Here is a 57,671-nt window from a genome sequence, read left to right as displayed (position 1 = left end):
ATGTTCGGCGCGGCCTCCCCGCCACAGCACGAGGAGACCCCCTTCCACCCGCGCAGCCCGTACGGTGCCGCCAAGGTGTACAGCTACTGGGCGACCCGCAACTACCGCGAGGCGTACGGCATGTTCGCCGTCAACGGCATCCTGTTCAACCACGAGAGCCCACGTCGTGGGGAGACCTTCGTGACCCGCAAGATCACCCGTGCCGTTGCGCGGATCGCCGAGGGCCTGCAGGACGAGCTGTACCTCGGCAACCTCTACGCAGCTCGGGACTGGGGCTACGCACCCGAGTACGTCGAGGCGATGTGGCTCATGCTGCAGCACGGCTCCCCGGACGACTACGTGGTCGCCACCGGCTCATCCCACACGGTGCGGGACTTCGTGGCGATCGCCTTCGGCCATGCCGGCCTGGACTGGGAGAAGCACGTCCGCTTCGATGACCGCTATCTCCGTCCCGCGGAGGTCGATTCGCTCGTCGGGGATCCGTCGCGTGCAGCATCGCAGCTCGGCTGGCGCGCGCAGGTCCAGACCCCGGAGCTGGCAGCGATCATGGTCGATGCCGACCGCCGGATGCTCGCCGCCAATGGGGCCACCTGGGTGCACGAGGCATGGCCGCGGTGAGCGCAGTGCCGGAACACCTCAGGAAGGTCCTCGCAGTGGTGCCGACCCTCGGGGAGCGCACCGACACGCTGGGCCCAGCGTTGGCAAGCCTCACCGCACAGGACGGGGTGGAGTGCACCGTCGTCGTCGTTGCACCCGAGGATGCCGTGGAAGCGCGTCGGATCGCCGTTGCCCACGGGGGCCTGGTCGTGGACGATCCCGGGAGGGGGCTGGGGGCCGCCGTGAATGCCGGGATCGCCGCGGCCCGGGACGAGCGGTACTTCGCGTGGATCGGCGACGACGACGCCATGCGACCGGGTGGCCTGCGAACGCTCGTCGGCCTGCTGGAGCGGGCCCCCGACGCCGTGGTGGCCTACGGCGGCTGCGAGTACATGAACCACGAGGGGCACGTCTTCGCCATCAGCCGCCTGGGCCGGCTCGCGACGTGGGTGTTGCCCTGGGGCCCAGACCTCATCCCGCAACCCGCATCGCTCACCAGGCTCGATCACCTGCGCGCGGTAGGGCCCTTCGACGAGTCGCTGCGCTTCGTGATGGACCTGGACATGTTCCTGCGCCTGCGCCGGCGTGGACGCTTCGTGAGCACACGGCACCCCGTTGCGACCTATCGCTGGCACCCGGACGCCCTCACCGTGGCCAACCGCGACCTCTCGATCCACGAGGCTGAGCAGGTGAAACGAAGGCACCTCCCACCACCTCTGGCCAAGCTGGCCTGGGCGTGGGACCTGCCGGTCCGGACCTCGATCCGCATCGTCTCCCGCCGACTGACGGCCAAGGCCCGCCCATGACCCGCCCCTGGACGCCCCAGCCCCTCGATCGTGAAGCCCGCTTCTACGTGGCGGGTCATCGAGGGCTCGCCGGAGGAGCGCTGTGGCGCCACCTCCAGAGAGAGGGCTTCACCAACCTCCTTGGCCGAGGCTCCCAGGAGCTCGACTTGCGTCGCGACGGTGACGTCAGGGCGTTCTTCGAGCGTGAGCAGCCCCGATACGTCGTCCTGGCGGCAGCCCGCGTTGGCGGGATCGCGGCGAACGCCGCCGAACCGGTGGAGTTCCTCAGCGACAACCTCCGCATCCAGGTCAACGTGCTCGACGCGGCGCACACGGTGGGCGTGGAGCGGCTCCTCTTCCTGGGGTCATCGTGCATCTACCCCAGGTTGGCCGCGCAACCCATCACCGAGGACTCCCTTCTGACCGGCCCTCTGGAGGAGACCAACAAGGCCTACGCCATTGCAAAGATCGCCGGGGTCATGCACGTGCAGGCGATGCGCCGTGAGCACGGGCACGCGTGGATCAGTGCCATGCCGACGAACCTCTACGGACCCGGAGACAACTACGACGCGCAGTCCTCGCACGTGCTGGCAGCCCTCATCCGGCGGTTCGACGAGGCTGTTCGTTCCGGCGGCCGGCGGGTTACGAACTGGGGCACCGGAGCCCCCCGAAGGGAGTTTCTCCACGTCGACGACCTCGCCGGAGCGCTGGTGGCCCTGCTCGAGCGGTATGACGACGACTCGCCAGTCAACGTCGGGACCGGCAGCGACCTGACGATCGCCGAGCTGGCGGAGCTCGTCGCAGCCGCAACGGGGTACGCCGGTGAGGTCGCCTGGGACCCGTCGCGCCCCGATGGAACGCCCCGCAAGCTGCTGGACGTCTCCAGGCTGCACGCGCTCGGGTGGCGACACGGCATCAACCTCGAGGCCGGCATCGCAGCAACCGTTGACTCGTACCGCCGTGGAAGGGACCAGTCGTAGCAGAGCGGCTCAAGGGTGAGGGGGAGGTCCAGGCGTCTCCGCGCCGTCGTCGGTGTGCACCCCGCTCGCCCCGTCGGCGGCGGGGTCCGGCTCGGGCGGATGCCGGCGCTCAGCCCCAAGGATCGCTACCTCTTCGGCGAGCCGCCTGGTCCGCGCCTCCAGGCGACCGACCTCGGAGGCGAGCTGCATCGAAATGACCAGCAGGAAGAGCACCCCGCAGAACAGCACGAGGTTCAATGGGACCTGGACGCGCAAGGTGCTGGACAGCCAGCCCAGGGCCGACGGGAACAGGGCGAACCCGACTGCGAGCAGGCCCAGGACGATCCACGCGACGGCCAGCCGGCCGCGCACGTGGCGACGGCGCACGAGTTCCACCGAGAGGAACAGCACGACGAGACCGCCGACGAGCCCGAGCCAGTAGGCGTCCGTGTTCACAGGACCTCACCCGCGGGTTCGCAGGACCAGCGACGGACCATGCCGAGCCCAATCGCCGCGAGGGCCCGGCCGAGGTAGACAGCTGAGCGGAGCAGCCCCTGGCTCGGGCTTCCGTGTTCGCGTGCGGTCATGCGGACTGGCACCTGGACCACCTGCAGCCCGCACCGCCGCGCGATCACCAGCGCCTCGAGCGTGTCACCGAGGTACTCGGCCGGGTAGTTCTCGGCATAGACCCGGAGCGCGCGCGGGCCCACTGCGCGGTAGCCCGAGGTGACGTCGGTGAGCCGCACCCCGAGGAGCGTGGAGAGCACGCGTGCCAGGAGGAGCATCACTCCTCGACGAGCCCGTCCCACGGCGTACGGGTCGGCACCGGCAAATCGTGCGCCGATGACGACATCGGCGTGGGCGAGACCGTCGACCAGTTCCTGTAGGTGCCGGGTGTCATGCTGCCCGTCGCCGTCTACCTGAACGACCACGTCATATCCGTGTTCGAGGGCGTACCGGTACCCAGTTCGCATCGCGCCGCCAACGCCCAGGGTGCACGGAAGCTGGGCAACCGTGGCTCCGGCCCTCCGGGCCTCATAGGCAGTCTCGTCTGACGAATGATCGTCAACCACCAGGGTGTCTGCGTGAGGAAGGTCGGTTCGGATGGACTGGACTACCGCTCCGACGCTCGGGGCTTCGTTGAGGGCCGGAACGACAACGAGAGCCCTGCTGGCCACCGGCGCGGATCGCTCATCACCCGTTGCCGTTGTTGGACCGTCCAAGTCTTTACCACTTCCTGCTCACCGAGCCGGCCGGGCGCGCCCAGAGTCTCTGCGCCGAGTAACGACTCGGGCCAGGGCGCATCCCTGTCACCGCACTGTAGTTCCCTGGGCCCGTCCGATTGGCGACGAACCTGGAAGATGTGGGCTAGCGTGCCGGAGTGCTCAGCGGGGACAGACCGACCACCTCCAAGGTTGCCCGATCTGTCGATGTACCTGGTCTTTGGCGAATCGAGCAGGGCTTGCTGTTGGCGTTGGGCGTGACCTTGGTGCTCCGAGGTTGGCAGATCCTGGCGACCGCGTATGCGGCATCGTGGCAGACAGCCACGGGCCAGGCGACCCCGAACGGGGCTCCCAATGAGTACTTCGTCTTCTCCCCTTCGGGACCCTCGCCGGGGCTCGGTCCGGTGCTCGGCAACTGGGACGGTGAGTGGTACGAGCGCATCGCCACCCTCGGATACCCCGACGCCACACAGAAATTGTCCGCGAATGATGCGTGGGCGAGCGCGTTCCCTCCGGGCTTCCCTCTTATGGCTAGAATCGTCATGGAGGCATCCGGACTGCCCTTCGTGTGGGCATCCCTGCTCCTCAACACAGTGTTGACGCTGCTTGCCACAGCCCTCCTGTACCGATTGCTGCGATCGCGAGATGTCGGACCAAGGCCGGCGTCTTGGGCTTCTATCGGCATTTCGCTCTTGCCCTCGTCGCCCGTCCTCATGGCGGCGTACAGCGAGGCATTGGCGCTGGTCTTCCTATTGGCCGCACTTCGGTGGTTGACGGATCGCCGCTACATCTTCGCGACCATTGCGGTGGTGGGGCTGGCGTTCACGCGTCCCGTTGCTGTTGCTTTCGTGCCTGTGGTGCTGGCACACGCGGCGATCCAATGGCGTCAAGAGCCCCGAGGTCCTTCTTGGAGGACCAGCGGCGGTGTCGTCGCCCTTCTGATGTGCGCGGCACTCTCACCGTGGATGTGGCCGTGGACGGCTGCCGCTGTCTACGGCGTGCCCGAGGCGGCCGATCTCGACGGTTCCGCGCGGGTAGGCCACACTGCGAAGGGGGTCGGGGGCTACTTCGTCTTCGCGTGGGAGGCAGGCGGCCCCTTGGTCTTCGTCTTGCTGACGCTCTTGCTGGCGCTGCTGGTCGGGGTCCCGGCAGCTCTCAGTCGCCGGATGGGGTGGCCACCCGAGTTGGCGGTCTGGGGCGCTTCCTATCTCGTCCTCGTTCTTGTTGTCACTCCAGTCACTCCTGGTTTCATCCGTTACCTCGTCCTGGCCGCGCCCCTGCTGGTTGCCATCTTCGCCGCCCCGATGACGCGAATCACACCACTCAGGGTCGGAGTGCTGGCGGTGTTGGTTGCCATATCTCTGTGGAGTCAGTGGTTGTGGATCAGATACCTCCTGGTGCTCGATCCTGCCCCGCACCTCATACCGTGGCCTCCGTGAGCCCCCGTCCAGCGACTACTGAACGTGATCGCACTTACCCGGGTAGCCCGTTGTTGGGTGAGTTGGTGGTGGCCGGATGGGTGGTGCTCATTTCTACCTTCCTCGTCATCGGCGCCGACCTCATGTGGGTAGTTGCCATGGGAGATCACATTCGGCGGGAAGGCATGGTTCCTGACGGGATCCCCTTTGCGACCGCCCCGCAGCAGCACTGGGCCAACCCGGTTGTCCTCGCGCAGGTGACATCCTCGCTGGTGGCCGGAAGGGGGGACCTGGCCCTTCCGGCTATCCACCTCATCTTGGTAGCAACCGTGCTTGTCATCCTTCTGGTGGAGGCCCGGCGAATGGGTGCGCGAGAGGCTCGCAGTGCTTTGACTCTCAGCCTCGTGGTGATCGGGGCGTCGAGCGCTTTCGTGGTCATCCGGTACCCGGCGATCTCACTACTGCCGTTCGTCGTCCTCCTTCTCTTGATCCGGCTCGCGGATGCCGGACGGTCCAGCTATCTGGTGTGGGCCGTACCACCGCTGATGATCCTCTGGGGCAACCTTCACGGGGGGGTCTTGGTGGGCCTTGCAGTGCTCGGGGTGTATGCCCTGCTTGGACGCGGTGTCCCTGCGATTCGCAGGGCTGGAGCAGGGGCTGTGAGCTTACTGGCCCTTGTCCTGACTCCCGCGGGTCTAGACACGCCCGGCTACTACCTGAGCGCACTTAGCAACGAGGCAGCGGTCCAACGCGTGGGTCTCTGGGCCCCTCCGAGCCTGTCGAACCCACTCGACGTAGCCATGATCCTCGTCGCCACCTTGCTGCTCCTTCTCGCCGCCCGCCGGCTGACTGTGTGGGAGTGGGCGGTGGCGCTCTGCCTCACGGCCGGGACGGTGTCGGCTGCTCGCCACGGCGTCTGGCTCATCCTGTTCCTGGCACCGCTGGCGGCTGTTGGAGGGGCGCGTGAGGGCGCCCCAGGGTCTGCACCTGGGCGTCCGCACACGGTGCTCGCCGTGGCCCTAGCCGGTGTGACTGCAGCGGCGGTGTTGCTTCAACTGGCGGCTCGCGAGTGCGCGCTGAGGCCTCCGGGCGCCGAGGTGGTGTCCGTGATCGTGGAGCGAGGCGGGCCAGACCCGGTGGTTCTCGCCAAAGAGCCGGACGCAGAGACTTTCGCCGCAGCGGGACTGACGGTATGGGCGTCAAACCCCATCGACGCCTTCCAGCGAGGGACGCAGCGAGAGTTCCTCGACTTCCTCGATGGATGCCGAATACCCACGGGCGTGTATGACGTCGTTGTGGTCGACGTCACCTGCAGTTCCGCGTTTGAGGAGGTGGGATGGCGTGTGACTCACAACACTGGGCGCCTGGTCGTCTTGCAGCTTCCCGGCTGACGGCAGGCTTGCCATCGGCCGAACGGTGGAGGGCCCTCATCTCTTCGTCCGTTCGAGAGCGAACCATCGGCCCATGTCGTGGCCTCAACCGTTCTGCGACACTTGCAAGCGCAAGCGACCAAGTTGTCACGCCCCGGAAGGCACCTCAATGACCAAGGCACTCGTCAAGCTCCAGACCAGGCTCCGCAGCGAGGAGGGTGCGACCGCCGTCGAGTACGGCCTCCTGGTGGCCCTTATCGCGGCCGTCATCGTGGGTACGGTCGCCATCCTCGGAGGCCAGATCAACACCGCCTTCGAGACTGTCGTCAACAAGCTCTGACGCGCGGAACTCGGGGCCGGGCGTCGATGCATTCGACGTCCGGTCCCGGCCTTGAACGGGAGGTGCAATTTGCGGCCAGGTACGATGCGGGCCAAGCTGACGTCCGAAAATGGGGCAACCGCCGTTGAGTACGGTCTGCTGGTGGCTCTCATCGCGGCTGTGGTCATGGGCCTCATCGCCACCCTGGGGGCACAGCTCTTGGGCATCTTCGCTGCGGCGGCAAGCTACGTCTGAAGCGCCCGTGGTCCATCTGCTGAGGTGGCGGGTCTGCGAACGCACGGGGTGGCGATCTACCGCAACAGACCAGGTCGGGTCGCGTTCGCCACACCGGGTGCGTTAACGGCGACGCGCCCGGACGGTGTTTACTGTTCCTTGACGAGTTCTTGGTCGCGCCTTGGTGTCGCCTCAGGGCTGCTGGACAACGGAAGTGATGAAGGGACCGCGGTGAAGGAGCAGGTTGGCTGGAGGGAGCGTGGCGCCGCGGCCGTCGAGTTCGCGATCCTGTTCCCGCTGCTCATCCTGCTGATCGCAGGGATCATCGACATGGGTCGCCTGCTTTTCGGCCAGATCATGCTGACGAACGCCGCCCGTGAGGGTGCTCGCATGGTGGCCATGGGGCAGTCGGCGGTGAACGCAGAAGCCCGTGCCGTCGCGTCCATGCCGATGTTCACCGAACTCGTCAACGACGAGAGTCCGGCTCAGTTCAATCCTGGCCCGGCGTGCGCCCCCGGCGGTGTGGCTCAAGTGACGGTTTCTGCCACGGACTTCGATTGGGTGATGTTGGGATTCACCGGCCTCGCCCCGCCGCAGCCGTCCGCGACGGCAACTATGAGATGCGGAGGATAGCATGATGCGATCGGGTTCACCCAGTCTACGAAGCGAGCGCGGGGCGACCGCCACGATTGTGGTGGTCCTCATGGCCTTCGTCTTCATGGGTTTCGCTGCTATCTCCGTCGACGTGGGTAGAGGAATGATCGAACGACGAGAGCTGCAGAACGGGGCAGATGCTGGCGCGCTAGCGCTCGCAGCATCGTGCGCCAAAGGCGCATGTGAAACCATCGCCGATCTGCAGGGCCTCGTTGACGCGAATGCGACCGACAACTCACACGAGGTCACGTCTATTTGCGGCACAGGCGTCCCCGGCGACCCCTGCCCACCCGGCAGCATTCCCGAGTTCACCGAGTGTCCGCCCATTCCCGACACTTTCGCTGGTCTGCCCTTTGTGGAGGTCAACACCAGCACCCCATCGGATGCCTTGATTAACAACCTCTTCGGCTCGGCTGCGGGGGCAAGCAGCACTCGCGTGGCCGCCTGCGCCCGGGCGGCGTGGGGTCAGGTTGGGCGTAGCATCCCCACGCTTCCCATCGTCTTCGCGGAGTGTGATTGGGTCAAGGCGACTATTGACGGGTTCGCGCCCAGCCCGCCCTACGACCCCCCACCCGGCACTTCGAGTACTCTCCTCCCGCAGATTTCCCCCGGCAAGGTGACTGCGATTTATGCTCACTTGGATTCGAGCGAGAAGCCCACTGAAGATAATGCCACCAAGTGTCTCGCCAGCAACAATCCTGGCAAGTTCTATTCGGGGGGGTTCGGATGGGTTCAGACCTGCGAGAAGCAGGGGTATCCATCGCCTCTCTGCGACGGCGTCAGCAAGAGCGATACCTGTACGGCCGTTTTCGACGCAACGGGGACGATCCTCATCGGTGATAATGGCGCCTCAGCGCCAAAGGGTTGCAAGAAGGATGAGCTCAGCAATTACCTGGGTACTCAGGTCTGGGTGCCGATCATGACCAAAGTGAACGTAGACAGTCAGGGCAAAGCGACTGGTTACGTGGTTGACGGCGTCTCCGCCTTCTTCCTGGCTGGCTATAACGATATCCCGTCGGCCCAACCCAAGACAAAGGCTGTTTACGGGGGGTCTCCCTGCGGCAAGGGCGACTGCCTATGGGGGTGGTTCACCGGTCCGGTGGTGCCGACTGGAACGATAGGCACGGGTAGCACCCCTCGTGGCCCCACAGTCGTTGTGCCTGCTGGCTGATCTGGCGAGAGAACGCATCCCCACATGCAAGTCATTCGATATTACTAAAGGACTCCTCGTATGGGCCGCCGTATTCTTGCCATCGTCGCTGCTGCCATCATCGCGCTTGTCGGGGCGGTGCTCGTGTTGCTCTACGCACGTGGCGCTGACGCCCGCGCGGTCGAGGCCGCTAGCCCAGCGACGGTCTACGTGTCCAACACAGTCGTTCCCGCCGGGACAACGCTCAAGGACGCGGTCCGGCTCGAGCAGATCACCCAGACGCAGGTCGCAGCGGCGTCGGTGCCCGCCGGGGCTCTGACAACCGTGGATGACACGAATGGCGCGCTCGTGGCGCTTACGGACATCGCGCCAGGCCTGTACGTTCTAGCGGCGGCATTCGGTGAAGTGCCCTTGGGGGAGCGCAAACTTCAGGTTGGTGCCGGGAAGCTGGCTGTGAGCCTGCAACTGTCCGACCCGGCCAGGGTAGGCACGTTCGTCACCGCCGGCTCTAACCTCACGATCTTCATGACACACGACATGATGGAAGGAGGCGACGCCGACGAGACGGAGGCCGCCAACGCGGACGTACAAGAGACGTCAGTCCTCCTTGACAACGTGAAGGTCATCGCCATGGGCGAGGCCTCACTGACCCCGCCGCAGCAGCCGGCCGCTGAGCCGGGTGAGGAGGCGCAGCAGCAGCAGAACGCCCCGAGCTTCCTCGTCACCTTGGAGGTGTCGCCCGAACAAGCGGCACGGCTCGTCCACGGCATCAACAACTACACGCTGTACGCAGGTCTCCGAGGAGCCGAGGTCAAGGTAGACCCGAAGCTCAACGTCAACGATCTCACTCTCCTCGGAAGCGCGGGCCGGTGAACATCCTCTGGGACACCGACCCAACCGCACTGGAACGGTACCGATTCGCGTTGGGGTCAGACACCCAGGCGCTGCCGTCTGCTGCCTTGGTTGCCAGAGCGCTCCACGACAACGTCGGCATCCAACAGGTCATCATCGGGCCGGACGTCGCGCTGGACGAGGCCTGCGAGCTTGCGGAAGCCGCGCGGCTCGACCGCCCGGAGATGGGGGTCATCCTCATGCGGCGAAGGATGGACGTCACTGCGTTGTCACAGGCCCTGCGCAGCGGGGTCCGGGAAGTGGTCACGTCGGAGGACCACACCGCCCTCGTGGACGCGCTCCGGCGCAGCCGAGATCTTACTCAACGACTCATCGGCCACTCGATGGGGACGCCAGCCAAGGAGGGCAAGGTCGTCACCATCTTCTCGGCCAAGGGCGGGGTGGGGAAGACGACGTTGGCGACGAACCTCGCGACCCACCTCGCCAAGTCGGGGTTGAAGACGCTGCTCATCGACCTCGACCTTGCGTTCGGTGACGTCGCGATCAGCCTTCAGCTCGTGCCGACGCAGTCGATCTTCGACGCCGTGGCGATGAGCGGGCACCTGGACGAGGCGGGAATCGCCGCCATCTCCACGACCCACGAGGACAGCGGCCTCCACGTCGTCTGCGCCCCGAACGATCCCGGCGATGCTGATCGGATCCCTCCGGGCGTGAGCGTAGAGCTCATCAAGCTGGCGAGGCAGCACTACGACTATGTCGTCGTCGACACCCCGCCGTCCTTCACCGAGCACGTGCTCGCCGCGTGCGACCTCTCCGACGCGCTCGTTCTCGTGGCGACCCTCGACATCCCGGCGGTCAAGAACCTTCGGGTCGCCATCGACACCCTCGACATGCTCGGCAGCCCGAGGGATGCTCGGATCATCGTGCTCAACCGTGCTGATGCGAAGGTGGGCCTTCGCGCAGAGGACGTGGAGTCAGCCATCAAGGAACAGATCTCCGTGAGCATCCCCAACTCGCTCACCGTGCCCTCGTCCATCAACCGTGGTGTGCCGATCGTCCTCGACGACCCTCGCGGGAGCGTCAGCGTCGCGATCCGGCAGCTCGGTGACGTGCACATCCGGCGGCGGTTCGGAGAGGAACTCAACGGAGCACCGCAGCGCAGGGGCTTCTTCAGGGGGAGATCGTGAGCCTCGCCGACCGCCTCGACAACGTCCGCCGCGGACAGCACCCGCCGGAGCCCGTATCCCCCATCGAACGGTTTGGCTCGCGCAAGCGACAGCAAGACCCGTTCCACGATGTCAAGGGAAGGGTGCACCAGGCGCTCATCGACAACCTCGGCCCGCGGCTGTACGACCCGCACCTGCCCGAGTCCGAGCTCGCGGCGCAAGTGCGACAGACCCTTCAGGAGACGATCGACGCCGAGCAGACCCCGCTGTCGCACTCGGACCGCACCCGGATCGCGCAGGAGGTCTCCGACGAGATCCTCGGCCACGGACCACTCGAGCCACTGCTCCGCGACCCGGAGATCACCGAGATCATGGTCAACGGGCCCGAGTACATCTACGTCGAGCGGGCGGGAAAGATCTATCCGATCGAGGCACGGTTCTCCAACGAACCGCACCTCCGCAGGGTCATCGACAAGATCGTGGGCCGGGTGGGTCGCCGTATCGACGAATCCAGCCCGCTCGTCGATGCGCGGCTGCCCGATGGCTCTCGTGTCAACGCAGTGATCCCGCCGATCGCCCTCGATGGCGCCATGCTCACGATTCGGAAATTCTCACAAGACCCCTTCACCGACGCCGACCTCATCGCGTTCGGCACTTTCACCCCCTCAGCGCGGGACTTCCTCCGAGCGTGCGTCATGGGCCGCCGCAACATCGTCATCTCCGGCGGAACCGGATCCGGGAAGACGACGACCCTCAACGTCATCTCGTCGTACCTGCCCGAGGACGAGCGGATCATCACGATCGAGGACGCGGCCGAGCTCCAGCTGCACCAGGAGCACGTGCTCCGTCTCGAGTCGCGTCCGTCGAACATCGAGGGGCGCGGCCAGATCGAGATCCGCGACCTCGTGAAGAACTCCCTTCGCATGCGGCCCGACCGGATCGTCGTCGGCGAGGTTCGCGACGGAGCGGCCCTCGACATGTTGCAGGCGATGAACACCGGCCACGACGGGTCGATCACCACCGTGCACGCCAATAGCCCTCGCGACTCGCTCTCCCGTCTCGAGACGATGGTGCTCATGGCCGGCGTTGACCTCCCGGTGCGGGCGATCCGCGAGCAGGTCGCCGGCGCACTCGACCTCATCGTGCAGCAGGCCAGGCTCAAGGACGGGTCGCGCCGCATCGTTGCGATCTCAGAGGTCATCGGCATGGAAGGCGAGGTCATCACCCTCCAGGACCTGTTCCTCTTCGACTGGCACGCCGGGCGGGATGAGTCCGGCCGGTTCCGCGGGCAGCTCATGAGCACCGGCCTTCGGCCCAAGTTCGCCGAGGAACTCCACGACCTCGGTGTCGATCTGTCACCGACGCTCTTCGTGAACGGGGCCCGATGACCGTCTCCCCGCCGTCCCGAAGGGCCGGATTCGGCGCCGTGCTTGCAGCGGCGGTTGTCTGGCTTCCCTCGGCGAGCGCAGCCGATGACGTGCCGGCATCTTTGAGCGACGTTCGCTCGACATCATCCTCAGTCAGCGCCACCGTCGTGGTTCGTGGCGACAAGCCGCTGCCCATCGACCCAGCCTCGGTCGTCGTCACTCTCGGCGGACGGAAGGTTGCCGCCTCGGCCAAGCCCGGTGCGGAGCAACCCCGCAGCACCATGCTCGTCATCGACACCAGCGGGTCGATGGGCGCCACTGGAATGGGTACGGTGCGTGCCGCAGTGCGTGAGTTCCTCGACACCGTGCCTGACGAGGTCAAGGTCGGCATGGTCTCTTTCGCCAACACCTCCGGGGTCGACGTTCCGCCGACGACCGACCACGCCAAAGTCAGCCGGGCCGTGAGCGCATTGCGATCCGACGGCGAGACCGCTCTGTATGCCGCCATCCAAGACGCCGTCGAAGGCCTGGGCAGCGAGGGGGAACGTAGCATCGTGCTGCTCAGCGACGGGGGAGACACGGTGGAGAAGGACAAGGGAGGAACCGCTCGGGCGAAGCAACAGCGCTCCGCAGCCATCGAAGCACTCCGGAAGGGCAAAGTGCGCGCTGAGGTCGTCGCCTTCAAGAGCAAAGAGGACGAGCCCGCCACGCTTAGGGCGTTCGCTAGGGCTGGTGGCGGGTCGGTGGCGAACGCGGAGGACCGCAAGGCCGTGGCGGCGTCATTCGCTGCCGCAGCGCGGGCCCTCGAGTCCCAGGCGATGCTGGACATCAAGCGACCCGCCGGGGTGAATGGCAAGCAGGACCTCGTCGTCACTGGTACGGCAGGTGGGCAGCCGTTCGAGGCAGCGGCAAGCATCGATATGGGTGACACGGCTCCCGTTACGAGTGCATCGCCGTCGCCTAGCGCGGTGGCCGCACCCCCCCCTGCTGAGGCAGCGTTCACCGCATTCTCTCCGAGCCGCCTCTGGCCAGCGGTGGCCATCGTCACGGTGGGCCTGTTCTTCCTCATGGTTGCCTTCATGGGGCCCGTCTTCCGATCGCGGCGCAAGGAACGGGTCAGCGCCATCGAGGCGTATGGCTTTGGGCGAGGTGCGGCGCTGAAATCGCGACCGCCCACGCCGAGTGTCATCAGTGGCCAACTGGTCGATTTGGGCGACAAAGTGATGGCGGGCCGCGAGTCGACGCCGCGAACGCTGCAGCTCATCGACCGAGCGGACCTTCCATGGCGGGCGGGAGAGTGGTTTGTTCTGCGCCTGCTGGCCGTAGTCGTCGGCGCAGTGCTGGGCTTCCTGCTCCTTCGGTCCGTCCCTTGGCTGGGTCTAGGGCTCGGCTTGGCCTTCGGACTTCTGGCGCCGACCGTGATGCTGCGTTATCTGGCCCGCCGCAGGGCGCGGAACTTCGAAGCGACCCTTCCGGACGTTCTCATGCTCGTCGCCACGTCGCTTAGTTCCGGCTTCAGTCTGCTCCAGGCGCTCGATGGAGTGGCCAAGGATGCACCGGAGCCGGCCTCGAAGGAGTTCTCGCGAGCCCTCGCCGAAGCCCGCATTGGGGCCGACGTCAGTGACGCCCTTGACCACATGTCGGACCGGATGGACAGCGAGAACATGCGCTGGACGACGATGGCGATCCGGATCCAGCGGGAGGTCGGTGGCAACCTCGCCGAGACCCTGCGGACAACGGCCGCCACCCTTCGCGAGCGCGAGATGCTCCGACGCCAGGTGCGCGCCCTCTCCGCGGAAGGACGGCTCTCGGCCTGGATTCTCATCGCCTTGCCGATCCTCATGACACTGTGGATGCTCTACTCCAACTATGACTACGTCAGCCTGCTGTGGACGACGCTGCTCGGCATTCTCATGAGCGTCGCCGGGATCCTCGCGCTGATCGTCGGCATCTTCTGGATGCGCAGAGTCGTGAAGATCGAGGTCTGACATGGAGCCCCTCCTCTTCATCGCCGTGCTCCTCGTGGCCATTGCCATCGGGCTGATCGTTCTCGCCACTGTTGCCGGCTCTTCCGAGTCAACTGGCGTCGCCCGTTCGCTGGAACTTCTCCAACAGACAGCTACCACGCGTGAGGTGTCCAAGCACGAACTCGCTGTCCAGGACCGACTCCTCGGGCCGCTGCTGGACAGGCTGCGAGCCATGGCCGTGCGCATCTCGCCCAGCGGCACCGGGTCGCGCATCTCACGTTCCCTCGACAAGGCGGGCAACCCTCCGGCATGGTCCGTCGAACGAATGATGGGGGCCAAGGGGCTGGGGCTCGTCACCGGCGTGGTACTCGTGCTCCTTCTTGCCGGATTCGACGTCACCGGTGTACTCCTTGCCGCGGCTGCCGGTGCGGCCGGCTTCTTCCTGCCGGATCTGTTGCTGTACAACGCAGGGTTGAAGCGGCAGCAAGAGATCCAGAAAGGCCTTGCCGACTCCCTCGACATGCTCACCGTGTGTGTGGAGTCCGGGCTCGGGTTCGACGCCGCCATCCTCCAGGTAGCGCGGTCAGTCACGGGCCCCATCGCAGGCGAGTTCGCCCGAGTGCTCTCCGAGATCCAGATCGGGAAGAGCCGTGGCGAGGCATTCGCATCGCTCGGTGAGCGAACGACCGCACCCGAAGTCAAGAACTTCGTCACCGCGCTCGTCCAGGCCGACCGCCTCGGACTTCCGATCGCAGCCGTGCTGCGCGAACAGACAAAGGAGATGCGGGTCGTCAGGCGTCAGCGGGCTGAAGAACAGGCTCAGAAGGTGACCGTCAAGATCCTCTTTCCCCTGCTCTTGTGCATCTTCCCCGCACTGATCATCGTCATCATCGGGCCCGGTGTCATCCGGATGATAGAGGCCTTCAGTCGCTTCTAGGTTGCAGGCCCGCCGTCGCCGCTGACGAGGCCTAACCGCACTGCAGCGATAACGGCGCTCGCGCGATTGTGTGCACCGAGTTTCTCGTAGATCTTCGCGATGTGGGTCTTGACGGTCGACGGGCTCATGAACAGGGCCTTGCCCACCTGAGCAACCGAAGCCCCTTCGACGAGCAGCTTGAGCACCTCGGTCTCGCGCGTCGTCAACGTCATCTGCGGTGACTCGCTGCGCCGGCGCATCGCCTCAGCGAGGCCGCTCGCCGAGAACTCGAGGGGCATCTCCGCCGATCGACGGACGGCCGAGATCACCTGTTCGGACGGTGAGCTCTTGCGCACGAGTGCGGAGGCACCGGCATCCAGCGCCTCGAGCAGGCTCGAGTCGTCGTTGAGCATGGTCAGCACGACGAGGCCGACGTCCTTCGAGCGCTCGCGCACCGACCGCACGAGGGACAGCCCGCTGCCGTCGGGCATGTTGATGTCGATGACGGCCACAAGCGGACCCTCCACTTGGGTGGCCACGAGTGCGTCGAGGAGGGACTGGCCCTCGGCCAACGAGCCGGCCTGGCCGACGAGCGCAGCGGGCCCCTCGACCTGTCGGAGGTCAGCCCCGAGCTGCAGGCGGCCGTCGCGGCATCCCCGGCTCGTCAGCAGACCCAGATGAGCGAAGTGACGGTCGGCGGCAAGGACCTGCCGGCGGTCATCATCGGCAGCGTCGTCGAGGTGCCGAACGCCGGGCCGTACGACCTCTACTTCATCTACCCGATGGGGCAGGAGGTCGCGACGATGGGGCTCATCAGCAACTCGTTCGCGATCGCCGGCCTCACCTTGACCGTCCTCGTCGGCGCCGTCGCCTGGGTCGTGACCCGCCAGGTCGTCGCCCCGGTGCGCCGCGCGAGCGGGGTCGCCCAGCGCCTGTCGGCAGGCAAGCTCAACGAGCGGATGCCGTCGCGCGGCGAGGACGACCTCGCCCTCCTCGCGACGTCGTTCAACGGCATGGCCGACAGCCTCCAGGCGCAGATCCGCCAGCTCGAGGGCCTGTCCGCGGTGCAGCAGCGCTTCGTCTCCGACGTCTCGCACGAGCTGCGCACGCCGCTCACGACGATCCGGATGGCCGTCGACCTCATCCACGAGTCGCGCACCCACTTCGACCCCACGGTCGCCCGCTCCGCCGAGCTGCTCGCCGGCGAGCTCGACCGCTTCGAGGCGCTGCTCGCCGACCTGCTCGAGATCAGCCGGTTCGACGCCGGCGCCGCGGCGCTCGACGTCGAGCCGGTCGACCTGCGCGGCACGCTCGCCCGGGTCGTCGAGGCGACGCGGCCGCTCGCGGAGCGCCGGGGGAGCGTCGTCAGCCTCCACCTGCCTTCCGAGCCGGCCGAGGCCGAGGTCGACGAGCGCCGGGTCGAGCGGATCCTGCGCAACCTCGTCGTCAACGCGATCGAGCACGGCGAGGGACGCCCCGTCGACGTCCACGTCGGGGTCGGCGAGGATGCCGTCGCCGTCGTCGTCGTGGACCACGGCGTCGGCCTGCGGCCCGGCGAGGCGGCGAACGTCTTCACCCGCTTCTGGCGGGCCGACCCGGCGCGGGCCCGCACGACGGGCGGCACCGGGCTGGGGCTGTCGATCTCGCTCGAGGACGCCCGGCTGCACAACGGCTGGCTCCAGGCCTGGGGGGAGCGCGGCGTTGGCTCGCGGTTCCGCCTCACCCTGCCCCAGCGCGCCGGCACGGCCCTGCACGGCTCGCCGCTGCCGCTCAGCCCCACGGAGGACACGTGACCACCCCGCGGCGCGCGACGGCATCCGGCCTGCTGTTCGCCCTCCTCGTCACCCTCGCCCTCGCCGGGTGCGGGGGGCTCTCCAGCGCCGGACCGGTCGAGCAGGGGCTCGACGTCGGCAGCGGCAACCCGCCCGACCTGCGGGTGACCTTCCCCGGCCCGGTGCCGGGCGCCCAGCAGGAGACGATCGTGCGCGGGTTCGTGCGCGCCGGCGCCGCGAGCGACGCGGCCTACGACAACGCCCGGGCCTTCCTGACGACGCAGGTGAGCGAGGCGTGGAACCCCGACGGCACGATCGTGCTCCTCGCCGACGCCGCGCCCCCCACCGCGACGCTGCTCGACCCCGCCACCGTGCGCATCCAGGCCCGGGCCGCGGGCACCATCGACGCCGACGGGCGCTACACCGCTGCCCGTCCCGGGAGCACGGTGACCGCGGAGTTCGGGTTGCAGAGCGTCGGCGGCGAGTGGCGCATCGCCGCCCTGCCCGAGGGGTTCGGCCGGTGGATCGCGAGCACCGAGGTGAGCCGCCTCGTCCAGCCCCACTCGGTGCACTACGTCTCCACGAGCCGGCGCGCCCTCGTGCCCGACGTGCGGTGGTTCCCCGCCGACAAGCTCGCGACCCGGCTGGCGCTCGCCCAGATCGCACCACTGCCCGAGCACCTCACGGGTGCGGCGGTGACCGCCGTGCCGGTGGGCGCACGCCTGCTCGGTGACGCGGTCTCGGTCGACGCCGGGGTGGCCACGGTCAACCTCATCTCCGGCCGGCTCGCGCCGGGCGAGACGACCCGCCAGAACCTGTGGGCGCAGTTCGTCGCCACGCTCACCCAGGATGCCGGGGTCACGCGCGTCGCGCTGTCGGTCGACGGCGTGCCGGTCAACCTGCTCGGGCTCGACGAGTCGGCGGGGACGCTCGCCGAGGTGGGCTTCAGCGCGCCGGCCACCCCGCCGCTGGCGCTCCCGGTGGCTCGGCGCGGCGCCGACGTCGTCGTCTTCGACCCGAGCGGGCTGGGCGACCAGGAGCCGCGTCAGCCGACGGGGGCGCGCACGTACCCGCAGGTGCCGCAGGACTTCCGACGGCTGGCGCTGTCGGCGGACGGGGGCGAGCTGGCCGGGGTCGACCCCGGCGGCGACGGCATCTCGCGGTGGCGGGGCACCAACCGCTACGAGGTGCCGCTCGAGGGCAAGGACGTCGGCAACCCCTCGTACGACCAGCGGGGCTTCCTGTGGGTCGGGGCGGTGGGGTCAGGGGCTGAGGGTCCGCGGGTGTGGGTCGTCAACACGTCGGTCGACCCGGCCGCACCGGGTGCCGCGGCCACGCCCGTCGAGGCGAGGTGGCTCGCAGGCCGGCGGGTGCTCGAGGCGCGGGTCGCGCCGGACGGCGACCGGGTCGCCGTGCTGTCGGTCAAGGGCGACGGGTCCGACACGCGGGTCGACATCGCGGGGGTCGTTCGTGGGGCTGCGGGGCTGCCGGAACGGTTGGCGCCGCCCCTGCGGATCGGGGCGCCGCTGACGCGCGCGACGAGCCTGGCCTGGCTCGACTTCCGCACCCTGGCGGCGATCGGGGTACTCGAGGGGTCGACGGTGCAGCCCGTCGTGCTCACCGTGGGCGGCGACGTGCGCGGGCTGCGGCCGGTGCCGGGTGCCGTGGCCGTCGCCTCGACCGGTGGGGAGCGCGACATGTGGGTCGTCACGTCCGCGGGGAGGCTGTTCGGGCGGGCCGGCTCGCAGTGGGTCGACAGCGGGCCGGCGACCGACCTCGCCGTGGCGGCCGGCTGACGCCGGTCCTTGTCGGGCGGCTGGCTGACGCCGGCTGTGGCGGCTGGCTGACGCCGGTCCTCGTGGCGCGCCGCTCGCCGCTTCGCCCTCCGCCCCCGCCCCCCACCTCACGAGAATGTGGCTGAAGACCGCCGCTCAGCCGCCCGCTCTTCCGCCGCTCGTCACCACGTTCGCAGCCTCGTCCAGGCGCGCACTCCTGTTGAGCAGCGGCTGCCGTCCACAGGGTCGAGTCGGCCCGCTGGTATCCACAGGTGGGTGGAGGCGCGCGACTCGTCTCGGCCGCTGGGGAGATGCTCGATGCATGACGGCGGACGAGCTGGGAACGGGGGCGTGGTGGTCCCAGGGGCGCCTGCTGCGCGGGCTCGCGGCGGCCGGGGAGCTCGTGCTTCCGGCCCGGTGCGCCGCGTGCCACGGCGTGGGGGCACCGCTCTGCCGAGCCTGCACGGCTGGGCTGCGCACGGCATCCCACGACGGCGGTCCGGCGCTGGTGCGCCTGCGCTCGCCCCCGCCCGGGATGCCGCCGTGCTGGTCGGCCGCACGGTTCGAGGGGGCGTTGCGGTTCGCCGTCACGGCGTACAAGGACGAGGACCGGCGCGACCTGCGGCCGGCGCTCGCCCGGCTGCTCGCGACGGCGCTCGCGACCGCGGTGGCCACGGACCCGGGGGTGCGGCGACGTGCCGTGCTGGGGGAGCGGGTTGCGGTCGTGCCGCTGCCGACCGCCCGGTCGTCCCGGCGGCGGCGGGGCGACGACCCGGTGGCCGACCTCGCTCGCGACGCCGTGTCGCTCGCCCTGGGTGCCGGCCCGGTGAGGACCGGCCCGGTGAGGACCGGCCCGGTGCGGATCGGCCCGGTGCGGATCGGCCCGGTGCGGGCCGGCCCGGTGGGGGCGCTCGTCGTGCTGCCGGCGCTCTCGCACACGCGCGTCGTCGCCGACCAGGCGCACCTGAACCGGCAGGCCCGGGCGGCCAACCTCGCAGGTGCGATGACGCTGCTCCCGGCGTGGCGGGACGCCGTCCGGGGGGCCGCGTGCGTACTCGTCGACGACGTCGTCACGACCGGCTCGACCCTCGCCGAGGCGGCCCGTGCACTGCGCTCGGCGGGTGCGGAGCAGGTCGTCGCGGCGACTGTGGCGGCGACGACACGGAGGTGGTGACCCCTGCCCTTGTGGCCCACAGGTCCGCCGACTAGCGTCTGTGCATGAGCCCCCATCCTCCGGAGGTGGTGCCCCTGGCGCCGGGTCAACACTGAGCACCGACACCCCCCATGCTTGAGGAGGATCACGTGGACATCGTCGTCACCGGACGGCACCTGACCGTCTCCGACCGTTTCCGGGCGCACATCGAGGAGAAGCTCGCGAAGATCACGCAGCTCGAGCCGCGCACCCGCCGGGTCGAGGTCCTGGTCAGTCATGAGCCGAACCGCCGACAGGCCAAGGTCTGCGACAAGGTCGAGATCACGTGCTACGCCAAAGGTCCCGTCGTGCGGGCCGAGGCGTGCGTCGAGGACAAGTACGCCGCCCTCGATGTCGCGATCGACAAGCTCATGGAGCGGTTGAGGCGCCAGAACGACCGGCGACAGGTCCACCGCGGGCGGCGCACGCCCGAGTCGGTCGCGGCCGCCACGGCCCGGATCGTCCCCCCGGCCGAGCAGGCCGAGCAGGGCCTGCCCCACGACGACGTCGGCCAGTTCGACGACTCGCCCGTCGAGGTGCGCGAGAAGGTCCACCGCTCCCGGCCGATGACCCTCGCCGACGCCCTGCGCGAGATGGAGCTCGTCGGCCACGACTTCTACCTCTTCCACGACAGCGAGACCGACCGCGCGAGCGTCGTCTACCGCCGGCGGGGCTGGAGCTACGGTGTGCTGCACCTCGACCTCGACGGCTCCCTGAGCGGCGACGACGCCGGTCAGGACGAGGTCCAGGGCGTCGAGGTGGCCGCTTCCTGAACCCCCCTTCGTGGCGCGGGAGTGGGCAACGGCCTTTCGACCTGCCACGATGTCCCCGTGCGAGGTGAGGGTGTGACCGCTGGTGTCGACTCGGCGACTGCGCCGGTGCGCGTCGTCATCGCCGACGACCACGACCTCTACCGCCGTGGCATGCGGGTCGTCGTCGAGCTCGACGGGATCGCTGAGGTCGTCGGCGAGGCGAGCGACGGCAACGAGGCGGTCGAGGTCTGCTCGCGGATGCAGCCCGATGTCGTGCTCATGGACGTGCGGATGCCGGGTGTCGGCGGCATCGAGGCGTGCCGCCGCATCCGGTCCGTGGTCCCGTCCGCACGCATCCTCATGCTCACGATGTCCGACGACGAGAGCGACCTGTTCGAGGCGATCAAGGCGGGGGCGAGCGGCTACCTGCTCAAGGACCTGCCCGGCGAGGAGGTCGCGGGCGCGATCCGGCGGGTCCACGACGGCCAGGCCATCATCCCGCCCGGCATGGCGGCCACGCTCCTGCAGGAGTTCACCCGGCTCAGCCAGGACCCGGCGCCGGTCATCGGGGTCGCCCCCCAGCTCACCGACCGCGAGGTCGAGGTGCTGCGCCTCGTGGCCCGGGGCCGGGCCAACCGCGAGATCGCCGACCAGCTCGTCATCTCCGAGAACACCGTGAAGAACCACGTCCGCAACATCCTCGAGAAGCTGCACCTGCACTCGCGGGTGGAGGCGGCCGTCTACGCGCACCGCCAGCACCTGCTCCCGACGGATGACTGACGCTCCCTCGGCCGGACCTTCCCCACGCTCGGTCGAGCCCTCGGTCGTTCCGTCAACGGCCCCAGTCGCGAGCCCGGTCCGAATGACGAACCGGGCGGCCCGACGGATCGCGCTCGCCGCCCAGGGTTTCGCCCGGCCCCGGCCGGAGGCCCCCGGCACCCGCGAGCTCCAGCGCGTCATCGACACCGTCGGCGTCGTCCAGATCGACAGCGTCAACGTGCTGTGCCGCAGCCACTACCTGCCGTTCTTCTCGCGGCTCGGCCCCTACGACCGCTCCCTGCTCGACCGGGCGCGCGACGTCGCGCCGCGACGGGTCGTCGAGTACTGGGCGCACGAGGCCTCGCTCGTGCCGCCGTGGACGTGGCCGCTGCTCGACTTCCGGATGCGCCGGGCCCGCTCCGAGGCGTGGGGTGGGATGCAGCGGGTCGCGCGCGACCACCCGGGGCTCGTCGAGGCCGTGCTCGCCGAGGTCGCCGGCCGAGGGCCGATGACGAGCCGCGAGGTCGAGGCGGCCCTGGCCCACGACCTGCCCCGCCAGCGCGACGAGTGGGGCTGGAACTGGTCGTTCGTCAAGAACGCCCTCGAGCACCTCTTCTGGTCCGGCGAGCTCTCGAGCGCCGGGCGCACGGCCCAGTTCGAGCGCCGCTACGCCGTGCCCGCCCGGGTGCTGCCCCCGCGCTACCGGGCAGAAGCGCTCGCGCCCGACGCTCGGCCCGACGAGCCCGAGGCGTTCCGCCGGCTCGTCGAGATCGCGGCTCGGGCGCACGGCGTCGGCACCGAGCAGTGCCTGCGCGACTACTTCCGCCTCTCGCCCGAGCAGGCCCGGCCGGCGATCGCCTCGCTCGTCGCCGCCGGCACCCTCCTGCCCGCCACCATCGAGGGCTGGCGACGCCCCGCCTACCTGCACCGCGACGCCCGGCGGCCGCGCGGCATCCGGGCGCGTGCCCTGCTCTCCCCGTTCGACTCGCTCATCTGGCAGCGCGACCGCACTCGCGCCCTGTTCGGGTTCGACTACCGGCTCGAGATCTACGTGCCCGAGCAGCAGCGGGTGCACGGCTACTACGTGCTGCCGTTCCTGCTCGGGGAGGACCTCGTGGCCCGGGTCGACCTCAAGGCCGACCGTGCAGCCGGGGTGCTGCGGGTGCGCCGGTGCACGTGGGAACCCAGCCGTGGCGGTGAGGACGACCAGCGCGAGCTCGACGACGAGCTGGCCCTCCTCGCCACCTGGCTCGACCTCCCCACCGTCACCCCCTGACCCGACTCCTTGCACATCACCCACGCGGGAGCCCCTCTTTCGGGCCCCACCGCGTGGGTGATCTGCAAGAAGTCGCAGGACCACCGGAGGCGGGTCGGGGGGCTGACCCAGCTCCCCGGCATCCGACCTCGTGCGACTTGCCGACGGCTTCTGAGGCCCGCACGGCGAGGAACCGCGGGTAACTCGCACGAAGTCGGAGAGCTGGGGAGGATCAATCGCGGAGGAGCTCCCAGTGGAGGGCGTCGACGGCGCGGCCGTCCGGCAGGACGTCGGCCGCGGTCTCGCGACCCCAGATCGTGAACCCGAGCCGGTCGAGCACGACGTTGCTCGCGACGTTGTCGTCGGCCGTCTGCGCGACGAGCCGCCGCATCCCGAGCCCACCGTCGGCTCGTGGGACGAACGCGTGCTCGACGACCACCCGTGCCGCGGCTGTCGCCACCCCCCGGCCCCGTGCGCTCGGCAGCACCTGGTAGCCGAGCTCGGCGGTGTCGTCGTCGAGCGTGCCCTCGGTGACGAACACGAGCACCTCGCCGAGGGCGGCATCCGTCGCGGCGTCGGCGACGCACCAGCTGAGCATGACGCCGAGCGACATCCGCTCGCGGCGCGCGAGCAGCCACTCGGGGAAGGTGTCGGCGTCGAGCACGCCCCGCGCCGGCATGTGGTGCGCGGGCTGGTCACGCGCCTCGAGGTGCTCGAGGTCGGCGTCGCGCCAAGGGCGCAGCAGGATGCCGTCCGCCTCGTCGGTCGTGAGCAGCGGCGGGTCCGCCCACGGGGTCCGTGCCTCCATGACGTCGTCGACCCCGAGGCTGGCCCGCCACACGTCGACGGCCGCCCCGCCCTCGGGGTCCGGGAGCAGCTGGGGGAGGGTGCCGTGGTGGGTGAAGCCGCACGACCACGCGACCCGCCACGAGGCGAAGTTCCCCCGCGTCGCCGACCAGTGCACCCGCACCCCGCCCTCGCCGAACCACCAGCGCGCCGCGAGCCGCAGCGCCCCCGCCATGAGCCCCTGGCCCCGGCCCTCGGGGTGCAGCCCGAAGCCGGTCTCCGCCGCGCCACCGCCGCGTGGGCGCAGGTCGACCGTGCCGACGTAGCGGCTGTCGGGGTCGTCGGCGTCGGTGACGGCCCAGTAGCGCACCCCGTCGTCGGCCGACCAGCCGTCCTCGATGAGCTTGAGGAAGGCGTGCGCCTCGTCGAGGCCGTAGGGGCGCGGCACCGTCGTCCACCGCAGGCTGTCGGGGTCGGTCGACTGCTCGACGATCCGCGCGGCATCCTCCGGGCGGTGGGCCCGCAACCGGACCACCCCGTCGGTGAGCTCGGGCACGCAGGCGGGAAACGGCATCCCAGACATGCCCCTCACTGAACCACCTGCGCGGCCCGCGGGGGAACTCACCCCGCCGGGCGCCTCGTTGCCCCGGTGGTGACCCACGCGGTGCCCGCCACCGCCTCGCCGCCTCGTCGGTGGGCCGCCCGAGGCTCGACTACCCTAGGCAGGTCCGGTGGGCGGCCTCGATCGACCACCACGCAGTCACGCCAAGGGAGCCCCACTCGTGAAGATCGTCGAGAAGCTGTTGCGCGCCGGTGAGGGGCGCATCCTCAAGAAGCTCGACAACCTCGCGGCCCAGGTCAACGCCATCGAGGAGGACTTCGAGAAGCTGACGGATGCCGAGCTGCGCGCCGAGACCGACGTCTTCAAGAAGCGCCTCGCCGACGGCGAGACCCTCGACGACATCCTGCCCGAGGCGTTCGCGGCCGTCCGCGAGGCGAGCAAGCGCACCCTGGGCAAGCGGCACTTCGACGTGCAGATCATGGGCGGCGCCGCGCTGCACATGGGCAACGTCGCCGAGATGAAGACCGGTGAGGGCAAGACCCTCGTCGCGACCCTGCCGTCGTACCTCAACGCCCTCACGGGCAAGGGCGTGCACGTCGTGACCGTCAACGACTACCTCGCCGAGTACCAGTCCGAGCTCATGGGCCGCGTCCACCGCTTCCTCGGGCTCGAGACCGGCTGCATCCTCTCCTCGATGACGCCCGAGCAGCGCCGCGCGGAGTATGCGAAGGACATCACCTACGGCACGAACAACGAGTTCGGCTTCGACTACCTGCGCGACAACATGGCGTGGTCGGTCGAGGAGCTCGTGCAGCGCGAGCACCACTTCGCCATCGTCGACGAGGTCGACTCGATCCTCATCGACGAGGCCCGCACGCCGCTCATCATCTCCGGCCCCGCCGACGCCCCCGCGAAGTGGTACGTCGAGTTCGCGAAGGTCGCCGCCCGCCTCGAGCGCGGCGAGATGGAGTCCGGCCGCGGCGACTACGAGGTCGACGAGAAGAAGCGCACCGTCGGCGTGCTCGAGAGCGGCATCGAGAAGGTCGAGGACCACCTCGGCATCGACAACCTCTACGAGTCGGCCAACACCCCGCTCATCGGCTACCTCAACAACGCGATCAAGGCCAAGGAGCTGTTCCACCGCGACAAGGACTACGTCGTCATGAACGGCGAGGTGCTCATCGTCGACGAGCACACCGGCCGCATGCTCGCGGGCCGGCGCTACAACGAGGGCATGCACCAGGCCATCGAGGCCAAGGAGGGGGTGGAGATCAAGAACGAGAACCAGACGCTCGCGACGATCACCCTCCAGAACTACTTCCGCATGTACGACAAGCTCTCGGGCATGACCGGCACGGCGATGACCGAGGCCTCCGAGCTCAACTCGATCTACGACCTCGGCGTCGTGCCGATCCCGACGAACCAGCCGATGATCCGCGCCGACGAGGCCGACCTCGTCTACCGCACCGAGGAGGCGAAGTACAAGGCCGTCGTCGACGACATCGTCGGTCGCCACGAGAAGGGCCAGCCGGTGCTCGTCGGCACCGTCTCGGTCGAGAAGTCGGAGTACCTGTCCGAGCAGCTGCGCCGGCACGGGGTGCGCCACGAGGTGCTCAACGCCAAGCACCACGAGCGCGAGGCGGCCATCGTCGCGGAAGCCGGGCGCCGCGGCGGCGTGACCGTCGCCACGAACATGGCCGGCCGAGGCACCGACATCATGCTCGGCGGCAACCCCGAGTTCCGCGCGGTCGCCGCGCTCAAGGAGCGCGGGCTCGACCCGCACGAGACGCCCGAGGAGTACGAGGCGGCGTGGGACGAGGCGCTCGCGACGGCCGAGGCGGCCGTGGCGACCGAGCACGACGAGGTCACCGCGCTCGGCGGCCTGTACGTCCTCGGCACCGAGCGGCACGAGTCGCGCCGCATCGACAACCAGCTGCGTGGCCGGTCGGGCCGCCAGGGTGACCCGGGCGAGTCGCGGTTCTACCTCTCGCTCGAGGACCACCTCATGCGGCTGTTCAACGCCGGGCTCGTCGACCGGGTCATGACGACCGCCAAGCTCGACGACGACCAGCCGATCGAGTCCAAGCTCGTCTCGCGCTCGATCCAGTCGGCGCAGGCCCAGGTCGAGGCGCAGAACTTCGAGATCCGCAAGAACGTCCTCAAGTACGACGACGTCCTCAACCGCCAGCGCACCGTCATCTACCAGGAGCGCCGGCGCGTCCTCGAGGGCGAGGACCTCCACGAGCAGCTGCGCTTCTTCGTCAACGACGTCATCGAGGGCTACGTCGACGCCGAGACGAGCGAGGGCTTCCCCGAGGACTGGAACCTCGAGCGGCTGTGGACCGCGCTGCGCGCGCTCTACCCGATCTCGCTCGACCATGGCGAGCTCGCCGAGGCCGCGGGCGGCATGAGCGGGCTGACGAAGGACAGGCTCAAGGAGGAGATCCTCTCCGACGCGCACCACGCCTACGACGAGCGCGAGAAGGCCCTCGGCTCGGAGGTCATGCGCGAGGTCGAGCGGCGGGTCATGCTCTCGGTGCTCGACCGCAAGTGGCGCGAGCACCTCTACGAGATGGACTACCTCCAGGAGGGCATCGGCCTGCGCGCGATGGCCCAGCGCGACCCGCTCGTCGAGTACCAGCGCGAGGGCTTCGCCCTGTGGACGACGATGAACGAGGCCGTCAAGGAGGAGTCGGTCGGGCTGCTCTTCCACGTCGACGTCCAGGTCGACCAGCCGGCCCAGGCCGCGCCCGCGGTCGAGCCGGTGCACGTGTCGGAGATGCTCGGGGCGATCGCGGGGGCGCCCGCTGCGAAGGCCGCGGCCGCCGAGGCGGAGACGGCTCCTGCTGCGGCGGCCCCTGCTGGGGCGGCGCCTGCTCCGGCTCCCGCGGCTCCGGCTGCCGCGCCGCCCTCGCGTGGCGAGCCGGCCCGCGTCGGTGCGGGCGCTGCGGCGCTGGCCGCCGCCGGGCCTCGTGCCGGCGGCGCCGAGCACCCGCGCAAGGTCGAGGTGTCGGGCGTCGGCGTCGGCCGACCGCGCACCGGCCGGCTGCACTACACCGCGCCGAGCGAGACCGGCGGGGTCGACGAGCGTGACGAGGGCTCCCCGGCATCCGGGGCGACCCTCACCGACACCCAGATGTCGGGCACCCCGCGCAACGCGCCGTGCCCCTGCGGCTCGGGCAAGAAGTTCAAGATGTGCCACGGCCGGCGCTGAGCCGGTCGTGAGCCGAGGCCCCGGTGCGCAGCTGCGCACCGGAGCCTCACCCGTGTGAGGCGATCCCGTGCGCGCGGTTCGCGGGTACCGTGCCGGAAACGGTCACCGACGGACGGGTTCGATCATGGCGACGGAGCTGGCGAAGACGAGGGCTGCCGTTCCGCTGCCCAGCCTGTCGCCCGAGGCCCAGGTGGTCGTCGACGCCACGATCGGGGTCGCCGGGATGAGCGTCGCCGCGGCCGTCGTCGCCGCGCGCGCCGCGCACCGCGTGACCGCGCCCGTGACCCGGCTGCTCTGGCACCCGCCGCTCGTGCCGAGGCGGCTGCACCCCGGGAACCTCGTCGCCGAGGCGGCCCGGGCGGGGCGCGCCGAGCAGGTGGTCATGCGCCGCCGGGTCGAGGTGCTGCTCGACGCATGGGCGCCGGCGCTCGTCGAGGCCGTCCTCGAGCGGGTCGACCTCACCCGCCTCGTCGAGGACCACGTCGACCTCGACCGGCTCGTCGCCGGAGTCGACCTCGACGCCGCGGTCGCCCGGGTCGACATCGACGCCGTCATCGACCGGGTCGACCTCGACGCCATCGCCGCGGGTCTCGACGTGGATGCCGTGGTGGCGCGGGCGGACCTGGATGCTGCGGTGGCGCGGGTGGACATCGAGGCGGTGCTGGACCGGGTGGACCTGGATGCGGTGGCTGCCAAGCTGGACGTGGATGCCGTGGTGGCGCGGGCGGACCTGGATGCCGCGGTGGCGCGGGTGGACATCGAGGCGGTGCTGGACCGGGTGGACCTGGATGCGGTGGCGGCCAAGCTGGACGTGGATGCCGTGGTGGCGCGGGCGGACCTGGATGCCGCGGTGCGGCGGGTGGACATCGAGGCGGTGCTGGACCGGGTCGACCTCGATGCGGTGGCTGCCAAGCTGGACGTCGACGCCGTCGTCGCCCGCGCCGACCTCGACAGGGTCATCGACCGCATCGACATCGTCGGGCTCGTCGAGGAGGTGCTCGACGTCGTCGACCTGCCGGCCATCATCCGCGACTCGACCGGCTCGATGGCCTCCGAGACGGTGCGCGGCGTGCGGATGACGGGCATCTCGGCCGACGACGCCTTGAGCCGGGTCGTCGACCGGGCGCTGCTGCGCCGCCGTCGTCACCACGAGCCGCCCGGGGGCACGGTGCCACCCGGCGAGACACCCGGGGGTGCCCCGTGACCGGCCCCGACATCACCGTCCCCCGCGAGGCCCGGCCCTACCAGGGCGAATCGGCCGGCATCGTCACGCGCGTCGTCGCCGCCACCATCGACGCGGTCGTCGTCGGGGTCATCCTCGGCGCCGGCTACCTCGGGTGGGCCGCGGTCATCTTCCTCCTCGACCCGCTCGCGTTCACCTTCCCGCAGACCAACCTCCTCGTCAGCCTCACGGCCGGCCTCTTCGTCGCCACCATCTACCTCTGGCTCGCCTGGTGGCTGCTCGGACGCACGTACGGTGCCCACATCATGGGCATCCGGGTTTCGGGTCGGCGCGGGCGCCGCCTCGGCCCGCTGCGGGCGCTGGCCCGGGCCGGGTTCTGCGTGTTCTTCCCGATCGGGCTGTTCTGGTGCGCCATCAGCCCGAGGCGGCGCTCGGTGCAGGACGTCGTGCTCTTCACCAAGGTCGTCTACGACTGGCTGCCGCGACCCGGCGGCCCGGGGGCGCACCCGGCCGCCGGCGCGCACGCGCCCGCCGGCGCGCGCCCGCCCACTGGGTCGGAACCACTCGCGGGGGCCCAGCCGCCGGCCGGTGGGCAGCCACCTGTCGAGGGGGAGCCGTACCGGCGGCACTGGCCGGCACACTCGGACGACCCCGGGCCGGCGAGTGCCGAGCCCGGTCAGTCGTAACCTCGGGAGCACCGAAGCGACCAGACCTCACCCGGCCCCCGGCCGGGAGCTCTTCACCGGAGGCAACCCGATGAGCACGACCACTGGGGCGAGCGCGCCCGCGACCGCGGCGGCCGCCTCGGCCGGAGTGCTGGCCACCCTCGCGGCCGCGCAGTTCCTCATGACGCTCGACAGCTCGGTCATGAACGTCTCCATCGCGACCGTGGCGGCTGACGTCGGGACGGACGTGACCGGCATCCAGACGGCGATCACCCTCTACACCCTCGTCATGGCGTCGCTCATGATCACCGGGGGCAAGGTGGGCAGCATCCTCGGCCGCAAGCGGGCGTTCTCCATCGGCTGCGTCATCTACGGCGCCGGGTCGCTCACGACGGCCCTCGCGCCCAACCTCGCGGTGCTCATGCTCGGCTGGTCGCTCCTCGAAGGGATCGGCGCGGCGCTCATCATGCCCGCCATCGTCGCCCTCGTCGCGACGAACTTCGAGCGGTCCGAACGGCCCCGCGCGTACGGCCTCGTCGCGGCGTCGGGCGCCGTCGCGGTGGCCGCCGGTCCGCTCATCGGCGGTTTCATGACGACCTACGCCTCGTGGCGATGGGTCTTCGCCGGTGAGGTGGTCATCGTCATCGGGATCCTCGCGATGACGGGGCGGATCGCGGATGCCGGGCGCGACGAGGACGCCCGCCTCGACCTCGTCGGCACCGGGCTCTCCGCCCTCGGGCTCGGCCTCGTCGTCTTCGGCATCCTGCGGGCGGGGGCCTGGGGGTTCGTCAACCCCAAGCCGTCGGCGCCGGTCTGGTTCGGCCTGTCGCCCGTCGTGTGGCTCGTGCTCGCCGGCGGCCTCGTGCTCTTCGGCTTCCTCGTGTGGGAGCGGCGGCGGGTGCAGACCGGGCAGTCCGTGCTCGTCGACCCCGCGATGCTGCGCAACGCCCAGCTGCGCGGCGGTCTGAGCGCGTTCATGCTCCAGTTCCTCCTCCAGGCCGGCCTGTTCTTCTGCGTCCCCCTCTACCTGTCGGTGGCGCTCGGCCTGAGCGCCATCGAGACGGGCGTGCGGATCCTGCCGCTGTCGGTGACGTTGCTGCTCGCGGCCGTCGGCATCCCCAGGGTGTTCCCGCGCGCGTCGCCTCGTCTGGTGTCCCGGCTCGGCTTCGTCGCGCTGCTCGCCGGCATCGTGAGCCTCATGGCGGCGCTCGAGCTGGGTGCCGGCCCCGAGGTCGTCACCGTGCCGCTGCTCCTCGCCGGTCTCGGGATCGGGGCGCTCGCCTCGCAGCTCGGGGCGGTGACCGTGTCGTCGGTGCCCGACGAGCAGAGCCCCGAGGTGGGGGGCCTGCAGAACACCTTCACCAACCTCGGTGCCTCGATCGGCACGGCGCTCGCCGGGGCGGTGCTCATCTCGGCGCTGACGTCGTCGTTCCTCGCCGGCATCGAGGACAACCCGGACATCCCGCAGTCGCTGTCCTCGCAGGCCCAGGTGCAGCTCGCCGGGGGAGTGCAGTTCATCCCGGACTCGGCGCTCGAGTCGGCCCTCGCCGACGCGGGCATCACCGGGGATACCGCCGACGCCATCGTCGAGGAGAACAGCGAGTCGCGCCTCGCCGGGCTGCGGGCCGCGCTCGCGGTGCTCGCGGTGCTGGCGCTCGTGGCGGTCTTCAGCGTCGGCGCCGTCCCGAGCAGGCAGCCCGGGGAGGCGGACCCGCCGTGGCAGCGACCCGAGCCCGTCGACGCGGATGCCGGGTAGCGCGGGGGCCGGGCGTCCCGGCCCCGGGCGCGCTCGTCACGCGAGTCGCAACCGTTCCATGGGCTGCCCGGTCAGCTCCGCGATGAGGTCGAAGTCCGTCGTGACCCCCACGAGGCCCGTGACACGCGGTCTGCCCACTCCTCCACGTTCGGGCTGGAACCCAACCAAGCAAGCTTGTCGACGAGCCAGGTGTGCGCGGAGATCATGACCAGGCGTCAGCCATGACGTTACGGTCCGTGAGGCCAGCCACAAGGTCCGCCATCGCACGCAGGTCGTCGGCCGTGACGGGCACCACCGTCCGCCTGGCCTCGCGGTGCAGCTGACGACGTACGTACTCCGCGCGGGAGATCCCGAGTCGGGAAGCGTGCTCCTCGAGCAGGGCGAGGTCTTCGGCCGAAACGTTGCGAATGAGGATGTCGGGCACGTCGCACCCTCCTGATGTCCGTGATATCCCACGATAGCGATGACCGACCGATGGCGGGCCGTCACCTGCTGGCTCAGCCGATCTGGAGCGCACTGACCCGCCACTTCCCGTCCTGGCCGACGAGCCGGACGGCGACCGCCCGCACCGTCGTGCCGTCGTGCACGACGACCGCGGCCTCGGCGACGCCGTCCGCCGGCTCGCACACCCGCACCCGGACCACCGTCACCCGGGGGCGCCGCCGCGGCGCGTTGCCCTCGGCCACCCGCCGCGCGACGAGCGCGCTGCGCCGGGCGACGACCGCGTACACCTCGGGAGTGGTCCAGCGCACGACCTGCGGGGCGGGACGGACTCCCGTCATGACCTCGAGCAGCGCCCGGGTGATGCGCCCCGCCCACACGGTCGGGTCGGGCAGGTCTGCGCGGATGGTTCGTTGCGGCCCGAAGAGCTGCTCGTCGGAGGCTTCGGCGAAGTCCACCGCCAGCGCGTCCTGGACGTAGCCCGCGCGACCCTCGCGCGCCTCGAGGGCCTCGCGGGAGCGGCGAACCGCCTCTTCGAGGGAGATCGGCGGCGGGAGGGCACGCGGCGGTCCCACGACGCGGAGGGTTCCGCCGCTCACGAGGCGCTCGCTGGGTCGGGCGCGCGCAGCACCTGACCGGGAAGGAGCAGGTCCGGGTCGGCGCCGATGACATGCCGGTTCGCCTCGAACCACGCCGGCCACGCCTCGGCGACCTCCGCGTCGGTGGCCCCGGGGCCGAGGTGCCGCGAGGCGATCGACCACAGCGAGTCACCGCGGGTGACGACGACGTCCGCGGGCGCGAGGTCGGTTTCTCGCGGTGCGCCGCTCAGCACCCGCACGTCCGGCTGCGGCCGCACCGGGGGCACTGCGGGCACCCACCCGGTGGCGGGCGTGACGGCATCCGGTGTCGACCAGCCGGGGTCGGGAAGCGGCCGGAAGCCGGGGTCGGGCAACGGAGCGGTCGCGACGGCTTTGGCTGGGGCTGGTGCGGCGAGGGAGGTGCCCGGGGCGAGCCCCGCCACGACCCCGAGTCCCAGGAGGGCTCCCAGGCTGCGGCGCACGAGCCGGGGTGTCAGCGCCTCGGTCACCGACCGAGCCCCGCGGCCGACGGACCCCGGTACGAGGGCGACGAGCTCGAGGACGATCCCGAGCGCGAGCCAGCCCAGGCCGGCCAGCGCGGCCGCGGCGGCCACGCCGGTGACGAGCTCGGCGGCATCCGGTGGCGCGCCCAAGCTGAGCCGGTCCGCCACACCGGCCACCACGCGCCACAGCCACGACGCGAAGAGGCAGGCGACGGTGAGTGCGAGAGCGCTCCGAAAGGCGATTCGGGATCGTTTGATGCTGTTTACCGTCGAATTCATGCGGATGAACGTATGTGCTGGTCTCGAGGGCCGCAACCCGGACGTCCTAGGCTGTGGACATGCGGTGGGAGGGGTTGTTCGCGGACCTGGAGGGCCAGCTGGCGGCCGAGGAACGGCGCGAGCTCGACGACGAGGTCGCCGAGCGGACCCGGCGCGAGCGAGCACTCGTGACGCTCTGTGCCCGGCTCGAAGCAGCGGTGGGCGGCGACGTGCGCCTGGGGCTCCTCGACGGCCGCCGCGTCAACGGTGACCTCGAGGACCTCGGCGACGGTTGGCTGCTCGTGCGCGGGCGCGTGGGCGGGCGCGAGCTGCTCGTGCCGACGGCATCCGTCGTGACCGTCACCGCCCTCGCGTCGCACGCGGAACCGGGTCGGCCGGCGCGGCGGTTCGGGCTCGGCTACGCGCTCCGGGCGCTGTCCCGCGACCGGGCCACCGTCGCGGTGTCACTCGTGGGTGGCGGCGCAGCGGTCGTCGGCACGATCGACGCGGTCGGAGCCGACCACCTCGACGTCGCCGAGCATGCGGAGGGTGTGCCGCGCCGCCGCGAGAACGTCACGGCCGTGACGACCCTGCCGTTCGGTGCCGTGGTGGCGGTGGAGGCGAGGCGCTGAGGCGGGGCCCCGCGGCCACGGGGCGGCAGCGTTGTGTCACGTGTCGTGCGTCTCGGCGTCGTCGGTGCGGTCGGTGCGGGTGCTCACGAGCTCGCGGGTCTCGGCGTACATGCGCTGGATGTAGGCCTCGAGCTCGACGGTCTCGATGCGCCACTGGCCCCGGCCACCGACCTTGATGGCGGGCAGGTCGCCGCTGCGGACGAGCGCGTAGGCCTGGGCCGCCGAGATGTCGAGGATCTCGGAGACCTCGGTGAGCGGGAGGAAGCGGCGGGCCACGACGTCAGTGTGCCACCCGACGCCGACACGAGAGCCCCCGTCGTCCACAGGCACGGCGCGTGGCGCGCGTCTCCACAGGCGGCAGCCGCTCGGGAGGCGAGCCGAGGACTCCTGCACCACAATCGGGGCCCATGACTGACCTGCCGACCTCCACCGCCTCGCGGCTGCGGTCCCCGTCGTGGCGCGACTCGCGCCTGCTCGTCGGGGTCCTGCTCGTGCTCGTCTCGACCGTCCTCGGCTCGGTCGTCGTCGCGCGGGCCGACGACCGCGTGCCGGTGTACGCCGCCAAGGGGCAGGTCGCGCCCGGGCAGCGGCTCACCGAGGCCGACCTCGTGCGGGTCGACGTGCTCATCGGCGACGGCGCCGCCGCGTACCTGCCCGCCGACCGCCCCGTCGCGCACGACACCTGGTCCCTGCGCGGTCTGCGCCCCGGCGAGCTCATCCCCGCGGCGGCGGTCGGTGGGTCGGATGCCGTGGGCGTGCAGCAGGTCGCGCTCCTCGTCGACGCGACGTCCGCGTCCGCGCTGTCGGCCGGCTCCGTCGTCGACGTCTACGTCAACCGCCCGGAGCCCGGCACGACGGTCGGGCTGCCCACGTATGCCGGCCCCGAGCGCGCGCTCGAGGCGGTGTCCGTCGTGCGCGTCGCGGGTGACGAGGGTGTGCTCGGGGGTTCGGCCGAGACCCGGGCCGTGCACGTCATGGTGCCCCGGGAGTCGGTGCGCGACCTCGTCGCGGACGTCGACCTCGGGGCGAGGATCACGCTCGTCCCCGTGCCCGGCGGCGTCATGGCGGCCGCGTCGTGACGAGTGTCCTCGCCGCCCTCACGCACCGCTTCGAGGCGGAGTTCGTCCGGGCCCTCGAGGCGGCGCCCGACGTCGTCCTCGTCCGACGCTGCGCCGACGTCGCCGAGCTGCTGTCGGCCGGCGCGGCCGGGGCCGCCCGCGTGGCGGTCGTCTCGCCGGACCTGCGGGGCCTCGACCGCGACGCCCTGCGCCACCTCGCGGGCCACGGGGTGCGGGTCGCCGGGCTCGTCGGGCCCGGTGACGAGGACGGCGAGCGGCGCCTGCGCCAGCTCGGCGTGAGCGTGCTGCTCGGCCCGGGGGACGAGCCGCTCGACGTCGCCGCCGCCCTCACCGGGCTGGTCTCCGGCGCGCCGGTGGAGGAGCGGGGTGGCGAGCCGGACGCTCTCGCGGGTGGCGTGGCCGGCCTCCGGTCGGGTGGCCGTTCGTGGGGAGGGGGCCACGACCCCCTCGGCCGGCCCGGCATCCCGACGTCCGGCGCACCCGGCCGAGACTCCCACCCTGCCGACGACGGCTCCGGTGACGACGCCGACGGCTCCGGTGGGCACGAAGACGGCTTCGGTGAGCACGTCGACGGCGCCCCCGAGCTGCCGACGCCGGTCACCGTCGTCTGGGGGCCGACCGGCGCGCCGGGCCGCACGACCGTCGCCGTCGCGCTCGCTGCCCACCTCGCTGCCGGCGGAGTGCGCACCCTGCTCGTCGACCTCGACACGTGGGGTGCGAGCGTCGCCCAGGTGCTCGGCCTCGTCGACGAGGCGCCCGGGGTCGCCGCCGCTGCGCGTGCCTCCGAGCAGGGCGCCCTCGACGTCGCAGGGCTGGCCCGGGTCGCCCCTGAGGTCGTGCCCGGGCTGCGGGTGCTCACCGGGCTGCCCAAGGCCGAGCGGTGGCCCGAGCTGCGCGCCGCCGCGGTCGAGGACGTCCTCAGGCTGTCCCGGGGCGTCGTCGACCACGTCGTCGTCGACGTCGGGTTCGCCGTCGAGGACGACGAGGAGCTCAGCTACGACACGGCCGCCCCGCGCCGCAACGCGGCCACCCTCACCGCGCTCGAGGTGGCCGACCAGCTCGTCATCGTCGGCGCCGCGGACCCCGTGGGGCTCCAGCGGCTCGTCCGTGCCGTCCAGGACGTCGCGGTCATCCCGTCGCCGCGACCCACGGTCGTCGTCAACAAGGTCCGCTCCTCGGTCGCCGGTCGACGGCCCGAGCGTGCCATCGCCGACGTCCTCGGGCGCTTCGCCGGGATGGAGGAGGTGCGGTTCCTCCCGTGGGCGCCCGACGAGTGCGACGAGGCCCTCCTCGCCGGCCGCGCCCTCCCCGAGGTCGCCCCGCAGCACCCGCTCACCCTCTCGCTGGCCGACCTCGCCGCCGCCCTCGACCCCCGGATGCCGCGCCCCAGCCGGTCCCGCGGGCGGCGCCGCGCCTCCGCCGGGAAGCCCGCCACGCCCGGGCGCCGGGCCGGCGCGATCCCGGGGCTCCCGACCCCCCCGGGACGGCGAGCGGCGGTCTGACACGATAGGCCCGTGGCAGACCGGTTGAGCTCCCTGGACACCTCGTTCCTGCACCTCGAGGACGCGGCGACCCCGATGCACGTCGGCTCCGTCATGGTGTTCGACGCCCCCGCCCGGGGCTTCGACTACGAGAGCCTCGTCACCCTCATCAGCGAGCGCATCGCGCACGTCCCCCGCTACCGCCAGCGGATCAAGACCGTCCCGGGCGGCCTGGCCAACCCGGTGTGGGTCGACGACAAGCACTTCGACATGAGCTACCACGTGCGCCGCAGCGCCCTGCCGCGCCCGGGTTCCGACGAGCAGCTCGAGGAGCTCGTCGCCCGGATCCAGCCGCGCCCGCTCGACCGGTCGCGCCCGCTGTGGGAGGTCTACCTCGTCGAGGGCCTCGCCGAGGACCGGTTCGCCATCATCACGAAGAGCCACCACAGCCTCGTCGACGGCATCAGCGCGGTCGACATCGGCAACGTCCTCGTCGACGGCAACCCGACCGGTGTCGACGGCATCCACACGGCGTGGCGGGCCCGGCCCGAGCCGGGGGGAGTCGAGCTCGTCGTCGGGGCCCTCACCGAGGCGGTGCGCACCCCGAGCCAGGTCGTCGAGACGGTGCAGCACGGCATCGCCGACGTCGGCAAGACCATCGGCAAGGTCGCGACCGTCGCCGGCGACGTGCTGTCGACGATCGCCCGCGTGTCCGCCCGGCCCGCCCCCGAGTCGCCGCTCAACGCCACGGTCGGCCGGGCCCGCCGCTACGTCATGGTCGGCACCGACCTCGACGACTACCGCACCGTGCGCACCCGCCTGGGCCAGGGGTCCTTCGCCGACGAGGTCACCGTCAACGACGTCATCCTCGCGACGATCGCCGGGGCGTTCCGCTCGTGGTTGCTCACCCGCGGCGAGTCCGTCTACCCCGGCACGACGATCCGCGCCATGGTGCCGGTATCGGTGCACTCCGGGGAGGACCCCCCGACCGGCGCGCAGATGACCGCCTGCTTCGTCGACCTGCCCGTCGGGGAGCCGGGCCCGTCGATGCGGCTGCACCAGATCGCCTTCTCGATGCGCCAGCAGATGGAGGGCGGATCGGGGCGGGCCGTGTCCGCCGACACGCTGGCCGGCCTCGGCGGGTTCGCGCCCCCGACGATGCACGCCCTCGGCGCCCGGCTCGGGGGGATGGTCTCGAAGCGGCTGTACAACGTCGTCATCACCAACGTGCCCGGCCCGCAGACCCCGCTCTACGCGGCCGGTGCCCGGATGGTCTCGACCTACCCCGTCACCCCGCTCGGCCGCGGGCAGGCGCTCTCGATCGGGCTCACGAGCTACGACGGCGGTGTCTACTACGGGCTGTACGCCGACCGCGACGCCATGCCCGACGCCGACGTCCTCGGGCGCGGCGTCGTCGACGCCCTCCATGAGCTGCTCGAGGCCCCTCGCGTCGGCACCCGCTGACCCCGACAGACAGGAGCCGGTATGCCGCTCGCCCGGGTCTACCTCCCCCTCACGTCCGCGGACCTCGCCGCCCTCGCCGACGGCGAGCCGCTGGGCCCGGCGCCCCTCGACGCCCACGCCGTGACGCCCGCGCTCGGTCGCCCGGGTCTCGTGACCGACGAGGAGGAGCTCGAGCACGCCGCTTGGGTCGCCGCCACCCTCGAGGCGGTCGGGCTGACCGAGGGGGGCATCCGGCGCCGGGTCGTCGCCGCCGCGGACGTCGACGCCTCGACCGTGCTGCACCCAACCTCGCCGGACGTGCCCTCGCGGGTGCGCCTGTCGGCCCCCGTCGACCGCCGTCGGGTCGTCTCCTTCCACGTCGACGAGGAGCCGGGCGCGAGCGAGCCGACCGACCTGCTCTGGTACGACGTCACCGAGCTCGCGCAGGTCCGCGCCCTCGTCGGGTGACGCCCAGAGCGCGGTGCGGACTCTCGCAAGAGGTTGCACGGGGGGAACGCGCGACGGAAGAGTGGGGGTGATCCCGACGCCGTGACCGAAGCGAGGAGCCCCCGCATGGACGCTGTGACGCACGTGCCCACCCCGACGAACGAGCCCGTGCTCGACTACGCCCCGGGCACCCCCGAGCGGGCCCGCCTCGAGGTGGCCCTCGCCGAGCTCGCCGCGGACCGGCGCGACCTCCCGCACACCATCGGCGGCCGGCGCGTTGCCGGAAAGGGCGAGCGCATCGAGGTGCGCCAGCCGCACGCCCACCGCAAGGTGCTCGCCGTGACCCGTGGAGCCACCAAGGGCGACGCGGCCGCGGCGATCGACGCGGCGATGACCGCCGCGCCGGCGTGGCGGGACCTGTCCTTCGACGACCGCGCCGCGGTCCTGCTCAAGGCCGCTGACCTGCTCGCCGGCCCGTGGCGAGCTCGGATCAACGCCGCGACGATGCTGGGACAGAGCAAGACGGCATACCAGGCGGAGATCGACGCCGCGTGCGAGCTCATCGACTTCTGGCGCTTCAACGTGCACTTCGCCCGCCAGATCATCGAGGAGCAGCCCCCGGCCAACTCGCGCGGCCTGTGGAACCGCAGCGACTACCGCTCCCTCGAGGGCTTCGTCTACGCCATCACGCCCTTCAACTTCACCGCGATCGCGGGCAACCTCCCGACGGCACCCGCCCTCATGGGCAACACCGTCGTGTGGAAGCCCTCGCACTCCCAGCAGCTCGCCGCACAGCTGACGATGGAGCTGCTCGAGGAGGCCGGGATGCCGCCCGGCGTCGTCAACATGGTCACCGGCCACGGCCGCGAGGTCTCGGAGGTTGTGCTCGGGCACCCGGAGTTCGCAGGGCTGCACTTCACCGGCTCGACCGCGGTGTTCCAGGGCCTGTGGCAGCAGATCGGGTCGAGCCTCACGACCTACCGCCACTACCCGCGCATCGTCGGCGAGACGGGGGGCAAGGACTTCGTGCTCGCCCACCCGAGCGCCGACCCCGACGTGCTGCGCACCGCGCTCATCCGCGGCGCCTTCGAGTACCAGGGCCAGAAGTGCTCGGCCGCCTCGCGCGCCTACGTGCCTCGCTCGTTGTGGCGGCAGATCAAGGGCGACCTCGTCGAGCTGACGAACGGCCTCGCCATGGGTGATGTCACCGACCTGTCGAACTTCATGGGCGCCGTCATCGACGACCGGGCGTTCGCCAGGCACAAGGCCGCCATCGACCGGGCCCACGCGACGAGCCACCTCGACGTCGTCGCGGGCGGCACCTACGACGACTCGGTCGGGTACTTCGTGCGACCGACCGTCGTCGAGAGCAGCGACCCGACCGACGAGATGTTCGCGACCGAGTACTTCGGCCCGATCCTCGCCGTGCACGTCTACCCCGACCGGCAGTACTCGAAGGTGCTCGAGCAGATGGAGTCGTTCGCCCCGTACGCCCTCACCGGCGCGGTCATCGCGCAGGACCGGGCGGCCATCGCGGACGCCACCCACCGGCTGCGCTTCGCCGCCGGCAACTTCTACGTCAACGACAAGCCGACCGGCGCCGTCGTCGGCCAGCAGCCCTTCGGCGGCGGCCGCGCCTCGGGCACCAACGACAAGGCGGGCTCGGCCGCGAACCTCCTGCGCTGGACCTCGGTGCGCTCCATCAAGGAGAACTTCGTCCCGCCGACGAACCACACCTACCCACACATGGGCTGACCGGTGCACATCACCCACCCGGCGAGGCCGAGTTCGGCCCGTGACGGGTGGGTGATGTGCACGAAGTCAAGGGGTGTCGGGACCACCTGACTTCGTGCGACTTCGGCGCGGTTTCTCGCGGGCGAGTGCCGCAGAACCGCACTCAAGTCGCACGAAGTGCAGGAAGAGGCGCGGGGATGCCGGGCGGTCAGCGGGCGAGCCACTCCCGGATGAGCTCGGACTCGATGGCGATCGCCGCCTCGATCGGCTCGGCCGCCGCGCGTTCGATCTTGCCCCCGATGAACGGCACGTGCGCCTTGAGGTCGAGGTCGAGCACCTTGACGGTGGCGCCCCCCGCGGGCTCGAGCCGCAGGGTTCCCTTGAGGGTGAGCGGCGCGCCCTTGACGTGCATGTCGACCGCCGACTCGCGCGAGCCGTCGGCGGCCGGGGCGGACCAGGACTGCACCTCGATGATCGTCAGGTGCTCCCCGACGAAGGACCTCGCGACGTCGGGCAGCCCGTCCGACTTCAGGTGCCGCTCGGTGCGGACCTTCTCACCCGTCGGCCCGCCCATGACGTCGACGCTGAAGTGGTTGGCGTCGTCGGTCGTCGCCAGGCACTTGGCCTCCTGGAAGGCCACGTCGGTGAACAGCGCGTAGACCTCCTCGACGGTCCCGCCCAGCTCCTCGCGCGTCGTCACTCGCACCCTCAAGTCCCTTCGATCGGCGGGCCGGCATCCGGCGGTCCGGCGATCCTCTCATCCGCCACGCAGGTTGCGGGAGACCTCGGCCAGGGTCGTCGTCGACTCACGGAGCACACCGAGCACCCAGTCGCGCCGCCGCCGGTGCTGCGCGAGCACGAGGTCGAGCTCGGCCTGCAACCCGGCCCGGGCCTCCTCACGTTGACGGTCGGATGCCGCGTCGGCCGTCCCGGTGACCCCCCACGCCACCTCGACGCGTCCCTCGCGCACCTCGAGCCCGGCCGCGCGGGCGCGCTCCTCGAGCGCCCGGCCCCGTGCGACGAGGTCGGCGAGGTCGCTCGCGTGGTCCTGGAGCACCCGGCCGACCCGGTCGAGCTCGGCCGCCGTCGCGTCGGTTGCCTCCGCGAGGTCGCCGGTGCGCCGTCGCACCCCGGCGGACGTGCGGCCCGCCCACCCCTCGCCGAGCAGCCGGGATGCCGTGCGCACGCCGGACGCGTGCCGGCCGAGCCGCTCGCCCACGCCGCGCGTCGCGGCGCCGCACGCGGACAGGGATGCCGGGTCGCCCGGCACGACGCTCACGGCCGCCCCTGCCGTTCCGGCTCCGCGGCCGGTGCCGCGGGGGAGGCGGCCGGTGCCGCGGGGGAGGCGGCCGGTGCCGCGGGGGAGGCGGCCGGTGCCGCGGGGGAGGCGGCCGGTGGCGCGGGTGAGGCGGCCGGTGCCGCGGGTGAGGCGGCCGGCGCCCGCGACCACACGGCATCCGTGCCGGGCGGTCTCGTGTACCGGTCGAGGGTGGGGGAGAGGTCGGCCGCGGTCTCCCCGAGGGCCCGCAGCGTGTCAGCGGCCTGGTCGAGCCAGTCGTCGAGCACGCGCTGGGGCCGCGGCTCACCCGTGACGACGAGGCACGCGAGCACGTCGTCCTCGGCTGCCCGGACCCCGTCGCGCAGGGCGGTGAGGCTCTCGACGGCTGCGCGGGCCCGTGCCGGGTCTGGACCGAGGGTCACCCCGCCACTCTAGGGAAGGACCGCCGTCGGACCCCGTCGTCGTCCACAGCCCCCCGGGCCCTCGAGGTTGTCGCCCGTCGCGGTGGCCCGGGGTTGGGTGCCGAGGTGGTCGCCCCGGCAGCCACTTCGGCACCCACGGCGGGAGGCAGCCTCCACGCCCGGCGCCCCGGCGGAGCGGCGTAGGGTCCAAGAGTGGCCACCGACGACCTCACCGACGACCGCAGGGATGGCGTCACCGACCGCCCCAGGAGAGACCGGTCCGGCAGCCTCGAAGGCGCCGGCGGTGGTGCAGCCGGTGCTCGCACCGCCGCGGACCCCAGGTCGGATGCCGGTCCGCGCACCGACGCGGGCCTCGCGGCGGATGCCGTCGCCCTCACCGCCGCGGACCCCAGGTCGGATGCCGGTCCGCGCAGCGACGCGGACCTCGGGGCGGATGCCGTCGCCCTCACCGCCGCTAACCCGGGGTCGGATGCCGGTCCGCGCACCGACGCGGACCTCGGGGCGGATGCCGTCGCCCTCACCGCAGCGCTCGTCGCCATCGACTCGGTCAACCCGGGCCTCGTACCGGGCGCCGCCGGAGAGGCGGCGATCGTCGAGCACCTGCGCACCCGCCTGCGACGCGCCGGCTTCGAGACCCACGTCGTCACCCCGCCCGGCCACCCCGACCGCCCGAGCCTCGTCGCGATCGGACCCCACGGCGCAGCCACCCCTGTGGACAGCACCACGGACGGCACGGGCACACCGGGCCCCACGGTCGTCCTCACCGGCCACCTCGACACCGTCGGGGTCGACGGGATGACCGCGCCGTTCGAGCCCCGCACCGACGGCGACCGGCTCGAGGGTCGGGGTGCCTGCGACATGAAGGGCGGAGTGGCCGCGATCGTCGTCGCCGCCGAGGAGCTGGCTCGTCGAGGGTCGCCGGGCCGGGTCGTCCTGGCCCTCGTCGCCGACGAGGAGGACGCGAGCCTGGGCACCGAGGCCGTGCTCGAGGCGCTGCCCGGCCTCGGGGTGCGGCCCGACGTCGCCGTCATCACCGAGCCGACCTGGCTCGCCCTCGCCGAGACCCTGCGCGGCTACGCCCTCGTGGAGGTCGAGCTCGAGGGACAGGCGGCGCACTCCTCGCAGCCCGACCTCGGGGTCAACGCCGTCGCACATCTTGGCCGCCTCCTCACGGCGGTCGAGGAGCGCGGCCGCGAGGTCGCCGAGCACGGCGGGACGATGCTCGTCACCCTCGCGTCCGGGGGCGAGTCGCCCTTCGTCCTCGCCCGCACGGCACGGGCCCTCGTCGAGCGGCGCACGGTCCCCGGCGAGACCTCGGACGTGGCCCTGTCCGAGGTCCAGCACCTGCTCGTCCACCTCCGACTCCACGACGACACGGTGCGCTCGCGCGCCCGGCTCGTCCTGGCCCGCGACTCCTGGCGGCTCGACGACACCGGCCCCGCGGCCGACCTCGGCCAGGCCCTCGAGACCGCCCTCGCCGTCGGCGCGGCACCCACCGCCGGACCCGTCCCCGCCGCTGAACCCGCATCCGCCGTGCCGGCCGCTGAACCCGCCCCCGCCGTGGGACCCGCCCTCTCCGCCCCGGAACGGTTCCACGCGCCGTACTGGATGGAGGCGCCGCTGTGGCAGGCGGCCGGCATCCCGACCCTCGTCTGCGGACCCGCCGGCGGTGGGCTGCACGCCGCCGACGAGTGGGTGGACCTCCACCAGGTGCGACGGTTCACCGTCGCCCTGACCGACGCGGTCTCGCAGTGGGTGGCCGGCCGTGCCCACTGACCCGCGGCACCTGCGCGGCGTCGCGCCGCTGCTCGACGCCTGGCTGCGCTTCCACGAGGACGCCCCGACCCCCTTCACCATCCCCGGGCACAAGCAGCGCCACGACCTCGTCGGGGACGTCGTCGCGGGCGACGTGCCCCTCTACGCCGGGCTCGACACGATGAAGCTCTCGCGGGGCGTCGTCGCCGAGGCCGAGGGCCGGGCCGCCCGGCTCTGGGGCGCCGACCTGTGCCGCTTCTCCGTCGGTGGCTCGACGCACGGCAACCAGGCGCTCGCGCTCACCGTCGGCCGCCCCGGCGACCGGGTCGTCGTCGCCCGCACCCTGCACCGCTCGATGCTCCTCGGACTCGTCCTCGCCGGCCTCGAACCGGTCTGGGTGCGACCCGAGGTGGATGCCGCGCACGGCCTGCCGCTCGGGGTCACCGCATCCGACCTCGAGGCGGCCCTCGCCGCGGCCCCCGACGCGACGGCCGTGCTCATCGGCGACCCGTCCTACGTCGGGACGGTGGGCGACGTCGGCGCGCTCGCCGCGGTCTCGCACGCGCACGGCATCCCGCTCGTCGTCGACGCCGCGTGGGGTGCGCACTTCGGCTTCCACCCGGCGCTGCCGCCACACGCCCTGGCCGCCGGGGCCGACGCCCTCGTGACGAGCGCGCACAAGACCCTGCCGGCGTGGTCGCAGGGAGCCCTCCTCCTCGCCCGCAGCCGACGGATCAGCCGGGCCCGCTTCGACGCAGCCGTCGATGCCACCGCCACGACGAGCCCGGCCGGCGCCATCCTGGCGAGCATCGACGCCTCGCGCGCCCTCCTCGAGCGCGACGGCGAGGCCCTGCTCGGCCCCGTCGTCGAGGCGGTCGCGGCTGCTCGCCGCCGGCTGGCGCAGCTGACCGGGCTCGTCGTGCTCGACGGGCCCGCTGTCGACCCGATGCGCCTCGTGCTCGTCCTGCCCGGCACCGGCGCCGACGGCAACGAGGTCGAGGCCGACCTGCTCGCCCGGGGGATGCCGGTCGAGATGGCCGACCGCGACACGATCGTCGCGATGGTGACCCTCGCCGACAGCCCGGAGCGGGTCGAGGACCTCGCCGTGGCGCTCGTCGAGTCGGTCCAGGGCCGGCGGGGCAGGCCCCGGCCGGTCGTAGTGTCGGGGGTGTGGGCCGTCGACCCCGTGCCGGCCATGTCGCCGCGCGAGGCCTTCTTCGCCGAGCGCGAGAGCGTGCCGGTCGAGCGGGCCGTCGGTCGGGTGAGCGCCGAGATCGTCGCGCCCTACCCGCCCGGCATCCCGGTGCTCGCCCCCGGCGAGGTGGTGACCGTCGACGTCGTCGAGGCACTGCGGGCGGCCCGGGCGTCAGGCAGCCGGATCGCCTACGCCGCCGACCCGTCTGGCCACACCCTCGACGTCGTCGTCGAGTAGCGCCGGCCGGCGAACCTCCGGTGCGCACGGTTCGGTAGCCCGCGCTGAACCCCCCTGCTGCCGCGGGCCGGGCACCCGACGCGCGCCCGGCATCCCGCGCGACGCCCCCGAGCCGGCATCGGTGGAACCTCGACGAGCGGGACCGTGCCCGGGTCTAGAGTCACGCCCATGAGCCCGGAGGCGACGACCCTCGCCATCCTCGCGCTCGCCGTCGTCGCCTTCGTGTCGAACCGCGTGCCGCTGGGCATCGTCGCCATCGGCGTCTCGGTCTCGTTGTGGCTCACGGGAATCCTCGAGCTCGACGACGCGCTGGCAGGGTTCGGCGACCCGACGGTCATCTTCATCGCGACGCTGTTCGTCGTCGGCGAGGCGCTCGACTCGACCGGGGTCACGGCGTGGGCGGGGGAGCAGCTGCTCGTGCGCGGCGGCGAGGGGCGGGCCCGCCTGCTCGTCGTCGTCTGCCTGCTCGTCGCCGTGCTCACCGCGCTCATCAGCGTCAACGGCGCCGTCGCGGCGCTCATCCCGGTCGTCGTCGTCGTGGCCGCGCGCGCGGGGATGCCGCCGTCCCAGATGCTCATGCCCCTCGCGTTCTCCGCGCACGCCGGCTCGATGCTCGCCCTCACCGGGACGCCGGTCAACATCATCGTCAGCAACGCGGCGCAGGATGCCGGCGCACGGCCCTTCGCGTTCCTCGAGTTCGCGCTGGCCGGCATCCCGCTGCTCACCGGGGCGCTCGTCATCATCGTCGTGTTCGGCCGCCGGCTGCTGCCGCACCGCACGCCCGAGAGCCTGCCCCAGGACCTCGGCGACCTCACGGACGCGCTGCGGGCGCAGTACGCGCTGCCGGAGGGGACCGACCTCGTCGGGGCGACGCGCGGCGTCACCGAGGTCGTCGTCGCGCCGCGCTCGCCCCTCATCGGCCAGCACCTGTTCGCGGGGATGGCCACCCCGAGCGGCGACCTCGTCGTGCTCGCCGTCCAGCGCTCCGGTGACGAGCTGGAGGGCCCCGACGAGCGACTGCGGGCCGGGGACACCCTCCTGCTGAGCGGCAGCTGGGACAAGCTGCAGGAGCACACCTCCGGCGGCGGCGAGGTGCTCGTCGTCGACGACCCGGCCCGGCTGCGTCGCGGCGTGCCGCTCGGGCGCGGGGCCCGGCGGGCCGTCGCGGTCCTCGCCGGGATGGTCGTCCTCCTCGCGACGGGGATCGTGCCCTCGGCCATCGCCGGGCTGTTCGCCGCGTGCGCCGTCGTGCTCACCGGCGTGCTCACCCCGACGCAGGCCTACCGGGCGGTCTCGTGGACGACGGTCGTGCTCGTCGGGGGGATGATCCCGCTGTCGACGGCGTTCACCACGACCGGCACCGCCGACCTCATCGCCGGCCGGCTGCTCGACGTCGTCGGGTCGGCGTCGCCGCACCTCGCGCTGCTCGCCCTGTGCCTGATCACGATGCTGCTCGGGCAGCTCATCAGCAACACGGCGACGGTGCTCATCATGACGCCGATCGGGGCGGTCGTCGCGCTCGACCTCGGCGCCTCACCGCTGCCGTTCATGATGGCGCTCGGGATCTCGGGGGCGGCGTCCTTCCTCACCCCCGTCGCCACCCCGGCGAACACGATGATCCTCGAGCCGGGGGGCTACCGCTTCGGCGACTACTGGAAGCTCGGCCTGCCCCTCCTCCTGCTCTTCCTGGCGGTGGCGGTGCTGTGGGTCCCCGTCGTGTGGGGGTTCTGAACGTGCCGGCTCTCGTCCGACGCACCCGGCCTCGAGTGCACCCGTGGTTGGATCAGCCAACCGTTCCCTGAGGAGACCCCATGAACCCGATCGTGGCCTTCGTCGTCGTCATGGCGGTGTGGACGGTGAGCGAGTACGTCGCGCGCAAGACGAAGTCGCTGCTCTCGTCGCTGTTCGTCGCGTCGATCATCTTCCTCGTCGGGTTCCTCACCGGCATCTTCCCCGACGACCTGCTGGCCAGCTCGTCGCTGCTCGCGCTCGCCGGCGTCGTCGTCGGGTTCATCATCGTGCACCTCGGGACGATGATCAGCCTCGACGACTTCAAGAAGCAGTGGAAGACCTTCCTCATCGGCTTCTCGACCGTCGTCGGCATCGGGGTCGCGCTGTGGGTCGCGAGCCTGCTCTTCGGTGGGCGGATCTCCGGCTCGGCCGCCGACGGCTACGCCCAGGCGCTCGACTTCGTCGTCGCGGGCACCGGGGCCCTGAGCGGCGGCACCATCTCGGTCATCATCGTCCAGGAGGCCGCCCTCGGCGTCGGCCTGACGGCGATCGCGGTCTTCCCGGTGCTCATCGCCGCCCTCCAGGGCCTCGTCGGCTTCCCGCTCACCTCTCTCATCCTGCGCAAGGAGGCGGCCCGGCTGCGGGACGAGTACCGCGCCGGGAACCTGGCGCCGGCCGAGGAGGTCGGCGAGGAGGCCGCCTCCGCGTCGATGCTCCCCGCCGCGTTCCTCAACACCCCCGGCACGCTGTTCGTCGTCGGGCTCGTCGTGCTCGCCTCGCTCGGCATCAACAACCTGACCGACGGCATCCTCAACACCTTCGTCGTGGCCCTCGTCTTCGGGATCGCGCTGCGCACGAGCGGGGTCTTCAAGCCGTCGGTGCTCGCCGGCATCGACTCCTTCGGCCTCATGATGCTCGCCATCATGATCCTCGTCTTCGGCCCGCTCGCGACCGTCGAGCCGGCAGACGTCAAGGCGCTCGCCCTCCCCCTCCTGCTCGTCTTCGTGTTCGGCGTCGCCGGGATCACGGGGTTCTCGGCCCTGGTCGGCAAGCTGCTCGGCTACAGCATCCCGATGTCGATCGCGATCGGGCTGACCTCGCTCTACGGGTTCCCCGGCACGATGATCCTGTCGCAGGAGGCGGCCAAGGGGGCCGGGGAGAGTCCCGAGGAGGTCGCCGCGATAGAGCAGTCGATCCTGCCGAAGATGATCGTCGCCGGGTTCTCGACGGTCACGATCACCTCGGTCGTCGTGACGAGCATCATCGCGGGGCGGATCGGGGCCGGCTGACGGTGCACCCGCGAGCAGCCGGTCGGGTCGACCGGCAGGTGCGCGGATCCGCGAGCGGTGTCACCTCGATCCGGCAGGAGCCCCGCCCGGCGCGGGTGCCGCGCCGGAGGGCGGCGCCGTGCAGCTCGGTGAGGAGGAGCATCGAGCCGGAGCCGCGCCCGGTCCGCTGGCTGCATGGCGTGCCGGGCGCCTACACCACGACCGGTGCAGTGCCGCCTGGTGCGGAACCGTCTCGCCGACGAGACACCTGCCCGGCCGCCACCCGTCGGCCGGCGCTCGCGAATGGCTAGGCTCGGGGCGGGCACGACGGCGTGCCCCGCCGCCCCCGGTGAGTAGCGACGAAGGAGTGCCACCGCGCCATGTCGACCGCCCAGGCCCGCAGCCGTGAGGACGTCCTCGCCGAGATCGCCACCGCGTTCGAGGAGGCCGCTCCGGACGGCGGGGGACCGACGTTCGTGCACCGCTACTTCCGGCACGTGCCCCTCGACGAGCTCCTGTCGCGCACCCCGGACATCTACGCCGGCGCGGCCGCGAGCCACCTCGAGCTCGCTGCGACCCGGCTGCCGGGCGTCTCCAACGTGCGCGTGTACAACCCGAGTACCGAGACCGACGGCTGGTCCAACGCACGCACCGTCATCCAGGTCGTCACCGACGACATGCCCTTCCTCGTCGACTCGGTCACCGGGGCCCTCGTCGGCGCCGGCATCGACATCCACCTCATCGTGCACCCGCAGCTCGTCGTGAGCCGTGACGCCCTCGGCGGCCTCGAGGAGGTCCTGGACCGCGACGTCACGGGCAAGAAGGCCAAGGGGGCCCTCGGCGAGCTCGCCGAGTCGTGGATGCTGCTGTCCATCGACCGCGAGAGCGACGAGAAGCGCCGGGCCCACCTCGAGCGGGTCGTGCGCGAGGTCCTCGAGGACGTCCGCCAGGCCGTCGAGGACTGGCCGCGGATGCGCAGCAAGTGCCTCGTCGTCGCGGCCGAGCTCGAGGGCACGCCCCCGGAGGGCGTCGACGCCGACGAGACCGCGCTCGCCATCCGCTTCCTGCGGTGGATGGCCGACAACCACTTCACCTTCCTCGGCTACCGGGACTACACCCTGCGGATGACCGACGCCGGCGAGGTCATCGAGCCGGTCACCGGCTCGGGCCTCGGCCTGCTGCGCTCCGACCCGCCGCTCGGCAAGGAGCCCGACGTGCTCTCGGCCCAGGCTCGTGCCAAGGCCCACGAGCCGAACATCCTCGTGCTCACGAAGGCCAACTCGCGCTCGACCGTCCACCGCGTCGCACACCTCGACTACGTCGGCGTCAAGCAGTACGACGAGGAGGGCAACGTCATCGGCGAGCGCCGGTTCCTCGGCCTCTACGCGTCGACCGCGTACACCGAGTCCGTCATGCGCGTGCCGCTCGTCGCCGAGAAGGTGCACGGCGTCCTCGAGCGCTCGGGGGTCGCCCCCGACAGCCACACCGGCAAGGACCTCATCGGGGTGCTCGAGGGCTACCCCCGCGACGAGCTCATCCAGGCCAGCGTCGAGCAGCTCTACGAGACGGCGATGGCGGTCACCCAGCTCCAGGAGCGCCGCCGCACCAAGCTGTTCATCCGCGAGGACGACTTCGGGCGCTTCGTCTCCTGCCTCGTCTACATCCCGCGTGACCGCTACAACACCGGCGTGCGCGTCAAGATGGCCGACCTGCTCAAGGACACCTTCGGCGGCGAGTCGGTCGAGTTCTCGGCCCGGGTCAGCGAGTCCGCCCTGTCGCGCCTGCAGTTCGTCGTCCGGGTGGCCAAGGGCAAGCGGGTGCGCACGCTCGACCGCGCCGAGCAGGACGCCCTCGAGCAGCGCCTCGTCGAGGTGAGCCGCACGTGGTCCGACCGCCTCGGTGACGCCCTGCGCACGGCCCACGGCGAGGAGACCGGCGACCGCCTCATGGACCGGTTCGGTCGCTCCTTCCCGACGGCCTACGAGGAGACGTTCACCGTGCGGCAGGGCGTGGCCGACCTCGCCCACCTCGACCGGCTCGGGCCCGGGCGGGGCACGAGCGTCGCCCTCTACCGGCCGGCCGACGCGCCCGCCACCATCCGGCGCTTCAAGCTCTTCCGCGTCGACCCGCTCTCGCTCACCGACATCCTGCCGATCTTCAGCCACATGGGTGTCGAGGTCGTCGACGAGCAGCCCTTCGAGATCGACCGGGCCGACGGCACGACCCTGCACGTCTACGACTTCGGCCTGCGGGTCAAGGATGCCGCGATCTGGGAGGAGTGCCCGCACGAGCGGCTGCGCGACCTGTTCGAGGGTGCGGTGTCGGCGGTCTGGGACGGCCGCGCCGAGTCCGACGGCTTCAACCGGCTCGTCCTCGCCGCCCAGCTCACCTGGCGCCAGGTCGTCGTGCTGCGCACCGTCGCCAAGTACCTGCGCCAGACCCGCGCCACGTACTCCCAGGACTACCTCGAGGACGCCCTCGTCTCGCACCCTACGATCGCGCGTGACCTCGTCGAGGTCTGGCAGGCGCGCTTCGACCCCGACCGGGGTGCCGGGCAGCCGGCTGGCGCTCCCGCCGCCGGGTCCGACGGTGCCGGCGCGACGGCATCCGGTGCCTCGACCGACGAGGAGGCGGCCGCGACCCGGGTGCTCGACGCCCTCGACGACGTGTCCTCGCTCGACCACGACCGCATCATCCGGGCCTTCCTCGGCGTCATCCGGGCCGGCCTGCGGACGAACTTCTACCAGCACGGCGCGGACGGCGCCGAGCACAAGCCGTACGTCTCGCTCAAGCTCAACCCCAAGGCGGTGCCCGACCTCCCGGCGCCGCGGCCGCAGTTCGAGATCTGGGTCTACAGCCCTCGGGTCGAGGGCGTGCACCTGCGCTTCGGACCGGTCGCCCGCGGCGGGCTGCGCTGGTCGGACCGGCGCGAGGACTTCCGCACCGAGATCCTCGGGCTCGTCAAGGCGCAGATGGTCAAGAACGCCGTCATCGTCCCGACCGGGTCCAAGGGCGGGTTCTACGCCAAGCAGCTGCCCGACCCCGCGCTCGACCGCGAGGCCTGGCTGGAGGAGGGCAAGGCGGCGTACCGGATGTTCATCTCGGGCCTGCTCGACATCACCGACAACCGGGTCTCCGGCGCGATCGTGCCGCCGGAGCGCGTCGTGCGCCACGACGGCGACGACCCCTACCTCGTCGTCGCGGCCGACAAGGGGACGGCGACCTTCTCGGACATTGCGAACGGGGTCGCCCAGTCGTACGGCTTCTGGCTCGACGACGCGTTCGCGTCGGGCGGCTCGGCGGGGTACGACCACAAGGCGATGGGCATCACCGCGCGCGGCGCGTGGGAGTCGGTCAAGCGGCACTTCCGCGAGATGGGCGTCGACACCCAGTCGCAGGAGTTCACCGTCGTCGGCATCGGCGACATGAGCGGCGACGTGTTCGGCAACGGCATGCTCCTCTCGGAGCACATCCGGCTCGTCGCGGCCTTCGACCACCGGCACGTCTTCATCGACCCCGACCCGGTTGCCGGGCCGGCGTTCGCCGAGCGCACACGGCTCTTCGGGCTGCCGCGCTCGTCCTGGGACGACTACGACCGCTCGCTCATCTCGACCGGCGGTGGCGTGTTCGCGCGCACCCTGAAGTCGGTCGACATCACGCCCGAGATGGCCACGGCACTCGGCCTCGACCCGGGCGTCACGACGATGACCCCGGCCGAGCTCATCCACGCCATCCTGCTCGCGCCGGTCGACCTGCTGTGGAACGGCGGGATCGGCACCTACGTCAAGGCCGCGACCGAGGACCACCTCTCGATCGGTGACCGTGCCAACGACGCCATCCGGGTCGACGGCGGGGAGCTGCGGGTCAAGGTCGTCGGTGAGGGTGGCAACCTCGGTCTGTCCCAGCTCGGCCGGATCGAGGCGGCGCTGAACGGGGTGCGCGTCAACACCGACGCCATCGACAACTCCGCCGGCGTCGACACCTCCGACCACGAGGTCAACATCAAGATCCTCCTCGGCGAGGTCGTCCGTGGCGGCGACCTCACGACGCAGGAGCGCAACGAGCTGCTCGCGTCGATGACCGACGACGTCGCCCAGCACGTGCTGCGCGACAACTACGAGCAGAACGTGCTCCTCGGCAACGCCCGGGCGCAGGAGCTGTCGATGGCCAGCGTCCACGAGCGCCTCATCCACTGGCTCGAGGACCGCGGCGACCTCGACCGTGGGCTGGAGTTCCTGCCGAGCGACGCCGAGATCGAGAAGCGCGTGCACGACCGCCTCGGGCTGAAGTCGCCGGAGTTCGCGGTGCTCGTCGCCTACGCGAAGCTCGCCCTCAAGGAGGACATCCTCGCGAGCTCGATCCCGGACGACCCGTACTTCGCGAGGACCCTCGGCGAGTACTTCCCGCCCCCGATCCGCGAGCGCTACCCCGACGAGCTCGCAGCGCACCCGCTGCGGCGCGAGATCGTCACCAACTCGGTCGTCAACTCGATGGTCAACCGCGGCGGGATCACCTTCGCCTACCGGGCCACCGAGGAGGCCGGCGCGACGTCGGAGCAGGTGACCCGGGCGTTCGTGGTCTGCCGGGAGGTCTTCGGCCTCGCCGACTTCGTGCGCCGCGTCGAGGAGCTCGACAACGTCGTGCCGACGGCGGCCCAGACCGGCCTCTACCTCGAGTTCCGGCGGCTGCTCGACCGTTCGGTGCGGTGGTTCCTCACCTCGCGGCCCTCGACGCTCGACATCGGAGCGGAGATCGAGCGCTTCTCCGCCATCGTGCACGAGCTCGGCCCGCAGGTGCCGACGCTGCTGCGCGGCGACGAGCGCCGGCGCCTGGAGCGCAAGGCGTCGGAGTACATGAAGGTCGGCGTGCCCGAGGACCTCGCCGTGCACGCCGCCTCCCTCCTCGACTGGTACTCGTTGCTCGACATCATCGACATCGCCGCCGACACCGGCCGGCAGCCGACCGACGTCGCCCCGCTGTACTACCTCGTCTCGGAGCGGTTCGGCATCGACTCGATGCTGACCAAGGTGACCCGCCTGCCGCGCGACGACCGGTGGGACGCCCTGGCCCGCGGGGCGCTGCGCGACGACCTGTACTCCGTGCTCGAGTCCCTGACCCGGTCGGTCATCGAGGTCGGCGGCGACGCCGGCCCGGAGCCGGCCGAGCAGTGGGCCGCCTGGGAGAGCGCCAACCGGGAGTCGATCCAGCGCAGCCGGACCGCGCTGTCGGCGATCCGTCGGCTCGAGAGCCCGAACATCGCGGCGCTGTCGGTGGCGCTGCGCACGCTGCGCTCCGTCATCCGCGTCGGCGCCTCCTCCTGACTTATTGCACATCACCCACGTTCCGCGGTCCCCTCGGGCGCCGCGGGCGTGGGGAATGTGCAACAAGTCGAGGCGCGGGGGAGGGGAGTGGGCGCTCTTCCGGGCGGTGGGCACCCGGCATCCGCTGTGGGCGCCCGGCATCCGGGCGGTGAGTGCGACGGCGGTGGGCGCCCGACATCCGTGCGTTGAGGGCGGCGAGCGGTGGCACCCGGCATCCGGGCGGTGGGTGCCCGGCATCCGGGCGGCGGGTGCCCGGCATCGGGGCGGTGGGCGTGACGGGCGGTGGGTGCCCGGCATCCGGTGTCGGACGGTGACCTAGGCTCCTGCCCGTGAGCACCCTGGCCGAGATGCTGCGCGAGACGACGACCCTCGAGCCGGCGGAGTCGGAGTGGCTGCACCTGCTGGCCGGCGACTGGCAGCTCATCGCGGACCTGTCCTTCGCCGACCTCGTGCTCTGGGTGCGCGGCGGCCTCGACGGGTGGCGGGCGGTGGCCCACGTGCGGCCGAACACCGGGCCGATGGTGTTCTACGACGACATCGTCGGCAGCTCCTCGAGCCGCTCGCGGGCAGCGATGCTCGACGAGGCGGCGAAGTCGCACCGGCTCGTCGCGAAGTCGACGCCGACGTTCCGTGACGACATCGCGATCCGCGAGGATGCCGTGCCGGTCGTCCACGCGGACCGCGCCATCGCGGTCGTCACCCGCCACATGAACCTCACCGCGGGGCGGACACCGAGCCGTCTCGAGCTGACCTACCGCGACCTCGCGGACTCGATCATGCGGATGGTCGCCGCGGGGGAGTTCCCCTCGACGTCCGCCCCGACGGGGATGCGCCGCGGCGCGCCGCGCGTCGGGGACGGGGTCATCCACCTCGACGCCGAGGGGGTCGTCAAGTACGCGAGCCCGAACGCCGTGTCGGCGGTGCACCGGACGGGTCACGTCGGCGACGTCGTCGGCGAGGTCCTCGCCCAGATCGTCGCGGACGTCGCCGCCCGCGGTGGAGGCAACGTCGACGAGTCCCTGGCGGTCGTCGCGACCGGGAGGGCGGCCTGGCGCTCGGAGGTGGAGACCGAGAGCGCGACGATCACCCTGCGGGCCATCCCGCTCACCATCGGTGGGGTGCGCACCGGGGCGATGGTGCTGCTGCGCGACGTCTCCGAGCTGCGCCGGCGCGAGCAGGAGCTGCTCACCAAGGACGCCACCATCCGCGAGATCCACCACCGGGTGAAGAACAACCTGCAGACCGTGGCGGCGCTGCTGCGGCTGCAGGCCCGCCGGGTGACCGACGACGCCGCGCAGGCCGCCCTCGAGGAGGCCGTGCGCCGGGTCGGGACGATCGCGCTCGTCCACGAGACCCTGAGCCAGGGCTTCGACGAGACGGTGAACTTCGACGAAATCGCGGTCCGCGGGCTGCGGGCCGTCGTCGAGGTGGCGACGCGCGAGCACCGCGTCGACTCGACGTTCACCGGCAGCTTCGGCCGGATGCGCGCCGAGGACGCGACCGCGCTCGCGATGATCATCTCCGAGCTCGTCCAGAACGCCGTCGAGCACGGGCTGGCCGACCGCGACGGCACTGTCGTGGTCTCGGCGACCCGCGAGACGCTCGAGGACGGTGAGGACCAGCTGACCGTCGTCATCACCGACGACGGTGCGGGCCTTCCGGCGGGCTTCCGGCCGGTGCTCGCCGGGCTCGGCACCCGGATCGTGACCTCGCTCGCCGCGGACCTGCGCGGGCGCATCCGGTGGTCGAACAACGAGCCGGCCGGCACGCGGGTGGAGTTCGTCGCCCGGCTGCGTCCGCTCAGCCGGTAGCACCCGGGGTCCGGTCGGCGTGCGTACGGGGGTCGGCCGACACGACCGCCGGGACCCGGATCGCGGTGATCCGGGGGAGGGGCGTGCGGGGTGGGGTTCAGCCGGCGCGGCGGGCGCGGGCGTTGCGGCGCTTGAGGGCGCGGCGCTCGTCCTCGGACATGCCACCCCAGACGCCGGCGTCCTGACCGGACTCGATGGCCCACTTCAGGCAGGTGTCGATGACCTCGCACCGGCGGCACACGGCCTTGGCCTCCTCGATCTGAGCGATCGCCGGGCCGGTGTTCCCGATGGGGAAGAACAGCTCGGGGTCCTCGTCGAGGCAGGCAGCGCGGTCGCGCCAGTCCATGGAAGGTGCTCCTTGTTGCGGGGATACTGCGGTCGGGTCGAGCGCCTGCGGAGGGGTGGTGCGGACGCCCGCTGGGTGCGTCGTCGCAACCGAGACGGACGTCCACAGCACAGACGTCCGTGGGGCAACACTACCCGGCCGGGTTGAATCCGTGAAGGTTTGTCGACGTGACCGTCCCGACAGTTGGACGGCCGTCTCAGGTGTCCGCAAGGGCTCAACGAGCCCGGCCCCGGTGCGTGTTCCCGTGGTCGGCTCACTACGCTGGATGCCGTGCCAGACCCCTCCTCACGCGGCCCCCGCCGCCTCGCCGCGGCGCTCATCGGGGTGCAGGCCGTCGTCCTGGTCGGGTTCGCGGCGTTCTACGTCTACGAGCTCGCGATCGGCGAGGGAAGCGACGCGACGCGCGTCGTCATGTCCGCGCTGCTCATCCTGCTGGGCGGAGTGGGACTGGCCGCTGTCGCGCGGGGCTGGCTCGGCGATGCTGCCTGGCCGCGGACCCCGACGATCGTGTGGAGCGCCCTGCTCCTGCCCGTCGGGTGGGGGCTCGTGCAGGGGACGCGAGTCGTCGCGGGCTGGCTCGTCATCGGGCTGGCCCTCGTGACCGGGCTCACGGCGTTCGCCGCCCGAGTCCCGGACGCCGAGGTCGTGCCCGGGCCCGGCACCGACGACTGACCCGTCCGCGAGGAGCACCTGGAGCTCCACGGGCCCACCACCTCCCCGGACGAGCAGCCCGCGTCCCGGGAGCCTCGGTGGTGTCGTGGGGACGCGGACCCCGAGCACGTCGCCGTCGCCCGGGGACGGCATGAGCAGGATGCCGGAGCGGTATCGGGCGATCTCGACGTCCAGTCCCCGGAAGCGCGTGACGAGCGCGGAGGTCGAGGTCGTGACGACCACGAGGCCCGGGTCGCGGTCGGCCAGCCCGACGATCTCGTGCAGGACGGGCTGCACGGGCGCCTTGGGAGCCAAGCGATCGGCGTCGTCGACGAGCACGACGAGGTCGGGGTGCCGGCGGCGGAGTGTGACGAGGCGCTCGGCCTCGTCCGGCGCCAGGAGCGTGGCCCCCGGCGCCCACGTCGTGCCGTCGGCTGCTGGCGCGCCGGTGACGACGGCAACGGGACGCCGTGCGGCCGATGCCGCCTCGGCGAGGACCCGGAGGGTGTTCGTGCGACCCGAGCCGGGTGGCCCGACCACGAGCAGCCGACGGCCGATCTCGTCGGGGTGCCACGACCACACGGCGTGGTCCGGGCTGAGCAGCCCGATGCCGGGCAGCGCGTCTCCCGAGCCGGGCCGGTGGGAACGGGAGCCGAGTCCGGGTCGGTCGGTGTGGGGGCCTGCGTCGGGCCGGTCGGAGCGGGAGCCGAGTCCGGGTCGGTCGGTGTGGGGGCCGGCGTCGGGCCGGTCGGACGACCAGGCCGAGGCGGGTCGGCCGGCGTCGCCCAGCGCCTCGGACCGCCGTGCGACAGGTGGCAGGGCCCGCCAGCGCCACGCTCCGCGACGGTGAGGCCCGGCTCCCCACCCCGCGGCGAGCGCGCCTGCGTCGCCGGGTGCCGATGCCACGAACTGGGCTTCGCGCTTGTCCCGCACCCGGACGGCCCGGCCGGGGGGTGGGTCGTGGGGGAGGTCTGCGCTGCGAAGGCCGGTGAGGGCGGCGTCGAGCGGGTCGACCGTGCCGAGCAGGAACGTCGGGCCGCCGAGGCCGGTCCACCGTGGCTGGAGCAGGGAGCGCGCGCCGGACACAGCGCCCACGACACCGACGGAGCAGCCGTCGCGAAGGATCGCGACGAGGGTGGCGAGCACTCCGTCGGGGTCACCTGCCGGCTGGGCCTCGACGAGCTGCTCCCACCCGTCGACGACGACGAGCACGGTCGGAGGGTGCGGTCCTGTCTCGGCAGCGCCCTCGCCGCGGTCCGGGACGCGCCGAGCGCCCGTCCGCCGACAGTCGACCTCGTGCCGCAGGTGGTCAGCGAGGCTCGGGAGCCCCCGGAGGTCGTCTGGACCGATCCGGGTGCCGAGGTGGGGGAGCTGCTCGAGGTCGGCGAGGGCCGCCGTGGGGTCGAGCACGTGGACGTGCAGCTCGGCCGGACCCAAGTGGGCCGCCGCGGAGAGGACGAGGGAGCGCAGGGCGGTCGAGCGTCCGCTCCCGGGCCGTCCGCACAGCAGCCAGGGCCCGTCGGACGCGGACCACTGCAGCGGCGAGACGCGTTGCAGGTCCGGCTCGTCGACGAGCCCGACCGCGGCAGTCGCGCGAACGGCATCCACGGTCGGGCTGCCAGCCGCCTGCAGGAGAGCCGACCGAGTCACCAGCGTCGGCAGGGGCGGCAGCCACGGACGCCGCGGATCCGGCCCGCCCCGGCGCCGGTGGGCGGCCACGACGGCAGCCACCACCGGGGGCCGGGCCCCCGAGAGCCGCCGGCGGCTCTCGGGCGCCGCCCGGTACCCGGAGGAGGCGCCGGACGCTCTGTCGCTGGAGTCGCCGACAGCCGCCGGAGCGCCCGGGCGGCGTAGCGTGAGCGAGGGCCCAGGTTCGACGCAGGCCTCCTCGACCGTGGCGGCGTGGAAGGCCACGAGCGAACCGTCACCGCCGCGGCACAGACCGCGGCCGGGCGTCGCTGACCGGAGCAGTGCCGCCCCAGGGTCCTCGAGCACGTCGATCGAGTCGGCCCGGTCACGGACCCGGAAGGCGATGCGCAGGTTGACGTTGGCCTGCACCTCGGCCGTGACGGCTCCTGCGGGACGTTGGGTCGCGAGCACGAGGTGGACACCGAGGGACCGGCCGAGCGCCGCCAACCTGATCAGGCCGCTCACGAACTCTGGGACCTCGTCGACGAGGGCTCGCAGCTCGTCGATGACGACGACGAGACGGGGGACCTGCTCCCTCTCGGCCCGCGGCTGTGCTCGGTAGGCGTCGAGGTCGCTCGCGCCGACCGCGGCGAACAGGCGCTCCCGGCGTCGCAGCTCTGCCCCGAGGGACGCGAGCGCCCGCGTGACGAGGTGCTCGTCGAGGTCGGTGACGAGGCCGACGACGTGGGGCAGGTCGGAGCAGCCCCCGAAGGCGGCACCAC

Annotated in this window: 49 protein-coding genes and 1 pseudogene (2 of these 50 running past the window's edge); 37 read left to right on the top strand and 13 right to left on the bottom strand. The window is 71.7% G+C overall.

Annotated features, from left to right (window positions below; genetic code table 11):
- The 3 genes in view from gmd to ABD899_RS13145 are tightly spaced (each overlapping or abutting the next) and all read left to right on the top strand, a layout consistent with a single transcriptional unit that may run on beyond the window.
- Nucleotides 1–618, top strand: the 3' portion of a protein-coding gene (gmd, locus tag ABD899_RS13155) for a GDP-mannose 4,6-dehydratase (RefSeq protein WP_345206721.1). Its footprint begins 399 nt before the window's first position; the window shows 618 of its 1,017 coding nt (coding positions 400–1,017); its start codon lies beyond the left edge, outside the window; its stop codon occupies nucleotides 616–618.
- Nucleotides 615–1,403 carry a glycosyltransferase family 2 protein gene (locus ABD899_RS13150; protein WP_345206719.1) on the top strand — a complete coding sequence of 263 codons (789 nt, stop codon included), beginning with the start codon at nucleotides 615–617 and terminating at the stop codon, nucleotides 1,401–1,403. Before gmd ends, ABD899_RS13150 begins: the two co-directional genes overlap by 4 nt.
- The gene (locus tag ABD899_RS13145) at nucleotides 1,400–2,362 is read left to right on the top strand and encodes a GDP-L-fucose synthase family protein (RefSeq protein WP_345206717.1); all 963 of its coding nucleotides are present in this window, start codon (nucleotides 1,400–1,402) and stop codon (nucleotides 2,360–2,362) included. The genes ABD899_RS13150 and ABD899_RS13145 overlap by 4 nt, the downstream gene beginning before the upstream one ends.
- 9 nt (nucleotides 2,363–2,371) lie before the next feature.
- On the opposite strand, the gene ABD899_RS13140 is transcribed toward ABD899_RS13145, so the two are convergent.
- Nucleotides 2,372–2,797 (bottom strand): DUF2304 domain-containing protein, encoded by a 426-nt coding sequence (locus tag ABD899_RS13140; protein ID WP_345206715.1) that lies wholly within the window; start codon nucleotides 2,795–2,797, stop codon nucleotides 2,372–2,374.
- On the bottom strand, nucleotides 2,794–3,519 hold the full coding sequence (locus ABD899_RS13135; protein WP_345206713.1) for a glycosyltransferase family 2 protein: 726 nt from the start codon (nucleotides 3,517–3,519) through the stop codon (nucleotides 2,794–2,796). Before ABD899_RS13135 ends, ABD899_RS13140 begins: the two co-directional genes overlap by 4 nt.
- 203 nt (nucleotides 3,520–3,722) lie before the next feature.
- On the opposite strand from ABD899_RS13135, the gene ABD899_RS13130 reads away from it, so the two are divergent.
- The 11 genes from ABD899_RS13130 (at nucleotide 3,723) to ABD899_RS13080 (ending at nucleotide 14,998) form a co-directional block, all read left to right on the top strand.
- Nucleotides 3,723–5,003, top strand: a complete 1,281-nt coding sequence (locus tag ABD899_RS13130; protein ID WP_345206711.1) for a hypothetical protein — start codon at nucleotides 3,723–3,725, stop codon at nucleotides 5,001–5,003.
- Between the two features lie 65 nt (nucleotides 5,004–5,068).
- Entirely contained in the window at nucleotides 5,069–6,373 is a 1,305-nt protein-coding gene (locus tag ABD899_RS13125; RefSeq protein WP_345206709.1) for a hypothetical protein, read from the top strand.
- 148 nt (nucleotides 6,374–6,521) lie between these two features.
- Nucleotides 6,522–6,692 (top strand): Flp family type IVb pilin, encoded by a 171-nt coding sequence (locus ABD899_RS13120; RefSeq protein WP_345206707.1) that lies wholly within the window; start codon nucleotides 6,522–6,524, stop codon nucleotides 6,690–6,692.
- A gap of 84 nt (nucleotides 6,693–6,776) precedes the next feature.
- Nucleotides 6,777–6,926, top strand: a complete 150-nt coding sequence (locus ABD899_RS13115) for a Flp family type IVb pilin (protein WP_345206705.1) — start codon at nucleotides 6,777–6,779, stop codon at nucleotides 6,924–6,926.
- Nucleotides 6,927–7,136: 210 nt separating this feature from the next.
- The gene (locus tag ABD899_RS13110; protein WP_345206703.1) at nucleotides 7,137–7,538 is read left to right on the top strand and encodes a TadE/TadG family type IV pilus assembly protein; all 402 of its coding nucleotides are present in this window, start codon (nucleotides 7,137–7,139) and stop codon (nucleotides 7,536–7,538) included.
- A 1-nt stretch (nucleotide 7,539) separates the two neighbouring features.
- Nucleotides 7,540–8,730, top strand: a complete 1,191-nt coding sequence (locus ABD899_RS13105) for a pilus assembly protein TadG-related protein (protein WP_345206701.1) — start codon at nucleotides 7,540–7,542, stop codon at nucleotides 8,728–8,730.
- Nucleotides 8,731–8,790: 60 nt separating this feature from the next.
- A complete protein-coding gene (cpaB, locus tag ABD899_RS13100; protein WP_345206698.1) occupies nucleotides 8,791–9,582 on the top strand; it encodes a Flp pilus assembly protein CpaB in 792 nt (263 codons plus the stop codon).
- An 86-nt stretch (nucleotides 9,583–9,668) separates the two neighbouring features.
- On the top strand, nucleotides 9,669–10,748 hold the full coding sequence (locus tag ABD899_RS13095) for a CpaE/TadZ family protein (RefSeq protein WP_345206696.1): 1,080 nt from the start codon (nucleotides 9,669–9,671) through the stop codon (nucleotides 10,746–10,748).
- Nucleotides 10,745–12,115: a TadA family conjugal transfer-associated ATPase gene (locus tag ABD899_RS13090; RefSeq protein ID WP_345206694.1), complete on the top strand. Its 1,371-nt coding sequence runs from the start codon at nucleotides 10,745–10,747 to the stop codon at nucleotides 12,113–12,115. The genes ABD899_RS13095 and ABD899_RS13090 overlap by 4 nt, the downstream gene beginning before the upstream one ends.
- Nucleotides 12,112–14,082, top strand: a complete 1,971-nt coding sequence (locus ABD899_RS13085) for a type II secretion system F family protein (protein ID WP_345206692.1) — start codon at nucleotides 12,112–12,114, stop codon at nucleotides 14,080–14,082. The genes ABD899_RS13090 and ABD899_RS13085 overlap by 4 nt, the downstream gene beginning before the upstream one ends.
- Before the next feature lies 1 nt (nucleotide 14,083).
- A complete protein-coding gene (locus ABD899_RS13080) occupies nucleotides 14,084–14,998 on the top strand; it encodes a type II secretion system F family protein (RefSeq protein ID WP_345206690.1) in 915 nt (304 codons plus the stop codon).
- On the opposite strand, the gene ABD899_RS13075 is transcribed toward ABD899_RS13080, so the two are convergent.
- The gene (locus tag ABD899_RS13075; RefSeq protein WP_345206688.1) at nucleotides 14,995–15,489 is read right to left on the bottom strand and encodes a LuxR C-terminal-related transcriptional regulator; all 495 of its coding nucleotides are present in this window, start codon (nucleotides 15,487–15,489) and stop codon (nucleotides 14,995–14,997) included. The genes ABD899_RS13080 and ABD899_RS13075 overlap by 4 nt on opposite strands.
- A 15-nt stretch (nucleotides 15,490–15,504) precedes the next feature.
- Between ABD899_RS13075 and mtrB the strand changes: the two genes are divergently transcribed.
- From mtrB to ABD899_RS13045, 6 genes are all read left to right on the top strand, one after another.
- Nucleotides 15,505–16,770: an MtrAB system histidine kinase MtrB gene (gene mtrB / locus ABD899_RS13070; protein ID WP_345206686.1), complete on the top strand. Its 1,266-nt coding sequence runs from the start codon at nucleotides 15,505–15,507 to the stop codon at nucleotides 16,768–16,770.
- Nucleotides 16,767–18,545 carry an LpqB family beta-propeller domain-containing protein gene (locus ABD899_RS13065; protein WP_345206683.1) on the top strand — a complete coding sequence of 593 codons (1,779 nt, stop codon included), beginning with the start codon at nucleotides 16,767–16,769 and terminating at the stop codon, nucleotides 18,543–18,545. Before mtrB ends, ABD899_RS13065 begins: the two co-directional genes overlap by 4 nt.
- Before the next feature lie 301 nt (nucleotides 18,546–18,846).
- Nucleotides 18,847–19,698 carry a ComF family protein gene (locus ABD899_RS13060; protein WP_345206681.1) on the top strand — a complete coding sequence of 284 codons (852 nt, stop codon included), beginning with the start codon at nucleotides 18,847–18,849 and terminating at the stop codon, nucleotides 19,696–19,698.
- Nucleotides 19,699–19,826: 128 nt separating this feature from the next.
- On the top strand, nucleotides 19,827–20,489 hold the full coding sequence (gene hpf, locus ABD899_RS13055; RefSeq protein ID WP_345206679.1) for a ribosome hibernation-promoting factor, HPF/YfiA family: 663 nt from the start codon (nucleotides 19,827–19,829) through the stop codon (nucleotides 20,487–20,489).
- Nucleotides 20,490–20,546: 57 nt separating this feature from the next.
- Nucleotides 20,547–21,248, top strand: a complete 702-nt coding sequence (locus ABD899_RS13050) for a response regulator (RefSeq protein ID WP_345206677.1) — start codon at nucleotides 20,547–20,549, stop codon at nucleotides 21,246–21,248.
- An 82-nt stretch (nucleotides 21,249–21,330) separates the two neighbouring features.
- Nucleotides 21,331–22,503, top strand: coding sequence for a winged helix-turn-helix domain-containing protein (locus ABD899_RS13045; RefSeq protein WP_345206675.1), 1,173 nt, complete (start codon nucleotides 21,331–21,333; stop codon nucleotides 22,501–22,503).
- Nucleotides 22,504–22,714: 211 nt separating this feature from the next.
- Here ABD899_RS13045 and ABD899_RS13040 read toward each other — a convergent pair whose 3' ends face one another.
- Nucleotides 22,715–23,851, bottom strand: a complete 1,137-nt coding sequence (locus ABD899_RS13040) for a GNAT family N-acetyltransferase (RefSeq protein ID WP_345206673.1) — start codon at nucleotides 23,849–23,851, stop codon at nucleotides 22,715–22,717.
- A gap of 199 nt (nucleotides 23,852–24,050) precedes the next feature.
- Between ABD899_RS13040 and secA the strand changes: the two are divergent.
- The 5 genes and pseudogenes from secA to ABD899_RS13020 all read left to right on the top strand — a co-directional run.
- Nucleotides 24,051–26,541 (top strand): annotated as a pseudogene (gene secA / locus ABD899_RS13035) (preprotein translocase subunit SecA); the annotation flags it as partial.
- Between the two features lie 68 nt (nucleotides 26,542–26,609).
- The gene (locus ABD899_RS18950; RefSeq protein ID WP_425474968.1) at nucleotides 26,610–27,044 is read left to right on the top strand and encodes an SEC-C metal-binding domain-containing protein; all 435 of its coding nucleotides are present in this window, start codon (nucleotides 26,610–26,612) and stop codon (nucleotides 27,042–27,044) included.
- Nucleotides 27,045–27,168: 124 nt separating this feature from the next.
- On the top strand, nucleotides 27,169–28,248 hold the full coding sequence (locus ABD899_RS13030) for a hypothetical protein (RefSeq protein ID WP_345206669.1): 1,080 nt from the start codon (nucleotides 27,169–27,171) through the stop codon (nucleotides 28,246–28,248).
- On the top strand, nucleotides 28,245–28,913 hold the full coding sequence (locus ABD899_RS13025) for an RDD family protein (protein ID WP_345206667.1): 669 nt from the start codon (nucleotides 28,245–28,247) through the stop codon (nucleotides 28,911–28,913). The genes ABD899_RS13030 and ABD899_RS13025 overlap by 4 nt, the downstream gene beginning before the upstream one ends.
- 70 nt (nucleotides 28,914–28,983) lie before the next feature.
- Entirely contained in the window at nucleotides 28,984–30,648 is a 1,665-nt protein-coding gene (locus tag ABD899_RS13020) for an MFS transporter (protein WP_345206665.1), read from the top strand.
- Nucleotides 30,649–30,850: 202 nt separating this feature from the next.
- Here the strand turns inward: ABD899_RS13020 and vapB are convergent, their stop codons facing one another.
- The 3 genes from vapB to ABD899_RS13005 form a co-directional block, all read right to left on the bottom strand.
- Entirely contained in the window at nucleotides 30,851–31,072 is a 222-nt protein-coding gene (gene vapB, locus ABD899_RS13015) for a type II toxin-antitoxin system VapB family antitoxin (RefSeq protein WP_345206663.1), read from the bottom strand.
- 73 nt (nucleotides 31,073–31,145) lie between these two features.
- Nucleotides 31,146–31,664 (bottom strand): Rv3235 family protein, encoded by a 519-nt coding sequence (locus tag ABD899_RS13010; protein WP_345206661.1) that lies wholly within the window; start codon nucleotides 31,662–31,664, stop codon nucleotides 31,146–31,148.
- Between the two features lie 20 nt (nucleotides 31,665–31,684).
- Nucleotides 31,685–32,449 carry a LysM peptidoglycan-binding domain-containing protein gene (locus tag ABD899_RS13005; protein ID WP_345206659.1) on the bottom strand — a complete coding sequence of 255 codons (765 nt, stop codon included), beginning with the start codon at nucleotides 32,447–32,449 and terminating at the stop codon, nucleotides 31,685–31,687.
- Between the two features lie 59 nt (nucleotides 32,450–32,508).
- On the opposite strand from ABD899_RS13005, the gene ABD899_RS13000 reads away from it, so the two are divergent.
- The gene (locus ABD899_RS13000; RefSeq protein ID WP_345206657.1) at nucleotides 32,509–33,060 is read left to right on the top strand and encodes a hypothetical protein; all 552 of its coding nucleotides are present in this window, start codon (nucleotides 32,509–32,511) and stop codon (nucleotides 33,058–33,060) included.
- 36 nt (nucleotides 33,061–33,096) lie between these two features.
- Here ABD899_RS13000 and ABD899_RS12995 read toward each other — a convergent pair whose 3' ends face one another.
- Entirely contained in the window at nucleotides 33,097–33,336 is a 240-nt protein-coding gene (locus tag ABD899_RS12995) for a helix-turn-helix domain-containing protein (RefSeq protein ID WP_345206655.1), read from the bottom strand.
- Nucleotides 33,337–33,467: 131 nt separating this feature from the next.
- On the opposite strand from ABD899_RS12995, the gene ABD899_RS12990 reads away from it, so the two are divergent.
- The 5 genes from ABD899_RS12990 (at nucleotide 33,468) to pruA (ending at nucleotide 39,265) form a co-directional block, all read left to right on the top strand.
- Nucleotides 33,468–34,139, top strand: a complete 672-nt coding sequence (locus tag ABD899_RS12990; RefSeq protein WP_345206653.1) for a hypothetical protein — start codon at nucleotides 33,468–33,470, stop codon at nucleotides 34,137–34,139.
- The gene (locus ABD899_RS12985) at nucleotides 34,136–35,641 is read left to right on the top strand and encodes a nucleotide-binding protein (RefSeq protein ID WP_345206651.1); all 1,506 of its coding nucleotides are present in this window, start codon (nucleotides 34,136–34,138) and stop codon (nucleotides 35,639–35,641) included. The genes ABD899_RS12990 and ABD899_RS12985 overlap by 4 nt, the downstream gene beginning before the upstream one ends.
- A 12-nt stretch (nucleotides 35,642–35,653) precedes the next feature.
- Complete coding sequence (locus ABD899_RS12980; protein ID WP_345206649.1) at nucleotides 35,654–37,084, top strand: WS/DGAT/MGAT family O-acyltransferase; 1,431 nt, start codon at nucleotides 35,654–35,656, stop codon at nucleotides 37,082–37,084.
- A 21-nt stretch (nucleotides 37,085–37,105) separates the two neighbouring features.
- Nucleotides 37,106–37,531: a DUF6912 family protein gene (locus tag ABD899_RS12975; protein WP_345206647.1), complete on the top strand. Its 426-nt coding sequence runs from the start codon at nucleotides 37,106–37,108 to the stop codon at nucleotides 37,529–37,531.
- Between the two features lie 105 nt (nucleotides 37,532–37,636).
- Nucleotides 37,637–39,265 (top strand): L-glutamate gamma-semialdehyde dehydrogenase, encoded by a 1,629-nt coding sequence (pruA, locus tag ABD899_RS12970; RefSeq protein ID WP_345206645.1) that lies wholly within the window; start codon nucleotides 37,637–37,639, stop codon nucleotides 39,263–39,265.
- Nucleotides 39,266–39,452: 187 nt separating this feature from the next.
- On the opposite strand, the gene ABD899_RS12965 is transcribed toward pruA, so the two are convergent.
- Genes ABD899_RS12965 through ABD899_RS12955 form a run of 3 tightly spaced genes read right to left on the bottom strand, consistent with a single transcriptional unit; the run spans nucleotide 39,453 to nucleotide 40,945 of the window.
- A complete protein-coding gene (locus ABD899_RS12965) occupies nucleotides 39,453–39,944 on the bottom strand; it encodes a DUF2505 domain-containing protein (RefSeq protein ID WP_345206644.1) in 492 nt (163 codons plus the stop codon).
- Nucleotides 39,945–40,001: 57 nt separating this feature from the next.
- Nucleotides 40,002–40,523, bottom strand: coding sequence for a hypothetical protein (locus tag ABD899_RS12960; protein WP_345206642.1), 522 nt, complete (start codon nucleotides 40,521–40,523; stop codon nucleotides 40,002–40,004).
- A complete protein-coding gene (locus ABD899_RS12955; protein WP_345206640.1) occupies nucleotides 40,520–40,945 on the bottom strand; it encodes a hypothetical protein in 426 nt (141 codons plus the stop codon). Before ABD899_RS12955 ends, ABD899_RS12960 begins: the two co-directional genes overlap by 4 nt.
- 192 nt (nucleotides 40,946–41,137) lie before the next feature.
- Between ABD899_RS12955 and ABD899_RS12950 the strand changes: the two genes are divergently transcribed.
- The 6 genes from ABD899_RS12950 (at nucleotide 41,138) to ABD899_RS12925 (ending at nucleotide 54,263) form a co-directional block, all read left to right on the top strand.
- A complete protein-coding gene (locus ABD899_RS12950) occupies nucleotides 41,138–42,721 on the top strand; it encodes a M20/M25/M40 family metallo-hydrolase (RefSeq protein ID WP_345206638.1) in 1,584 nt (527 codons plus the stop codon).
- Nucleotides 42,711–44,132 (top strand): aminotransferase class I/II-fold pyridoxal phosphate-dependent enzyme, encoded by a 1,422-nt coding sequence (locus ABD899_RS12945; protein ID WP_345206636.1) that lies wholly within the window; start codon nucleotides 42,711–42,713, stop codon nucleotides 44,130–44,132. The genes ABD899_RS12950 and ABD899_RS12945 overlap by 11 nt, the downstream gene beginning before the upstream one ends.
- A 168-nt stretch (nucleotides 44,133–44,300) precedes the next feature.
- The gene (locus ABD899_RS12940) at nucleotides 44,301–45,863 is read left to right on the top strand and encodes an SLC13 family permease (protein WP_345206634.1); all 1,563 of its coding nucleotides are present in this window, start codon (nucleotides 44,301–44,303) and stop codon (nucleotides 45,861–45,863) included.
- Between the two features lie 80 nt (nucleotides 45,864–45,943).
- A complete protein-coding gene (locus ABD899_RS12935; RefSeq protein ID WP_345206632.1) occupies nucleotides 45,944–47,152 on the top strand; it encodes a hypothetical protein in 1,209 nt (402 codons plus the stop codon).
- 359 nt (nucleotides 47,153–47,511) lie between these two features.
- A complete protein-coding gene (locus ABD899_RS12930) occupies nucleotides 47,512–52,452 on the top strand; it encodes an NAD-glutamate dehydrogenase (protein WP_345206630.1) in 4,941 nt (1,646 codons plus the stop codon).
- A gap of 329 nt (nucleotides 52,453–52,781) precedes the next feature.
- Entirely contained in the window at nucleotides 52,782–54,263 is a 1,482-nt protein-coding gene (locus ABD899_RS12925; RefSeq protein ID WP_345206628.1) for a sensor histidine kinase, read from the top strand.
- Between the two features lie 97 nt (nucleotides 54,264–54,360).
- Here ABD899_RS12925 and ABD899_RS12920 read toward each other — a convergent pair whose 3' ends face one another.
- A complete protein-coding gene (locus tag ABD899_RS12920) occupies nucleotides 54,361–54,609 on the bottom strand; it encodes a WhiB family transcriptional regulator (protein WP_055811177.1) in 249 nt (82 codons plus the stop codon).
- 285 nt (nucleotides 54,610–54,894) lie between these two features.
- Nucleotides 54,895–57,671: the 3' portion of an FtsK/SpoIIIE domain-containing protein gene (locus tag ABD899_RS12915; RefSeq protein ID WP_345206621.1), read on the bottom strand. The gene runs 1,984 nt beyond the window's last position; 2,777 of the gene's 4,761 nt are visible here — the last part of the coding sequence; its start codon lies beyond the right edge, outside the window; its stop codon occupies nucleotides 54,895–54,897.

The sequence above is a fragment of the Fodinibacter luteus genome (assembly GCF_039541575.1).
In the GTDB taxonomy this organism is placed as follows: domain Bacteria; phylum Actinomycetota; class Actinomycetes; order Actinomycetales; family Dermatophilaceae; genus Fodinibacter; species Fodinibacter luteus.
This window is presented reverse-complemented; position numbering and strand designations above follow the sequence as displayed.

Bases quoted from the DNA above. Each gene is read 5' to 3' on its own strand.
- ABD899_RS13145 (WP_345206717.1), top strand. From the start codon at position 1,400: ATGACCCGCCCCTGGACGCCCCAGCCCCTCGATCGTGAAGCCCGCTTC.
- ABD899_RS13120 (WP_345206707.1), top strand. From the start codon at position 6,522: ATGACCAAGGCACTCGTCAAGCTCCAGACCAGGCTCCGCAGCGAGGAG.
- ABD899_RS13115 (WP_345206705.1), top strand. From the start codon at position 6,777: ATGCGGGCCAAGCTGACGTCCGAAAATGGGGCAACCGCCGTTGAGTAC.
- ABD899_RS13105 (WP_345206701.1), top strand. From the start codon at position 7,540: ATGATGCGATCGGGTTCACCCAGTCTACGAAGCGAGCGCGGGGCGACC.
- cpaB (WP_345206698.1), top strand. From the start codon at position 8,791: ATGGGCCGCCGTATTCTTGCCATCGTCGCTGCTGCCATCATCGCGCTT.
- ABD899_RS13085 (WP_345206692.1), top strand. From the start codon at position 12,112: ATGACCGTCTCCCCGCCGTCCCGAAGGGCCGGATTCGGCGCCGTGCTT.
- ABD899_RS13080 (WP_345206690.1), top strand. From the start codon at position 14,084: ATGGAGCCCCTCCTCTTCATCGCCGTGCTCCTCGTGGCCATTGCCATC.
- ABD899_RS13060 (WP_345206681.1), top strand. From the start codon at position 18,847: ATGACGGCGGACGAGCTGGGAACGGGGGCGTGGTGGTCCCAGGGGCGC.
- ABD899_RS13045 (WP_345206675.1), top strand. From the start codon at position 21,331: ATGACGAACCGGGCGGCCCGACGGATCGCGCTCGCCGCCCAGGGTTTC.
- ABD899_RS13040 (WP_345206673.1), bottom strand. From the start codon at position 23,851: ATGTCTGGGATGCCGTTTCCCGCCTGCGTGCCCGAGCTCACCGACGGG.
- ABD899_RS18950 (WP_425474968.1), top strand. From the start codon at position 26,610: ATGCTCGGGGCGATCGCGGGGGCGCCCGCTGCGAAGGCCGCGGCCGCC.
- ABD899_RS13030 (WP_345206669.1), top strand. From the start codon at position 27,169: ATGGCGACGGAGCTGGCGAAGACGAGGGCTGCCGTTCCGCTGCCCAGC.
- ABD899_RS13020 (WP_345206665.1), top strand. From the start codon at position 28,984: ATGAGCACGACCACTGGGGCGAGCGCGCCCGCGACCGCGGCGGCCGCC.
- ABD899_RS13005 (WP_345206659.1), bottom strand. From the start codon at position 32,449: ATGAATTCGACGGTAAACAGCATCAAACGATCCCGAATCGCCTTTCGG.
- ABD899_RS13000 (WP_345206657.1), top strand. From the start codon at position 32,509: ATGCGGTGGGAGGGGTTGTTCGCGGACCTGGAGGGCCAGCTGGCGGCC.
- ABD899_RS12990 (WP_345206653.1), top strand. From the start codon at position 33,468: ATGACTGACCTGCCGACCTCCACCGCCTCGCGGCTGCGGTCCCCGTCG.
- ABD899_RS12975 (WP_345206647.1), top strand. From the start codon at position 37,106: ATGCCGCTCGCCCGGGTCTACCTCCCCCTCACGTCCGCGGACCTCGCC.
- pruA (WP_345206645.1), top strand. From the start codon at position 37,637: ATGGACGCTGTGACGCACGTGCCCACCCCGACGAACGAGCCCGTGCTC.
- ABD899_RS12940 (WP_345206634.1), top strand. From the start codon at position 44,301: ATGAGCCCGGAGGCGACGACCCTCGCCATCCTCGCGCTCGCCGTCGTC.
- ABD899_RS12935 (WP_345206632.1), top strand. From the start codon at position 45,944: ATGAACCCGATCGTGGCCTTCGTCGTCGTCATGGCGGTGTGGACGGTG.
- ABD899_RS12930 (WP_345206630.1), top strand. From the start codon at position 47,512: ATGTCGACCGCCCAGGCCCGCAGCCGTGAGGACGTCCTCGCCGAGATC.
- ABD899_RS12920 (WP_055811177.1), bottom strand. From the start codon at position 54,609: ATGGACTGGCGCGACCGCGCTGCCTGCCTCGACGAGGACCCCGAGCTG.